The sequence below is a fragment of the Candidatus Pantoea deserta genome, assembly GCF_003813865.1.
GTDB classification, from domain to species: Bacteria; Pseudomonadota; Gammaproteobacteria; order Enterobacterales; family Enterobacteriaceae; genus Pantoea; species Pantoea deserta.
In genome coordinates this window covers 1-57,671 of the sequence record NZ_RMVG01000025.1, presented here as the reverse complement: position 1 = coordinate 57,671, position 57,671 = coordinate 1, and the positions used below count along the sequence as shown (strand labels likewise).

49 protein-coding genes and 2 pseudogenes (1 of these 51 running past the window's edge) are annotated in these 57,671 nt (G+C 52.8%); 29 read left to right on the top strand and 22 right to left on the bottom strand.

Annotated features, from left to right (window positions below; translation table 11 throughout):
* Nucleotides 1–288: the beginning of a chromate resistance protein ChrB domain-containing protein gene (locus BBB56_RS21470; RefSeq protein ID WP_305036980.1), read on the bottom strand. The gene continues 837 nt to the left of window position 1, outside the view; 288 of the gene's 1,125 nt are visible here — the first part of the coding sequence; the start codon lies at nt 286–288; its stop codon lies off the left edge, out of view.
* 615 nt (nt 289–903) lie between these two features.
* On the opposite strand from BBB56_RS21470, the gene BBB56_RS23550 reads away from it, so the two are divergent.
* The gene (locus BBB56_RS23550; protein WP_158673955.1) at nt 904–1,053 is read left to right on the top strand and encodes a hypothetical protein; all 150 of its coding nucleotides are present in this window, start codon (nt 904–906) and stop codon (nt 1,051–1,053) included.
* A gap of 1,958 nt (nt 1,054–3,011) precedes the next feature.
* Here BBB56_RS23550 and BBB56_RS21460 read toward each other — a convergent pair.
* Both BBB56_RS21460 and BBB56_RS21455 read right to left on the bottom strand, forming a co-directional pair.
* Nucleotides 3,012–3,413, bottom strand: a complete 402-nt coding sequence (locus BBB56_RS21460) for a VOC family protein (protein WP_123802952.1) — start codon at nt 3,411–3,413, stop codon at nt 3,012–3,014.
* Nucleotides 3,414–3,840: 427 nt separating this feature from the next.
* Entirely contained in the window at nt 3,841–5,004 is a 1,164-nt protein-coding gene (locus tag BBB56_RS21455) for an alpha/beta fold hydrolase (protein ID WP_123802951.1), read from the bottom strand.
* Nucleotides 5,005–5,115: 111 nt separating this feature from the next.
* Between BBB56_RS21455 and BBB56_RS21450 the strand changes: the two genes are divergently transcribed.
* On the top strand, nt 5,116–6,012 hold the full coding sequence (locus BBB56_RS21450) for a LysR family transcriptional regulator (protein ID WP_233593085.1): 897 nt from the start codon (nt 5,116–5,118) through the stop codon (nt 6,010–6,012).
* A gap of 321 nt (nt 6,013–6,333) precedes the next feature.
* Here BBB56_RS21450 and BBB56_RS21445 read toward each other — a convergent pair whose 3' ends face one another.
* The gene (locus tag BBB56_RS21445; RefSeq protein ID WP_123802950.1) at nt 6,334–7,341 is read right to left on the bottom strand and encodes an Ldh family oxidoreductase; all 1,008 of its coding nucleotides are present in this window, start codon (nt 7,339–7,341) and stop codon (nt 6,334–6,336) included.
* A gap of 127 nt (nt 7,342–7,468) precedes the next feature.
* On the opposite strand from BBB56_RS21445, the pseudogene pckA reads away from it, so the two are divergent.
* Nucleotides 7,469–9,094 (top strand): annotated as a pseudogene (gene pckA / locus BBB56_RS21440) (phosphoenolpyruvate carboxykinase (ATP)).
* A 36-nt stretch (nt 9,095–9,130) separates the two neighbouring features.
* On the opposite strand, the gene BBB56_RS21435 reads toward pckA, so the two are convergent.
* On the bottom strand, nt 9,131–10,000 hold the full coding sequence (locus tag BBB56_RS21435) for a LysR family transcriptional regulator (RefSeq protein ID WP_233593084.1): 870 nt from the start codon (nt 9,998–10,000) through the stop codon (nt 9,131–9,133).
* 87 nt (nt 10,001–10,087) lie between these two features.
* On the opposite strand from BBB56_RS21435, the gene BBB56_RS21430 reads away from it, so the two are divergent.
* The 4 genes from BBB56_RS21430 to BBB56_RS21415 all read left to right on the top strand — a co-directional run bounded on the left by BBB56_RS21430 (nt 10,088) and on the right by BBB56_RS21415 (nt 14,890).
* The gene (locus BBB56_RS21430; protein WP_123802949.1) at nt 10,088–10,954 is read left to right on the top strand and encodes a DMT family transporter; all 867 of its coding nucleotides are present in this window, start codon (nt 10,088–10,090) and stop codon (nt 10,952–10,954) included.
* A 139-nt stretch (nt 10,955–11,093) separates the two neighbouring features.
* A complete protein-coding gene (locus BBB56_RS21425; protein WP_123802948.1) occupies nt 11,094–12,335 on the top strand; it encodes an NAD(P)/FAD-dependent oxidoreductase in 1,242 nt (413 codons plus the stop codon).
* 13 nt (nt 12,336–12,348) lie between these two features.
* The gene (locus BBB56_RS21420; protein ID WP_123802947.1) at nt 12,349–13,350 is read left to right on the top strand and encodes a 4-hydroxyproline epimerase; all 1,002 of its coding nucleotides are present in this window, start codon (nt 12,349–12,351) and stop codon (nt 13,348–13,350) included.
* Between the two features lie 46 nt (nt 13,351–13,396).
* Entirely contained in the window at nt 13,397–14,890 is a 1,494-nt protein-coding gene (locus BBB56_RS21415; RefSeq protein ID WP_305036979.1) for a UbiD family decarboxylase, read from the top strand.
* Nucleotides 14,891–14,901: 11 nt separating this feature from the next.
* Here the strand turns inward: BBB56_RS21415 and BBB56_RS21410 are convergent, their stop codons facing one another.
* Complete coding sequence (locus tag BBB56_RS21410) at nt 14,902–15,645, bottom strand: GntR family transcriptional regulator (protein ID WP_199756284.1); 744 nt, start codon at nt 15,643–15,645, stop codon at nt 14,902–14,904.
* Nucleotides 15,646–15,845: 200 nt separating this feature from the next.
* Here BBB56_RS21410 and BBB56_RS21405 point away from each other — a divergent pair, with 200 nt between their 5' ends.
* The 6 genes from BBB56_RS21405 (at nt 15,846) to BBB56_RS21380 (ending at nt 23,278) form a co-directional block, all read left to right on the top strand.
* A complete protein-coding gene (locus BBB56_RS21405; RefSeq protein ID WP_123802945.1) occupies nt 15,846–16,745 on the top strand; it encodes a dihydrodipicolinate synthase family protein in 900 nt (299 codons plus the stop codon).
* 107 nt (nt 16,746–16,852) lie between these two features.
* Nucleotides 16,853–18,415 carry an aldehyde dehydrogenase (NADP(+)) gene (locus tag BBB56_RS21400; RefSeq protein WP_123802944.1) on the top strand — a complete coding sequence of 521 codons (1,563 nt, stop codon included), beginning with the start codon at nt 16,853–16,855 and terminating at the stop codon, nt 18,413–18,415.
* A 134-nt stretch (nt 18,416–18,549) separates the two neighbouring features.
* Complete coding sequence (locus tag BBB56_RS21395) at nt 18,550–19,959, top strand: amino acid permease (RefSeq protein ID WP_123802943.1); 1,410 nt, start codon at nt 18,550–18,552, stop codon at nt 19,957–19,959.
* A gap of 119 nt (nt 19,960–20,078) precedes the next feature.
* Nucleotides 20,079–21,482 (top strand): MFS transporter, encoded by a 1,404-nt coding sequence (locus BBB56_RS21390; protein ID WP_123802942.1) that lies wholly within the window; start codon nt 20,079–20,081, stop codon nt 21,480–21,482.
* Between the two features lie 5 nt (nt 21,483–21,487).
* Nucleotides 21,488–22,021, top strand: coding sequence for a GAF domain-containing protein (locus BBB56_RS21385; protein ID WP_123802941.1), 534 nt, complete (start codon nt 21,488–21,490; stop codon nt 22,019–22,021).
* Nucleotides 22,022–22,042: 21 nt separating this feature from the next.
* Nucleotides 22,043–23,278, top strand: coding sequence for a metal-dependent hydrolase family protein (locus BBB56_RS21380; RefSeq protein WP_123802940.1), 1,236 nt, complete (start codon nt 22,043–22,045; stop codon nt 23,276–23,278).
* A 161-nt stretch (nt 23,279–23,439) separates the two neighbouring features.
* Here the strand turns inward: BBB56_RS21380 and BBB56_RS21375 are convergent, their stop codons facing one another.
* Together BBB56_RS21375 and BBB56_RS21370 are read right to left on the bottom strand one after the other, a co-directional pair.
* Nucleotides 23,440–26,655: an AIDA repeat-containing protein gene (locus BBB56_RS21375; RefSeq protein ID WP_123802955.1), complete on the bottom strand. Its 3,216-nt coding sequence runs from the start codon at nt 26,653–26,655 to the stop codon at nt 23,440–23,442.
* 59 nt (nt 26,656–26,714) lie between these two features.
* Complete coding sequence (locus BBB56_RS21370; RefSeq protein ID WP_370661873.1) at nt 26,715–27,902, bottom strand: autotransporter strand-loop-strand O-heptosyltransferase; 1,188 nt, start codon at nt 27,900–27,902, stop codon at nt 26,715–26,717.
* Nucleotides 27,903–28,651: 749 nt separating this feature from the next.
* On the opposite strand from BBB56_RS21370, the gene BBB56_RS21365 reads away from it, so the two are divergent.
* Nucleotides 28,652–29,101: an NUDIX hydrolase gene (locus BBB56_RS21365; RefSeq protein ID WP_123802938.1), complete on the top strand. Its 450-nt coding sequence runs from the start codon at nt 28,652–28,654 to the stop codon at nt 29,099–29,101.
* A 154-nt stretch (nt 29,102–29,255) separates the two neighbouring features.
* Here BBB56_RS21365 and BBB56_RS21360 read toward each other — a convergent pair whose 3' ends face one another.
* Together BBB56_RS21360 and BBB56_RS21355 are read right to left on the bottom strand one after the other, a co-directional pair.
* Nucleotides 29,256–29,909, bottom strand: coding sequence for a LysE family translocator (locus BBB56_RS21360; protein WP_123802937.1), 654 nt, complete (start codon nt 29,907–29,909; stop codon nt 29,256–29,258).
* A gap of 128 nt (nt 29,910–30,037) precedes the next feature.
* A complete protein-coding gene (locus tag BBB56_RS21355; RefSeq protein ID WP_123802936.1) occupies nt 30,038–31,999 on the bottom strand; it encodes a sigma-54-dependent Fis family transcriptional regulator in 1,962 nt (653 codons plus the stop codon).
* Nucleotides 32,000–32,186: 187 nt separating this feature from the next.
* On the opposite strand from BBB56_RS21355, the gene BBB56_RS21350 reads away from it, so the two are divergent.
* The 4 genes from BBB56_RS21350 (at nt 32,187) to BBB56_RS21335 (ending at nt 36,442) form a co-directional block, all read left to right on the top strand.
* Nucleotides 32,187–33,635 carry a sugar porter family MFS transporter gene (locus BBB56_RS21350; RefSeq protein ID WP_123802935.1) on the top strand — a complete coding sequence of 483 codons (1,449 nt, stop codon included), beginning with the start codon at nt 32,187–32,189 and terminating at the stop codon, nt 33,633–33,635.
* A gap of 12 nt (nt 33,636–33,647) precedes the next feature.
* On the top strand, nt 33,648–34,661 hold the full coding sequence (locus tag BBB56_RS21345) for a Gfo/Idh/MocA family oxidoreductase (protein WP_123802934.1): 1,014 nt from the start codon (nt 33,648–33,650) through the stop codon (nt 34,659–34,661).
* A complete protein-coding gene (locus BBB56_RS21340; RefSeq protein WP_123802933.1) occupies nt 34,661–35,440 on the top strand; it encodes a TIM barrel protein in 780 nt (259 codons plus the stop codon). Before BBB56_RS21345 ends, BBB56_RS21340 begins: the two co-directional genes overlap by 1 nt.
* Before the next feature lie 84 nt (nt 35,441–35,524).
* Entirely contained in the window at nt 35,525–36,442 is a 918-nt protein-coding gene (locus tag BBB56_RS21335; protein ID WP_123802932.1) for a substrate-binding domain-containing protein, read from the top strand.
* Between the two features lie 192 nt (nt 36,443–36,634).
* Here the strand turns inward: BBB56_RS21335 and BBB56_RS21330 are convergent, their stop codons facing one another.
* Complete coding sequence (locus BBB56_RS21330) at nt 36,635–37,030, bottom strand: VOC family protein (RefSeq protein ID WP_123802931.1); 396 nt, start codon at nt 37,028–37,030, stop codon at nt 36,635–36,637.
* A 203-nt stretch (nt 37,031–37,233) separates the two neighbouring features.
* Here BBB56_RS21330 and BBB56_RS21325 point away from each other — a divergent pair, with 203 nt between their 5' ends.
* Nucleotides 37,234–38,196: a sensor domain-containing diguanylate cyclase gene (locus BBB56_RS21325; RefSeq protein WP_123802930.1), complete on the top strand. Its 963-nt coding sequence runs from the start codon at nt 37,234–37,236 to the stop codon at nt 38,194–38,196.
* 699 nt (nt 38,197–38,895) lie between these two features.
* Nucleotides 38,896–39,777 (top strand): hypothetical protein, encoded by an 882-nt coding sequence (locus BBB56_RS21315; protein ID WP_123802929.1) that lies wholly within the window; start codon nt 38,896–38,898, stop codon nt 39,775–39,777.
* 345 nt (nt 39,778–40,122) lie between these two features.
* Here the strand turns inward: BBB56_RS21315 and BBB56_RS21310 are convergent, their stop codons facing one another.
* Nucleotides 40,123–41,514 carry an MFS transporter gene (locus tag BBB56_RS21310; RefSeq protein WP_123802928.1) on the bottom strand — a complete coding sequence of 464 codons (1,392 nt, stop codon included), beginning with the start codon at nt 41,512–41,514 and terminating at the stop codon, nt 40,123–40,125.
* Between the two features lie 123 nt (nt 41,515–41,637).
* Here BBB56_RS21310 and BBB56_RS21305 point away from each other — a divergent pair, with 123 nt between their 5' ends.
* The 3 genes from BBB56_RS21305 (at nt 41,638) to BBB56_RS21295 (ending at nt 44,325) form a co-directional block, all read left to right on the top strand.
* Nucleotides 41,638–42,540, top strand: a complete 903-nt coding sequence (locus tag BBB56_RS21305) for a LysR family transcriptional regulator (protein ID WP_123802927.1) — start codon at nt 41,638–41,640, stop codon at nt 42,538–42,540.
* A gap of 683 nt (nt 42,541–43,223) precedes the next feature.
* Nucleotides 43,224–43,790 (top strand): TetR/AcrR family transcriptional regulator, encoded by a 567-nt coding sequence (locus tag BBB56_RS21300; protein ID WP_123802926.1) that lies wholly within the window; start codon nt 43,224–43,226, stop codon nt 43,788–43,790.
* 58 nt (nt 43,791–43,848) lie between these two features.
* A complete protein-coding gene (locus tag BBB56_RS21295) occupies nt 43,849–44,325 on the top strand; it encodes a nuclear transport factor 2 family protein (protein WP_123802925.1) in 477 nt (158 codons plus the stop codon).
* Between the two features lie 297 nt (nt 44,326–44,622).
* On the opposite strand, the gene BBB56_RS21290 is transcribed toward BBB56_RS21295, so the two are convergent.
* From BBB56_RS21290 to BBB56_RS21270, 5 genes are all read right to left on the bottom strand, one after another.
* Nucleotides 44,623–45,315, bottom strand: a complete 693-nt coding sequence (locus tag BBB56_RS21290) for a hypothetical protein (protein ID WP_123802924.1) — start codon at nt 45,313–45,315, stop codon at nt 44,623–44,625.
* 77 nt (nt 45,316–45,392) lie between these two features.
* The gene (locus BBB56_RS21285; protein WP_123802923.1) at nt 45,393–45,659 is read right to left on the bottom strand and encodes a substrate-binding domain-containing protein; all 267 of its coding nucleotides are present in this window, start codon (nt 45,657–45,659) and stop codon (nt 45,393–45,395) included.
* Between the two features lie 113 nt (nt 45,660–45,772).
* On the bottom strand, nt 45,773–46,780 hold the full coding sequence (locus tag BBB56_RS21280; protein WP_123802922.1) for a hypothetical protein: 1,008 nt from the start codon (nt 46,778–46,780) through the stop codon (nt 45,773–45,775).
* Between the two features lie 462 nt (nt 46,781–47,242).
* Complete coding sequence (locus tag BBB56_RS21275; RefSeq protein WP_123802921.1) at nt 47,243–48,208, bottom strand: LysR family transcriptional regulator; 966 nt, start codon at nt 48,206–48,208, stop codon at nt 47,243–47,245.
* Between the two features lie 41 nt (nt 48,209–48,249).
* On the bottom strand, nt 48,250–48,687 hold the full coding sequence (locus BBB56_RS21270; RefSeq protein WP_199756283.1) for a hypothetical protein: 438 nt from the start codon (nt 48,685–48,687) through the stop codon (nt 48,250–48,252).
* 2 nt (nt 48,688–48,689) lie between these two features.
* Between BBB56_RS21270 and BBB56_RS21265 the strand changes: the two genes are divergently transcribed.
* The 3 genes from BBB56_RS21265 to nfsB all read left to right on the top strand — a co-directional run bounded on the left by BBB56_RS21265 (nt 48,690) and on the right by nfsB (nt 51,821).
* Nucleotides 48,690–49,319, top strand: coding sequence for an MBL fold metallo-hydrolase (locus BBB56_RS21265; protein ID WP_199756285.1), 630 nt, complete (start codon nt 48,690–48,692; stop codon nt 49,317–49,319).
* Between the two features lie 270 nt (nt 49,320–49,589).
* A complete protein-coding gene (locus BBB56_RS21260; protein ID WP_123802919.1) occupies nt 49,590–50,789 on the top strand; it encodes an L-dopachrome tautomerase-related protein in 1,200 nt (399 codons plus the stop codon).
* 378 nt (nt 50,790–51,167) lie between these two features.
* Complete coding sequence (gene nfsB, locus BBB56_RS21255) at nt 51,168–51,821, top strand: oxygen-insensitive NAD(P)H nitroreductase (protein WP_123802918.1); 654 nt, start codon at nt 51,168–51,170, stop codon at nt 51,819–51,821.
* A 54-nt stretch (nt 51,822–51,875) separates the two neighbouring features.
* Here nfsB and BBB56_RS21250 read toward each other — a convergent pair whose 3' ends face one another.
* The 3 genes and pseudogenes from BBB56_RS21250 to BBB56_RS21240 all read right to left on the bottom strand — a co-directional run.
* Nucleotides 51,876–52,298 (bottom strand): cupin domain-containing protein, encoded by a 423-nt coding sequence (locus BBB56_RS21250; protein ID WP_123802917.1) that lies wholly within the window; start codon nt 52,296–52,298, stop codon nt 51,876–51,878.
* A gap of 84 nt (nt 52,299–52,382) precedes the next feature.
* Nucleotides 52,383–52,919, bottom strand: a complete 537-nt coding sequence (locus tag BBB56_RS21245; protein WP_123802916.1) for a carboxymuconolactone decarboxylase family protein — start codon at nt 52,917–52,919, stop codon at nt 52,383–52,385.
* 217 nt (nt 52,920–53,136) lie between these two features.
* A pseudogene (locus BBB56_RS21240) lies at nt 53,137–53,322 on the bottom strand (TetR/AcrR family transcriptional regulator C-terminal domain-containing protein); the annotation flags it as partial.
* Between the two features lie 100 nt (nt 53,323–53,422).
* On the opposite strand from BBB56_RS21240, the gene BBB56_RS21235 reads away from it, so the two are divergent.
* Nucleotides 53,423–53,866, top strand: coding sequence for a GFA family protein (locus BBB56_RS21235; protein WP_123802914.1), 444 nt, complete (start codon nt 53,423–53,425; stop codon nt 53,864–53,866).
* 18 nt (nt 53,867–53,884) lie between these two features.
* Nucleotides 53,885–54,397 (top strand): GNAT family N-acetyltransferase, encoded by a 513-nt coding sequence (locus tag BBB56_RS21230; protein WP_123802913.1) that lies wholly within the window; start codon nt 53,885–53,887, stop codon nt 54,395–54,397.
* A 66-nt stretch (nt 54,398–54,463) separates the two neighbouring features.
* Here the strand turns inward: BBB56_RS21230 and BBB56_RS21225 are convergent, their stop codons facing one another.
* A complete protein-coding gene (locus tag BBB56_RS21225) occupies nt 54,464–54,973 on the bottom strand; it encodes a GNAT family N-acetyltransferase (RefSeq protein ID WP_370661872.1) in 510 nt (169 codons plus the stop codon).
* 166 nt (nt 54,974–55,139) lie between these two features.
* Here BBB56_RS21225 and BBB56_RS21220 point away from each other — a divergent pair, with 166 nt between their 5' ends.
* A complete protein-coding gene (locus BBB56_RS21220) occupies nt 55,140–55,616 on the top strand; it encodes a GNAT family N-acetyltransferase (protein ID WP_123802912.1) in 477 nt (158 codons plus the stop codon).
* Between the two features lie 333 nt (nt 55,617–55,949).
* Here the strand turns inward: BBB56_RS21220 and mqo are convergent, their stop codons facing one another.
* Complete coding sequence (mqo, locus tag BBB56_RS21215; RefSeq protein WP_123802911.1) at nt 55,950–57,605, bottom strand: malate dehydrogenase (quinone); 1,656 nt, start codon at nt 57,603–57,605, stop codon at nt 55,950–55,952.
* Between the last annotated feature and the right edge of the window lie 66 nt (nt 57,606–57,671).

Here is a 57,671-nt window from a genome sequence, read left to right as displayed (position 1 = left end):
GTCAGGCAGCAGATAAACGCCATCGCGCAGGGTGCCGGCGCCACTATTTTTCAGGGTTCGCCAGACGCGCATGCGTAGCGTGGACTGAGCAGTAGTGAGCGTAAGGATTAAAATGTGTATTTTCATTATGTAGAGGTTACTACATTGTGTAATAAACGCTACAAATAATTTCTGATGGTGACAGTTGTCGCTTGATAAGGTTTTTGCGTGCGAGCCGGAAAAAGGGGGAGGGGAAAGCAGGACGGCGTGCCTGACTAACCTTTGGCCAGCCAGGCGCCGTAAAACCATTTCTCTCTGGCATTAAGGTTTTCAGGCGAGCCGGAAGCGAGTGCTCTGTTTCCTTGCAGCGGTAGGGAGAAGCTTGCGCCGGTTCTGAACTTTCTTGCGCGCGCGTCCGCATCCATGTTGAGGTAAAGAGTGAAATCACTTGCTTATATGAGTTAATGAGCTTCGATATTGCTGACGTCCGCTCCTGGCACAAAGCGGACATTAGTATCGACAACCTGATGGCCCCTTCGGCTCCCGGGCGCTGCCGGGTCGCAAGCCCTGATGCGTTTGCCGGCAAAGCCGGTGAGCTGCGCCGGACCGCAGTGAGCGCGTCTGGACTCGCCGGCTGGGTTCTAGGTGCTGCAAGCTAAGCGTGCTGGCGCTTAAGCGACTGCTGTCGCGCGTCGAATCAATAGAGTTCCCGTAGCGGGATTCATACATCTGATAGCCCCAGAAAAAGGGATGTCGAAAAGGGAAGTTGACAGTTTACAGGCATCATCTTAACCAAACCTTAACTAATAAGATATTTAGACACAATTTTAAAATTAAAATAATCCTTTTTAAGAATACTCCGCGTTGTTCGTACCGCTTCGCTGGTCGTACCTTGAAACGCTGAAATACCAAAACAGGAGGAGAATGAAAGACCATACAGAATTACCAGGACTGGCAACTACTGACACCTGGGAAGACGTAATGGTGTCCCTGATCGCTACCGGGCATATGGGAAGGAGAAAGATGAATGGGTTTTTATTGCAGGTATTGTCACGGGCGTTTAACGCGGAATGAATTTTTCTTATTCAATAACAGTTGCATGTTGTGCGAGGAATACAAACATGTAGCCAGGGATGAACGTCAGTTGCTGGTCAAATCTCCGCTATATGCCTTGCGTGCGCTGAGCTTCTATTCCAGACGTGTGCGGAACCGAGTTACAGGCTATCTCCGTAACATCAATATTGTCTGACCTGATCAGAGTATATGGTTACCATGGGCGATTAATTATCATTTGAAGCACAAATTATGCTTAAAAAGCAGAGCAGCCTTACGCTCGAGGTCTGCTGTGGGCAAAAAGCGGACGTAGGAGTATAACCATTTAAGCGGCTGTGCTGTAATCTGGCTAGTTAGCATCACCATTTAAAAGATAATTCCCTTATTCTAACCTGATGAGCATTATGAAAAGGGCGGTGGCATGATAACAGCAGAGGAATGCACAGCGTAGGGAGATGGGCACGAAGGAATAGACAGGAAGGCCGGACTCAGCAAAATGCGTCTTTTACCGAGTGTCCGGCAATAGCTGTAAAAATTTCTTTTAAATACAGACACAAAAAACCTTTCTGTTTCCAGTATGCAACGTATAAAAGTCTCATCATTACCTTAGAAGTAATTTTTTGAGAGAAAAATCAAAAAAGAAGACAAGCAGGTAATCTCGCCGCTACCGTTCAAAGAAATTCTTTCGGGAGATGGTGTACCGGCCGCACTTTTTCGTGATTGACTGGCTCTGAATAATGAATGCAGCACTTAATACAGGGTTTGACTTTTTTAAAGTTCAATCTTGCAACAGACAAGGCCTGATTCAGAGTATGGAATGCCCCAATGAACATGAGGTCTTCTTTTGCTGGTAAGCGCCTGCATGATTTTCGATGTAAATAGTGATAACTATCCTGGTCGGTACTCACTGTCAAGTAATAATAATTTCCTTTGCTCATTTTATTTTCCTGATAATGGGGTTTACATGTATGTGTTTCTCTTATTTATAAAGAGTAATTGATGAACTGGCAGAGCCAAAGTTACCGATGTGAAACCGAACAGACAAATTACTTAAAGATCTATAAAACCTTAAATAAACAACATGAAAGTTATACTTGCAATATTGAACTATGTAAATCGTTGTAACATATACTTTTGATAATTTGTAATAAATGAAGACAAACATCCCTCGAGCACAAATAAGAAAACCCCTAAATAAATCGAAAACAGTGCCAGCAATAATATGCAATAATGATTTTTCATGCTATTCAATAACGGCACTGAGAATGCGTTAAATTTATTTTAAAAATGTTTATGGCAGGCGGGGGAAGTAAATTACCAGGTGAAATATTTCTATAAAATTAACCATATAAGTTAAATGAAGGTGATGTTACAGACCATCGCTAAGTAACATAATTTTTGAAGGGTCAGAGCCATCATTATTATATATTTACCAGCAGGAAATAATCGCGGGCATGGCAGGCAAGGTAGGTTTTATCTATAAGGGTAGGTTTTATCTATAGAAAACGGACATTACCAGAAGGTGAGCGGCCTTGCAGGATAGTAAACTCTGGAGATGGCGCACCGGTCCACGCCTTTGTATTTTGTTTCTGGGTGGCACTGTCTCAGATTCTCTTTTTTACCTTCAACTCCTGTTCATGCTTTTTTATGCCACAACTGCTTCTCCGGGCTTCAGTAACGGAAGGCGGTTAACATCAGACATCTAATGCTTCCTTTTGATTTCCCGCCTTAGCCGGCTCGGCAGTCCGATTCGGCTCGCCGACAACATCGGCTGGCTCAGAAGAATGCACGCGGGTTTCGGACCTGCAGGGCAGGGAGAGAGTAATCTCTGACGCCGCTTTGGGCACAAAGGAGTCATACGTGATGGCAAGGAGTGCTATGAGCGAAAAGCTGACGTTTCGCTCATTACAATGGCATATTTCCATTATTTTGGACATAACATCCTGACCACGCAACGGAAGTGCGTGGACATACAGTCGTCAGGGTTGCGCGTTCTGGTAAAGATCCCAGCGGTTGCCGTAGATGTCCTCAAACACCACCACCATCCCGTACTCCTCCTCCCGCGGTTCCTGGCAGAAGTAAACGCCCTTCGCCTTCATGGCGTTATAGTCGCGCCAGAAGTCGTCGGTCTGAAGGAACAGGAATACCCGTCCGCCGCACTGGTTGCCGATAAATCCCTCCTGCCGCTCGTTTGAAGCGCGAGCCAGGAGAAGATTACAGTCGCTTTCCGGGTTCGGCGTCACCACAACCCAGCGCTTGCCCGGCTGCGGCGTGTCCTCAACCAGGGTAAAGCCCAGCCTGTCGGTGTAGTACTCAATTGCGCGGTCGTAGTCATCAACCACGATGGCCACATATCCCATACATCGCTTTTGCGTTCTCATTTCTGCTCCGTCAGGTTTTCATTCAGGCACAGCTGCCCATTCACTTTCTTTTAACATGAAAGTGCGTAGTGATGTTTGCTTCTGACACAAAGCGAACTATGTGCAAAACAGTGTCAGCTCTGAGCGAGAAGCGGGCATTCCGGGTCAGAATACTAAGAAGCTGAACACAGGTCTGCTGAAGAGGCTCTGGTATCCTCCAACATTCCTCGTCTGCTCATATACCTTATAGGCGTCCCGACAGGTCGGAATTTCAGCCCGACTTAGCAAAACGGCAGAGCTGGCAGGCTCTGCCGTACCGTCAGGGGCGGTGTTCTGAGTCTGTGGCTGGAGCCAATGGCAAGGCTGCATCTACAACCGGCCCTGACTTGTGATGATTTACTGCATATGAATATCTGTATCCGTAAGTTCGATCCATCTTTAATAGTATTCAGACAACCCCTGATGGGTTTGAAATGCGTATCCGCCAGCCCTTGTCCGCACCCTGCTCCATTACCTGCGTGGCGATACCGTGCTCAACGTGTTGAGTGCCGTCATCTGAAGTCGTCGTCAGCGACCAGTTAATGAGAGCGAGAACGAGATCACCCGCAGAGATGAGAGTACGTATCTGGTTCCTGATAACCGGCCGTGATGCTGTGAGCGTGAATAAAGCCATCCGTAGTGCTTCAGGATTACTTTCAATGACAGCACCATCAGCCATTTTCATGGTGGCGCGGTTACTGAAAACGGACATTAAGTTATCAATGTTTCCCGCGTTAAATGCTTCATCAAAGGCGGCGATGGTTTCACCAGGGGAGCGATAAACCGCGGCACTCTTTTCAATCGATGCAGCAAAGGCAGATATGCTACTGGCAATCTCACCGGGTGATTCAAGTGGTGAAAGGTGTCCCGTACCGGGAATAATATACATCGCTGCGTGAGGAATACGGGGTAGCAACTCTCTTTGCAAAGTTTCCGGGGTATCGACCCGGTCCAGCTCTCCTGAGATGACTCTTACCGGAACATTAATGGAGGCGACTTCCCGGGTGATGTCTTCGCTGATTGCTACACCGGGCCAGCCTGCTTTGGCCCCTTCTGACGCTCTTAAACTGTCCTCGATGACCTGCTCTCGAAGCGCGGGGCTAAGCGGCCGCGCCGTCAGGACATTGTCGATGACAAACCCGACTGATTCGCGGTTGTTATATGCGCTGGATAATCTGTCGCGTTCCTCTGAAGAAAGCAGCATAGGGGAAGGTGGGGAGGGCGCAATGAGAACCAGACCCTCAAGCCCTTCGGGCCGGCGCGATGCCATTAATTGGGCAACTTTCCCCCCCATTGAATGGCCAACCAGAATGTAGCGTTTAAGCTCAAGTGCTGAAACAACGCCTTCAGCATCCCTTGCAAGGTCTTCAATCCTGTATCCGGATTCGGGGGCGTCTGACAAGCCCCAGCCACGATGATCGATGGCAACCGTGCGGTAGTGGTCTGGTAACTGACCCGTCACGCTCTCCCATGTACGGGATGAGCCGCCATAATAGTGCAAAAATACCAGCGCAAGTTCACCGCTGCCCTGTAGCTGTACATTGATACCCGTATTGTTCACATTAATTTTCATCGTTTCACACCTCCTGAGGAATGAAAACAATGTTAATTACAGTCTCAATTAATGATAATCCGTGAAATAATATCTATAGCCGATACTCAAATTATCGAATGGTAGGATTTAATGGACAGATTTATCAGCATGCAGATTTTTATCGCGGCAGTGGAAGAGGGGAGTTTTGCGGCGGCTGCAAGACGTTTTAAGCTTTCAGCGGCAATGGCAGGAAAACATGTCAGTGCTATTGAATCCGATTTAAATGCCCGGCTTATTCAGCGTTCAACACGCCGTCTGAGCCTGACGGATGTGGGGCAGCGATATTATGAACGTTGCAAAGTTATTCTTGAGGCTGTGGAAGATGCGAACAGAGAAGCGAGTGATGTTCAGGCAACACCGCGCGGGTTACTTCGCATTGCTGCGCCGGTTGCTTTCGGTGCAATGCATCTTGGTGCGATCGTGTCACGCTATCTGGAACTATTTCCGGAGGTCAGTCTGGATGTTGTGCTTGAAGACAAATACGCAGACCTGCTTGAAAATCGAATTGATGTTGCCATCAGGGTTGGGCGTCTTGACGATCCGTCGCTGGTTACCCGGCGGCTGGCGCCCTGCAAGATGGTTTTGTGTGCATCACCAGAGTATCTGAAAAAACACGGCACGCCAGAGACGCCGGAAGATATTTCCCGCGCGCCGCGTCTGGCGTTCAGCCAGGCGGTTTCAGCGGGAGACTGGACAATTTACGACCCTGAGGGCAGCTTGCACCGTATCGAAAGTGCATGCCGAATCACGTCCAATAATATTCAGTTGCTTCTGGAATCCGCCCTGGCCGGAACAGGCATAGTATATGGTCCCAGTTTTGTTTTTTGTGAGTATATAAAACAGGACAGACTGATTGAGCTGCTGCCAGCGTACAAGACAACGGAACTTACCATTCAGGCAGTGTATCCCAGTGCGATCCGCATTCCTTTCAAAGTTCGCAGTTTTGTAGATTTTATTGCTGAAGCTTTAAGAAATACACAGCTGTAAAGAGAGAAGAAATGACATATACATTAAGTAATGTTCGCTATTGGCACAAAGCGGACTTCCGTAAGGAACAAAGTCCGCTATGAGTGAAAAGCGGACACACTGTCAACATCATGTATTGGATAAATGCATCAAAACACGCAGGTTTCATCTAAATTCAAACCGAGGTCTGCACCTGGATCTACGTTTTAATCACAATCAGACAAACCCGTCTTAAATTTCGCAACGGATAAAGTCCACACGTTAATCTGAAAAGTGCAGCCAGTATGCATGAATCTATTACATTACTCGATATTTAAAAAATTCTGTCCCGGGCAGGATAAATTATAGCGATACAATGTCCTCGTAAAGCTTCCTGTCGAGAGTAATGCCTTCTGTCACAGAAACCTTTCGGTTAGTAAAACGACGCTGTGAAGGAAGCCTTGCCCCCTGATCAGTAATGGCTGTAAAGATACTTTCCGCCTTTTGCTGCGCGTCTTTCGGCGTCTCGCCCATAAATTTTAGCTGGTCCATGGCAATAACAAGTTCTCCGCCCATTGGTGAAGAGCCCGTGCCAGCATCAAACGCAAGCGACTCCGGGCTGGTAAAGTCATTGATAAGCGCCCCTGCGAGTAATTCAACCATGGTAGCCAGCGCTGAGCCTTTATAACCGCCAAACGTCAGCATAGCTCCTTCCATCACGGCTGCCGGGTCTGTGCTCGGCTGTCCTTCTTTATCGATGCCCAGCCCCGGCGACAGGGTTTTACTGTCTCTGCGGTGAAGTTCAAGATCACCACGCGCTATGGCGCTTGTGGCAAAATCAAACACATACGGGTCACCATCCACTCGTGGCCACCCAAAGGCTATCGGGTTGGTTCCAAATAGCGGACGGGTACCTCCGGCAGGCGCTACCCAGGCATGGCTGGGCGTCATGGCCAGCGCCACGAGTCCTCGATCAGTGAATTTTTCAACGTCATACCACATTGCTGAAAAGTGTACACAGCGGTTGATGACCATTGCCGCGATGCCCTGCTGCTTCACCATTTCGGTAAAGCTGTCCGCCGCCTTCTCCAGCGCAAGGAGAGAATAGCCCTGATCGGCATCCACTTTCAGAAGAGCTGGCGCAACACGCGTGATAAGCGGTTCGGCAACCGGGTTCACTTTTCCGGCGCGCAGCGTCTTCACGCATACGAGAAGCCGGTAGAGGCCATGCGATTTGCACCCGTCACGCTCGCAGGCAACGAGCGTGTCTGTGACCGCAGAAGCCAGCTCTTTGCTGAAACCGGCTTTAGTCAGAGTGTTATGTGAAAGGTTGCGCGCCTGCGCCAGGCTAAGGTGAATGTTTTCTTGCATCGTAACTGACTCCTTGGTCGATGGATCGTCGGGATTTGATCTGCACCACATTAATGAACTCAGGGACACTCTAGGCTAAATTTACATTGGATCCAATATCCATAACCTATAGTTTCAAGAGAAAGGCATGACAGGTCTGGCAGAGCAGCGGGTCAGGGCGCACCTGCAGCAGGCAGGTATTAACGACATCCGTGAGCTTATTTACGATCCCGGTTTTGATTTGTTGTTCCGTGAAGAAACGGCGTCAGATCTTCAGGGACATGAGACAGGTACGGTAACCAGCACCGGCGCAGTGTCCGTTGATACTGGTGTTTTTACTGGCCGCTCGCCCAGGGATAAATACATTGTCCGGGACAATCTGACGCGTGAAACCGTGTGATGGAGCGACACGCCGGGCGCACGCAATGACAATCACCCTCTTTCAGAGCAACACTGGGTATCGCTGAAAGACACGGTGACGTAGCGACTTTCTGCACAGCGACTCTTTGTAATAGACGCCAGGTGTGGGGCCAATGAGGACAGCCGGATCGGTGTCAGATTCGTGACCGAGGTCGCCTGGCAGGCCCACTTCGTTAAAAATATGTTTATTGCTCTGATGGCAGAAGAGAAGGAGATTTTTGAACCGGAATTCACCGTCCTGAACGGGGCAAAATGCACAAACCCGCACTGGCGCGAGCAGGGGCTGAACTCAGAAAACTTTATAACCTTTAATCTCACTGAAAAAATACAGCTCATCGGCGGGACCTGGTACGGCGGTGAAATGAAAAAGGGTATGTTTTCAGTGATGAATTATCTGCTGCCGCTGAAAGGTATTGCTTCCATGCACTGTTCGGCCAACGTTGGGGAAAAAGGTGACGTGGCCATATTTTTCGGATTGTCCGGTACGGGGAAGACCACGCTTTCAACCGATCCGTCCCGACGTCTGATTGGTGATGATGAGCACGGCTGGGATGAGAAGGGTGTGTTTAACTTTGAAGGGGGATGCTATGCCAAAACTATCGGACTTTCTGAAGAGTCTGAACCCGACATCTGGCGCGCCATCCGCCGCAATGCGCTGCTGGAAAACGTTGTCATTCGCACGGACGGCACGCCGGATTATAATGACGGCAGCAAAACGGAAAATACACGCGTGTCCTACCCGCTGCACCACATCCCAAACATCGTTACGCCAGTGTCCCGCGCGGGTCACGCCCGTAAAATCATCTTCCTGACCGCAGACGCATTCGGTGTGCTGCCGCCGGTTTCCCGGCTGACGCGTGACCAGGCGATGTACCACTTCCTGTCAGGGTTTACCGCCAGGCTTGCCGGAACGGAGCGCGGCATAACCCAACCCACGCCAACATTTTCCGCCTGCTTTGGTGCCGCGTTTCTGACCCTGCACCCGACAACCTATGCCCGGGTACTGGCCGAACGCATGGAGACGGCCGGGGCTGAGGCCTGGCTGGTCAATACCGGATGGAACGGGGCGGGAAAACGCATTTCGCTGAAGGATACGCGGTCCATCATCAATGCCATACTTGACGATACGCTGAACTCACAGGACGTCATTACCCTGCCGGTATTTAACCTTTCGTTGCCGGTCAGCGTGCCGGGCGTGGATGAGGCACTTCTCGACCCACGTAACAGCTGGAGAAGCGAGCTGGAATGGCAGGCAGAGGCAGAATCTCTGGCCGGACTTTTTCGCAAAAATTTTGTCAGATATACCGATACACCGGCAGGTGCCGCTCTCGAAGCCGCAGGCCCCCAGGGTTAATGCGCTGGCCTCAGCCCGCTCCGGCGGGTTAAGGCTTCAGTCAGTCGTTCCCATCACAGAAATCACCTCCTGAACCAGCAATGATGCCAGGGACTTATTGGCAGACTGCTGGCTTGCGAAAACAACAACGTCCAGGGCGGGCATAGCTGGCAGCCGTGAAGACCTGAGCACCGTAAGATGTTCCGGCACGCTGCAGCGGGTCAGTACCGCAACCGCCATACCACTCTCTACTGCTGCAATCTGGCCGGCAATGTAGGGACTGCTGTAAACCACCCGGTAACCGCTTTCCAGCGCATCGAGCGCCTGCAAAACCTTTTTACGCGCCTCGCTGCCGTATTCATACATAGCAACCGGAAGGGGAGACCTGTCCAGGAGATTACAGGTTTCACTGCCGGTCCAGACCAGCGGCTCGCTAAAAAGAAAATGTCCCCGGTCCGGTCTGTCTCGCGTCACGACAGCTACGTCCAGTTCGCCGGATTCGATCTTCGGAATCAGTGAAAGTGAGGGCTCGCAGATAAGCGAGATCTCAATGAACGGATATTTTTCAGAAAACGAGCGCAGCAGACCGGGCAGGTATTGCTTAACAAAATCATCCGGTAATCCCAGGCTGAGCGTCCCCCTGACGTCGGAACCGATAAGAGACTGCATTGCTTCAGAGTATACGCCAAGAATTTTCTGGGCATGATGCAACAGTTCTTTACCCGCGGGCGTGAGCGACAGCCGACGTATATCGCGGTTAAAGACTTTTCTTCCCAGCGTCTCCTCAATATTTTTGATGTGCATGCTGATGGCCGACTGCGACCTGTAAAGCAGCTCCGTGGCCTGCGTCATTGACCCCGTGTGGGCAACCGTAACGAATGTCTTGAGCCAGCTGATTTCCAGATTGCGGTCTTTCATATCGAGCATCACCTATCAGTATTTCGAATAGGCAGGCAGTGTAACATTCATTTTATAGGATTGCCGTGCACTGTTAGGCTGTCATGGAGGTGACTTATGCAAAACGTTAAGCAATATCTTTCAGTTCAGACCTGTACCCTGCTGTTTGCCCTGTCTGCACTCATCAGCGAACGTGTATCTGCTGACATCATGACCATTGTTTTTGGAAGAGGGCTTTTTGCCATGCTGTTGCTGACCGGCGTGATGGCCTTCAGGCACGGGCTGCCCTGGAAAAACATGCGGGCGGGCGACCTTAGTCGGCTGGTGATGAATGGCGCGCTTCTGGGCCTTCACTGGTTCTGCTTTTTCATGGGCGTCCGCGAAGGCGGAGTAGCTATCGGCACACTGGGTTTTGCCTGCTTTCCGGCTTTCGTCATGCTTCTTGAAGCCCTTTTTTACCGGGAGAAGCTCAGCTTTACAGATATGACCGTGATAACGCTTATTGTCGCGGGCCTGCTGATACTCTCTCCCGGGCTGGTCAGTGCCGGCGGCGTGTCTTCGGGTATGATCTGGGGCCTGGCGGGTGGCCTGTCCTACGCGGTTATCGTTATGGTTAACCGTCACGTCAGGACGGCGGCATCCTCTCTGCAGGCGTCCTGGGCGCAGTGCCTCGGTTGCATGCTGATTGCCCTTCCAGCCGGTGCGCCGGGCCTTTTAAAAACTCCGGGCTCTGAACTCTGGTTAATCATCATTCTGGGCGTGGTATGCACAGGGCTGGCTTATACGCTGCTCACTTACGGACTGCGGCAACTGCAAGCCAAGACCGCAGCCGTCGTGATCGCCATGGAACCGGTATATGTGATTGCGCTTGCATGGCTTCTGCTTTCACAGACACCGGATGTGCGAACGTTACTTGGCGCAGGTCTCATTACCTGTGCTGCGTTCATATCATCCCGGGCTCAGTCGCATACTGCTGAAGCCTGAGACCGATCCGGCTCACAAAATTAATTATCCATAAGCAAAAAGTATTGTCGCGACCAGAAAGACCGATACAGAATCGGACATTGGATCCAGTATACAAAAATAAGATTTTTAATCCGGACCGGAAGTAAGGTGCTTGCAGATGAAGAAAATCACAGTTGTTGGGGCAGGGATTATTGGTCTTTCTGTCGCGTATTACCTTCACAAAGAAGGAGCGGAAGTTACCGTTGTAGATCGTCAGCCCGAAGGAGATAAAACCTCATTCGGTAATGCAGGCGGCATTGCCGTCACAGAGGTTATTCCGGCCGCAGTTCCTGGCATATTCATGAAGGTTCCCGGATGGATGCTGGATCCGCTTGGTCCGCTGGCAGTGCGGCCTGCACATGCTTTAAAACTGCTGCCATGGCTGCTGCGTTTTTACAGATCGGGCAAGAAAGACGAATTCATGCGCATTTACCGGTCGCTATCGGTGCTGAACTCTCGCGTCTATAACGACCTGCTACCTATGCTGGAAGATACCGGGCTCATGAAGGAGCTGCACAGGGACGGTGCATTAACGGTTTATGAGACTGAGGCAGGCTATAACGCTGAAAAACATGAGTGGGAACTGCGTGAGCAGGCTGGCATTCGCGTACAGCATATGACCGGCGATGAGGCGCGCGCGCTTGAACCTGCGCTGAGCAGTAAGGTCACGCATGCGGTGTTTACGCCCCAGTGGTCACACATCAACGATCCCAAAGTCATCGTGGATGAACTGCGCGGCTGGCTGATTAAGCAGGGCGTGAACGTCATTAAGGGCGATGTAGGCGAAATTCAGACGGCCGGCGCGGGACAGCAGCAGGTTAAAATGAAGGACGGTCGCACCCATTTTGCCGATGATATTGTCATTGCCGCTGGCGTATGGTCCCGTAAGCTGGCCGAGATGCTCGGCGAAAAGAGCCTGGTTGAAAGTGAGCGTGGCTATAACACCACGATACAGGACTCCGGCGTTCAGCTTTCCCGTGAAGTCATTTTTGCAGAGCGGAAATTTGTGGCTACCCCGCTGAGCTGTGGCCTGCGTATTGGCGGTGCAGCAGAGTTTGGTGGCATAAATGACAAGCCGAACTATAAACGCGCCTCCTCACTGGCAAAACTGGCAGAAATTTATCTCCCCACGCTGAAAAAAACGGAAGGGATCCACTGGGCTGGCCATCGCCCCAGCACGCCTGACAGCCTGCCGGTCATCAGTCGTTCATCCCTGCACTCACATGTTTATTACGCCTTTGGCCATGGTCATCTGGGGCTGACCCAGTCGGCAACCACGGGCAGGCTGATTGCTGACTTAATTTACTCCCGACCGGATTCTCTGGACTACACCCCCTACTCCATCAAGCGTTTTAACTGAGCGAGATAAGACCATGGCAAGAAATACCTTTTTCTGTGTGGACGCCCACACCTGTGGAAACCCGGTACGCGTTGTGGCGGGCGGGGCTCCTTTTATGCCGAATGTATCGATGTCTGAGAAGCGTGAGATTTTTACACGCGAGCATGACTGGGTGCGCAAGGCGCTGATGTTTGAGCCTCGCGGTCACGACGTGATGTCAGGCACCATTCTCTATCCTTCTTCGCGTCCGGACTGCGATGTGGGCGTTCTTTTCATAGAGGTCAGCGGATGTCTGCCTATGTGCGGACACGGAACCATCGGCACGGTGACAGCCGCTATAGAGGAAGGACTGGTCGTTCCTGCTCAGGAAGGAAAGCTGGCCATCGAGGCACCGGCGGGCAAAATAGAAGTGGAATACACCCGACTCGGACAGTACGTGGAAGAGGTCCGGCTGTTTAATGTGGCAAGCTATCTTCATGCTGAAAACATTGAAATTGACGTTCCGGGACTCGGGCCGCTTACCGTAGATTTATCGTACGGCGGTAACTATTACGTCATTATTGAGCCACAGAAAAACTGGCCCGGGCTTGAGTCCATGTCAGCCAGCGAAATTGTCAGGCTGAGCCCGATTATCCGCCGGCTGGTTCAGGATACCGTAAGGCCCGAGCATCCTGAAGATCCGCGCATTAAGGGTGTGAGCCACGTGATGTGGACGGACAAACCCAAAAATGCCACGGCCAGCTCACGTAACGCCGTATTTTATGGTGACAAGGCAATAGATCGTTCTCCCTGCGGAACCGGCTCATCAGCTCGCATGGCGCAGCTGGCTGCGAAAGGTCAGCTGGCAGTGGGCGATACGTTTATCCATGAAAGTATTATTGGTACGCTCTTTAACTGCCGCATTGAGGGTGAGACCAAAGTGGGGTATCACAAAGCTATCCTGCCAAGCGTTGCTGGCTGGGCCAGGGTGACCGGACATAACACCATCATTGTAGACGATCGCGATCCTCTCGCTCACGGATTCCAGCTCGTATGATTTTCAGGGCCATCCTGCCGGATGGCCCTTCTGTACTGAGGTTATTTTGCCGAACTTATCCCCCGCCATGAACTTCCGCGCATTTATCCGACTGCTGGAAAAACAGGGCGACCTTGTCAGGATTAACGTGCCCGTAGACCCGGATCTTGAGGCTGGTGCCATTACCCGCCGCGTTTATGAAACCCGCCAGTCTGCCCCGCTTTTTGAATCCCTGCTTAATTCAAACGGCTTTCGTATTCTGGGCGCACCTGCAGGCATGCGCAGCGTACCCGGGCGGGAATATTCCCGCGTTGCAGCACATTTTGGTCTGCCTGAAACCGCAACGCCTCGCGAAATTCTGGAAAAAATCACCAGGGCATCATGTGCCACTCCCCTGGATCCGGTTTGCCTGCCGACCGGCCCCTGTAAGGAAAATATCCGTAAAGGCGCGGACGTAGACCTTACGCTGTTTCCCGTCCCCCGGCTTCATGCCGAAGACGGCGGAAAATATTTTGGCACATACGGTATGCACGTTGTGCAGTCACCGGACGGCCAGTGGGACAGCTGGTCAGTTGGCAGGCTGATGCTGCGGAATAAGAATACCCTGGTGGGTCCTGCCATGCCGCAGCAGCACGTTGGCATGATCCGTGATATGTGGGCCAGACAAGGCCTCAATACGCCATGGGCAATGGCGCTTGGTGTACCTCCTGCCGCGCTTGCTGTTGCCGGCATGCCGCTTCCGGCGGGGGTTAGCGAGCCGGGCTATGTGGGTGCGCTGACTGGCACGCCCGTTGAGGTCGTAAGATGTGAAACATCGGGGCTGTACGTGCCGGCCAGTGCAGAAATTATTGTGGAAGGCGAGATAAGCTTTGATGAAAAGGCACCAGAAGGCCCGATGGGGGAATACCATGGATACAGTTTTCCGGAAGGTAAATCGCAGCCTGTGTTTCACGTCCATGCGGTTACGTGGCGTAATCAGGCCATTCTGCCGGTATGTGTAGCCGGCCTGCCGCCTGAAGAGAACCATACCATCTGGGGAACCATGATGTCAGCTCAGGCGCTTTCGCTGATGAAGGAAAACGCGATGCCTGTCGATATGGCATGGTGCTCTTATGAAGCTGCATCGTGCTGGATCGTATTCTCAATTGATACGCAGAAACTGGCGAAAATGAAAACAACGGCGGAAGCGTTCAGTCATCAGATTGCGCACATATTTTTCCGCTCGCATGTAGGCTGGCTGATCCCGAAAGTTATTTTGGTCGGTAACGATATTGATATTACACGTATCGATCAGGTCGTATGGGCGATGGCAACCCGCAGCCATCCTGAACGGGATTACTTTACCTATCCCTCTTTGCCCGGGATCCCGCTTGTCCCTTACCTTAACCCGGAAGAAAAGCAGCAGGGAGAGAGTGTAAAAAGCATTGTAAGCTGCCTGTTCCCGGAAGAGTTTCAGGGCTCACACCGCGCCAGACCCGCATCCTTTAGCCACTCTTACCCGGCCAGCGTACAGTCATGCGTGACAGAAAACTGGTCTGCATATGGATTCAGCGACCGGTAATGACATGAGGGTCAGTCATGGCCCTTTTTCAATACGCTGAGCAGATTTTTACCCGCCGTCTGGATATGTTCACGCATTTTTTCGACCCCGCGTTCAACTTCCCCTTTTATAGCCAGCTGCAGCAGCTCTTTATGATCGCGCTCCGCCTCTTCCAGAGCTTCAGTCAGCAGCAGCTGCAGGCGTATGTACCGATCGGTCTGCACATTGATGCCCTGAATAATCTGCAGGGTCTGAACACGTTCAGCGGGCACATATAAAGAGCGGTGAAACTCCCAGTTAAGCTTGCCCCAGAGCTTGATGTCTTTGCGATGATAGGCGTCTTCCAGCTGGCCGAGCACATCTTGGGCCGTACTGATATGAGCCGAATTCATACGGGGGATGGCGTGGGCAAAAATTTCGCACTCCAGGAGAGCGCGAAGTTCAAAGAGCTCGCTTATCTGATCAACAGGAATGGAGTTAACAAATGCGCCCTTATGCATTCTGGTCACAACCAGTCCGGACGCTTCCAGCTGACGTATGGCTTCACGAACCGGCATCCGGCTGACCTCATACTCTGCGGCGATGGTTTCCTGAACGAGCGCTTCCCCTTCTTTGAACTCTCCATTAAGAATACGTTCGCGCAGGGATTCAGCGAGCGCTTCTGGCAGGCTGAGTCTGTTCAGCTTATAGCTGGGTTTAAGAAGTTGTTTAGTTGTCATTGCTGTTTTTGGATCCAAGAGAACGAGTGAATAAATTACCGCAACCTGCGGACGCACGCTACCTCATCCTACCTTGTCAAATTACCCTGTCAAAGGCGTACTTTCATAAGAATTTTCTATTCGTAAGAGGCTGATCACAGGTCTGACATTGTAAATTCTTATATGCAGTTTTGTTAAGGATTTATGATGGACACGCATATTGTGCATATGTATATTGGATCCAGTTGGTCACAATATGAACTTTGGAGAGGTAGGAAATGGCTATTTGGAAAGGTGTTTTCCCGGCAGTTACTACGAAGATGACGCAGGACAGTCAGCTTGATATTCCGGCGCTGAAGAGCAGCATTGAGCGTCTTATCGAAAACGGCGTATCTGGCGTGATTGTGCTGCCAATGCTGGGTGAGAACGCTTCCCTGAATATGCAGGAGCGTGAAGCCGTGATCCGTGCGGCTGTGGAAACGGCAAACGGCCGCGTGCCGGTACTTTCTGGTCTGGCTGAAACCACACTTGAGAACGCGCAGAAAAATGCCAAAGCGTATCAGTCTTTTGGTGCGTCGGGCCTGATGGTCTTCCCGAGTCTGGGTTACAAAACCGATCCGCGTGAAACGGCGGAATGGTACAAGGGCATCGCCAGCGCCACCTCCCTGCCTGTCATGATTTACAACAACCCCATTGCATACGGTGTCGATGTCACCGTCGATGTTCTGAAAGAACTGATCGATACGCCTGAGATCGTCTGTATTAAAGAAGAAACCGGCGATATTCGCCGCGTCACTGACATGTATATCGAATTTGGCGATCGCTTCAGCATTTTCTGTGGCGTGGATGACCTGATCGTTGAGAGTTCTGCGCTGGGCGTTACCGGATGGGTTTCCGGTATGACAAACGTATGGCCAGCAGAGTGCGTGAAAATCTTCAACCTGTGCGCGCAGGAAAAATTTGCCGAAGCACGCGAGATCTATCGCATCGTGACGCCTTCTTTCCATCTCGACACGCACGTCAAGCTGGTTCAGTACATCAAGCTGGCAGAACATCTGGTTTACGGAGCACCAGAGTGGACGCGCGCGCCGCGTCTGCCGCTCGTAGGCGCTGAGCGCGAATACGTAGAAAAAACGGTTAAAAAAGCCATTGATGATTTAGCGAACTACCAGGGCTGACCTGCTGGTCATGAGCCTGAGAGGCAGCAGATAAGGCTGCCTCACCCGGAGAGCACATCTGACCGGTGTGCTCCCGCCAGTTTAAGGTCAGAGTACAAGAGGTAAATATGACTCAGATTTCAGGAAACCTGTTTATCGGACAGACAGAGAAGCAGGGTACCAACGGCAAAGTTTATGCACTTGACGCCGTCACCGGTGATCAGATTGAGCCTGCTTTCGGCGGGGCTACCAAAGACGATCTGGACCATGCCTGCGCCCTTGCAGCCAGCGCGTTCCCTGTTTACCGTAACGTCACGCCAGAGAAGCGTGCAGCTTTCCTTGAGCGCATTGCACAGAATATCGCTGACCTGGGTGATACCCTTGTTGAACGCTGTATGCTGGAAACCGGCCTGCCAAAGGCCCGTGTTCAGGGCGAACGCGGCCGCACCATGGGGCAGCTGAAGCTTTTCGCTGGCGTTCTGCGCAGTGGTGAGTACCTGGGCGCCCGCATCGATCCGGCTCAACCGGAGCGTGAACCCCTTCCACGTGTCGATCTGCGTCTTCAGCATATCGGGCTGGGCCCGGTCGCTGTGTTCGGAGCCTCTAATTTTCCACTGGCGTTCTCTGTGGCTGGCGGCGATACCGCATCCGCGCTTGCTGCAGGCTGTCCCGTCATTGTCAAAGCACACTCCGCGCATCCGGGAACCTCAGAGCTGGTCGCGCGTGCCGTTCAGCAGGCCGTAAAAGACTGTGACCTGCCGGAAGGCGTGTTCTCACTTCTGTTTGACAGTGACCGCAGTATCGGTCAGGGACTGGTGGCCGATCCGCGCGTCAAGGCCGTGGGCTTTACTGGCTCCCGTACTGGCGGTATGGCACTGGTAAAAATTGCCAATGCCCGTAAAGAGCCTGTCCCGGTTTATGCCGAAATGAGCTCAATTAATCCTGTAATCCTGTTCCCGAATGCCCTCAAAACCCGCGCGGAAGAGATAGCAGCAGGTTTTGTACCGGCGCTTAACATGGGAGCCGGTCAGTTCTGTACCAATCCGGGACTGATTTTTGCCGTGAAAAGCCCGGATCTTATCCGCTTCGCTGAAACGACTGCCGCTATCATCAGAGACACGCAGCCGGCTAATATGCTGACGCCCGGTATTCACAAAGCCTACGTGGAGCGTCTTCGCGAACTTAAAGACCATCCGAAAGTAACGACGGTGGCACAGGGACCGGAGTCCGGCAGGTTTACGTCCCGCGTGTCACTGTTCGCTGTTTCTGCGGAAGACTTTATGGCCCATCCTGAGCTGCATGAAGAGGCCTTTGGTGCGGCGTCACTTCTTGTAAAATGCGATTCACTGCAGCAGCTGCAGGAAGCCGTTTCGCACCTGGAAGGGCAGCTGACTGCCGCCGTTCATTTTACGCAGGAAGACTACCCGGACGTCAGCGCGCTGCTGCCTCTGCTGGAAACCAGGGCAGGACGCCTTATTGCAAACGGCTTTGGCACTGGCGTGGAAGTCACGCATGCCATGGTCCATGGCGGGCCGTTTCCGGCCACCTCTGACAGCCGCACCACGTCAGTAGGCAGCCTTGCCATTCATCGCTTCCTGCGTCCGGTATCCTATCAGGGCCTTCCTGAAGCGCTTCTTCCGCCGGCACTCCAGCAAAGTAACCCTCTAAATATTCCGGTCAGTTTTGGCTGATTAAAAGAGTGAGGGGGATCCCCCCTCACTTATTAAATCCCCCGTCAGGTTGACTTTATTTTTTATAAGGTCGGGGCGCTGTCATCTGCAAAAAATATAAAAACAAATCAACCGTCTTTAAGACAAGAGGCAATATGGCTGAAATACATTCATCTCAAGGCAGTGGAAAAACTCTCCATGCCGGGTTGTCCACACGCCAGGTCACCATGATCTCCATCGCGGGCATTATTGGGGCAGGGTTATTTATCGGGTCGTCAAAAGCCATTGCGACGGCCGGACCCGCGATCCTTATATCCTACGCATTCACGGGGCTGCTGGTTCTGGTGGTCATGCGTATGCTCGGCGAAATGGCTGTCAGCCAGCCTGATACCGGGTCTTTCTCGACGTATGCCGATCGCGCGATCGGACGCTGGGCAGGCTTTTCCATCGGCTGGCTTTACTGGTGGTACTGGGTTCTCGTTATTCCGGTAGAGGCTATTGCCGGCGCGGATATACTGAGCACGTGGTTCCCGACCGTTCCTGCCTGGCTGTTCTCGTCTGGCATTGTATTCCTGCTGACGTTTACCAACCTGTTCAGCGTGAAAAATTTCGGTGAATTCGAATTCTGGTTTTCTATCGTCAAGGTCGTCGCAATTATCGGCTTTATTGTGCTCGGTGCCCTGGCGGTAACCGGTAAGTTGCCCACGGCTGACATCAGCGGCGTCGAGAAGCTCTGGGCCTTCAACGGGTTTATGCCTAACGGCTTTGGTGCAGTGATCGGTGGCGTGCTTGTGACCGTCTTTTCCTTCTTTGGCGCTGAAATCGTCAGCATCGCGGCGGCGGAGTCACGTAATCCTGAAGAACAAATCGCCCGCGCTACCCGCCTTGTGGTTTATCGCATCGCTCTTTTCTACATCCTGTCGATTTTTCTGGTCGTCGCCATCGTCCCCTGGAACGATCCGCGACTGATGGAAGTAGGTTCTTTTCAGCGTGCACTTGAGATCATGCATATTCCCGGCGCGAAGTTTGTGGTGGATGTTGTGGTTCTCATCGCTGTATGCAGCTGTATGAACTCAGGCCTGTATACCTCATCCCGCATGCTGTTTGCGCTCGGACGTCGGGGTGATGCGCCAGCTGCAACCTGTACCACATCAGAGGCCGGCGTTCCCCGCGTCGCGGTCATCAGCTCGACTGTTGCTGGCTTCCTGGGCTGCCTTGCAAACTACTTTTTCCCCGGCCAGGTATTCAGCATTCTGCTTTCAACCACTGGTGCATTCGGACTGGTGCTTTATCTGGTCATCGCCTTCACCCAGCTACGCATGCGCCGTCAGATGAACCTGCGCGGTGAGGTGCCAAAGCTGAAGATGTGGCTTTATCCCTACCTGACCTGGTTCACCATCATCGTTATCGCCGGGATCCTCGGGTACATGTTTGTCTCCGCTACCTATCGTTATGAAGCTCTGATGACCGCAGGCGTGACGCTGTTTGTGCTGATTGCCAGCCTGATTGTGACCAATAAACGGAAAGCAGGCGTCACGGAAAGACGCGTAAATAAAGCGCATTAACAGACTGTAATTTTTGCTGAAAGGTAGTCCTGCAATGGATAGCAAGTGAGCCAGTCACTTGATGTTTCCCGGAGTGATTTGGCAGTTAACTTTTGATGTTTAATGATCAGGGTTGAATTATGTCAGACATTACTGCACGACTGGAGCGGCTTCCTTTCAGCCGTTTTCATTTCAAACTGCTTGTGATGGGCGGGCTGGGATTTACGTTTGAGGCAATGGATGCCGCCATCGTGGCGTTTATTCTTCCTGTCATTCGCGTGCAATGGGAGCTCACCAGCTTTCAGACCGGCCTGCTGGCCAGCAGTACGTATATTGGTTTTTTGATCGGGGCGCTGTTTGCCGGGATGCTGGGTGACCGGTTCGGACGCCGCGTCGTCATGATGTGGGCACTGACTATTTTCTGCAGCATGTCACTGGCCAACGCCTTCGTCACTGACTGGCACACGTTTTTTCTCTTCCGGTCGCTTGCCGGTATAGGGATGGGGGCAGAGGGTGCCATCATTGCACCGTTTCTTGCTGAGTTCGTCAGTAATCGCTACCGGGGAAGCTTCACGGGCGCGCTGGCAGGGTTCTTCTCCTTCGGGTTTGTTCTCGCCGCCCTGATTGGATATTTTCTCGTGCCGCTCAGCGATAACGCCTGGCGTTTTGCCCTCGCGCTGACGGCTGTACCCGTAATAACTCTGCTGTGGTGGCGAAAGTCACTGTTTGAATCCCCCCGCTGGCTGATAAGCCGCGGCCGGCATGAAGAAGCAGAAAAGGTCGTGAGCTATATCGAAGCGCAGGTGGTACGCAGCGGCGTTGAACTTCCGCCGGTAGAGCAGACCCACGTAAAAGCGATCCCTGTAAACAATAATGGCATGCTCAAAACCCTGAAGCTGCTCTGGACCGGACCGCTGGCGCGCACCACGGCCATGATCTGGTGTCTCTGGCTTTCCATCACGTTTTGTTCGTATGCCTTTTTCACCTGGATCCCCGGGCTGCTGGTTCAGCAGGGAATGACCATCTCGAAAAGCTTCTCCTTTTCTATTCTGATTTACCTTGCACAGATCCCGGGTTACTACTCAGCCGCCTGGTTTAACGAAAAAATTGGCCGTAAAGCCACCATTGTCAGCTATCTCTTCCTGGCGTGCGCCGCCGCGCTTCTTCTGGCATTTGCCACGGGTAATAACGTCATCGTTATGGCCAGCATTCTGCTGTCATTTGCCATGAACGGCGTTAATGCCGGCCAGTACGCCTATACCCCTGAGGTCTTTCCGACCGAGGTACGTGCGACCGGCATGGGAGCCGCTTCGGCATTCGGCCGCATTGGTGCGATCGCCTCTCCCATGCTGGTCGGCTGGCTGTACCCGATCTTTGGTTTTGGCGGGGTGTTCGCGATGACCACGGGCATGCTTCTGATGGGCGCGCTGGCCGTCCTGTTGTTTGGTGTACGGACCCAGGGAAGAACGCTCGAAGACATCAATGAACAGACGCCCGAACCGCCTGTGTCATCCGATATGACGCTTAAAACAGATCGCAGGTAACTGCCATGGAAACGATGAAACTAATCAGAGAGTTTGCACAGAAGCTTAAAAATCTGGAGGTGTCCCAGCGGGAAGTCTGGCAGGAAACGGAACGGGTGCTTACCACGCTCTACAAGGCCCGGCTGTTCACTGTGCTGTTTCATGACGATCGCAACGGCCTGCTGGTAAGGCTTTACAGCAGTAACGAAGCGTTAAATCCGGTTGGAGGCAAAAAGCGGGTAAGCCGCAGCCGCTGGTCTGAAACGGTTCTGAGAAAAGGTGAAGTGTTTATTGCGCCTGATAAAGAAGCGCTGATAAGCGTTTTTCCTGACGCGCCAGAGCTTATCTCGTACGGATGTGAAAGCGTGCTGAACCTGCCCGTTAAGTTTCAGGGCAAGGTCATCGGATCTATCAATCTTATGCACGAAGAGCACAGCTATGACCGGGCCGATCTCTCGCCTGCGCTGGTCATAATTCAGATGCTCGTACCTTACATACTCGATGGCGGTTTTGAATCATGCCGGGATGAAATGCCTGGCATAGTGACGGCCATTGTCTGAATGAAATCAAAAGGACAGAAAATGCTGCTTTTAAAAAATGCCCGAATTTATGACGTAAACCATGAAAATGATGACGCGCTGTATTCCATCCTTATCGAAGGTCAGCTCATCAAACGCATCAGCCGGGAGCCCATTCAGACCGGCGATGCCGAAACCGTTGATGTAAATGGCCGCTACGTTATGCCTGGCATGATCGACTGTCATATACATGCTATCTCATCCGTTGCAGGCCTCGCCAAAAACGGACAGTTGCCGGACACGTTTGCGGTGCTGAACTCGGTTCCTATTCTGAAAGGCATGCTGATGCGCGGCTTTACGACGGCGCGTGACGCCGGTGGCGCGCCTTATGCCCTGTCACAGGCCATTGAGCAGCGCCTTATCAGCGGACCGCGCCTGTTTATCTGCGGCAAGGCTCTGTCCCAGACCGGCGGTCACGGAGACTTCCGCGACCGCTACGACAACCGCGAACCGGAGGTCTGCCAGTGCAGCCAGCATATCGGTGCTATTGGACGTATTGTGGACGGGGTTGATGCGGTCAGAAAGGCGGTACGCGAGGAGATGCGTAGCGGGGCGCACCAGATAAAGATTATGGCATCCGGTGGTGTGGGGTCTCCCACCGATCCCATCGGCAACCTGCAGTTCTCAGTAGATGAAATCAGGGCCATTGTGGAAGAGGCTGAGTCGCACCAGACCTACGTTATGGCGCACGCCTACACGGCGAAAGCGATTGAGCGCATCGTGCGTCTGGGCGTACGCACCATTGAGCACGGCAACCTGATTGATGACCAGGCCGCCGCAGTTATGGCCGAACACGGTGCGTATGCGGTGCCCACCCTGGTCATTTATGATGCCATGAGCAAGGTGGGCCGTGAAACGGGGGTGCCCGAACCGGCGCTGGTTAAAAATGAAGTCGTCAGGCTTCAGGGACTCAAAGCGCTGGAAATTCTCAAAAAGCACGGCGTTAAAATGGGATTTGGTACCGATTTGCTGGGTGAGATGCACCCGTATCAGAGCGATGAGCTGCGCATCAGAGCAGAAGTACTGGGAAATGCTGAAACGCTGCGGCAGGCGACGGTCATCGGTGCCGAGATACTGAATATGGAAGGTAAGCTCGGCATTGTGGCAGAAGGGGCGATTGCCGACCTGCTCATTCTTGAAGAAAACCCCTTGGAAAACATTGGTATTCTGAGCGGACAAGGAGAAGGCATTATTGGGATTATTAAAGACGGCTTCTGGGAAAAGAAAGAGTTAATTTGAGCTGAATGTAACCTGAAAAACCAGGGGAAACCCTGGTTTTTTCGGAGACTTGTCAAATCTGCCATGTAAACAGGACTGCGTTGATCAAGTATGTCACAACGTCCGCTTCTGGCACACAGGAGACATACCGGGCATTTTCAGCCCGGTATTTTTATTGTGTTTTAACGGAAGGAATAACCCAGATTCACTAGACCGTAGAAACCGCCCGACTCGCTGCCATGCAGTCCCTCAGACCACCCAGCCTGAACGCCGAGTATCACATTGTCGCGTATCTGGCCGTTAATGCCGCCGTTTAATCCAACGCTGGTACCAGAGAAATTTGTACGGAATGATGCCGTTGAGTCTGAAACACCCTGTACGGACGCTGACACACTGCTGTGACCGCCAAACGATTGTGTTAACGCTGGCGTGACCCACCACTGAACTTTAGCTTTATAATTTGCTGGCGTGCCTACTTTCAGGCCGGCCTGAACCGACTGTCGGTGACTGTCAGACCAGTCAAGAGATGCGGCTTCGTCATGTGCATCATCAAGACTTATCCCCTGAACGGTATACATCAGCTGTGGCTCAAGGGACAGAGCGGGGCTAAGGGTGAACGCCTGTCCAGCCTGAGCCGATGCCAGCCAGCCCGTACCAGATGTTGAAGAGCGCGTGCCGTCATTAGAAGCCGTTGAAATGCTGTGGTGGCTTACCTGCAGCAGTCCATCCAGGCGCAGCCCGTCCTGTGTCAGACCTGAAAGATAGGCTCCTCCCGTATATACGGTGTCTCTGTCCGTACCTGCCTCTTTACTCCCACCATCGCGCCAGACGTCATTGCGCATCAGACCTGTTGCACCATAAACACCCGCTCGCCAGTCTGCGCGCGATCCCGCAAACTGCCAGAGGTCGCCGCCAATCTGCAGGAAGCTGTATGCGCCGCTGCTTTCAGGCACACCTCCACCGGTCAGGTTGCCGTGGTCACCGTGACGCAGCTGTCCGGCAACGACACGACCCCACATGCGGCTGTCTTTGGCATAATGGAAGCGCGTGTCTGCGGTGCCTGCAACAAGCCGGTCATAGTCCAGAGAAAGTGATGGCAGGGCGGCATAGCTCCACATCCCGTCGCGATAGTTAACCGTATTGCGAACCGGTGTAGCCGTTCCAGTGTCCTCTTCGGCTGGTTCCTGAGTATCTGTTGTCGTCAATTGAGAGGTCAGATACCAACTCTGGTCGGCGTTACGATAGAGGCTGTATGAATAGGCTCCCGCCACAAGCGGTTGGCTAAGGTTGAAAGCGTTAGTGTCCGTAGTCGCGCCGTTAATGGCACTAACGAGAGTGATGCCATTGCCTGTCGTTTGAGCACCCAGCCCACCCCGGTTCAGTACTCGTAAGCCTGTAGTACCCGTTGCTTGCCCGCCGTCGATAATTAGTTTATCGGCAGGTGAGCTACTGTCGCCGGCAACCGTATTCAGTGTGATGGTCCCGCCGTTGCCGACGAGGTTGGTTACGGTCAGCGTATGAGGGGTGAAGGTTCCCGTAGGCGCGGCAAAGACGATGCTGCCGGCATTTGTTAACGTGTCCACCAGCGAGTCGCCCGTCATGTTCCAGGTACTGCTGCTGTCAATGGTCACGTCTGTCGGGTCGATGATGCCGGTCAGGCTGGCACTGTTAACCAGAGAGAGCGAGGTGCCGGAAAGCGCTATCACGTCCGTAGTGGCATCAAGTCCATCCATGATAAGCGAACCGGCGTTCAGGTTGACCTGCGACTGAGAAAGGGTGCCTCCGAGCGTCAGCGTGCCGCTGCCGTTTTTGGTAAGTTCACCTGTGCCGGAAAGATTCGTGTTTAACGCCATGTTGCTGGTGGTGTCGTAGGTGGTCGTACCGTTGTTCACGAAATGATTATCCGCAAGCGTCAATACGGCACCATCGGTAATGTTCAGCAATCCCCCCGCCTGGACGGTCGCGTCTGTTGCAGTTCCGCCGCTGTTCACTGACAGTGATCCACCACTATTGATCATTGCCTGGGAGGCAACACCGCCGTCATAGACGGCGAGCAAGCCGCCTGAATTAACTGTGGTCGAGATAGCGGTCCCGAAAACATCCTGCTCACCACCCGCATTCACGGTGGTGCCGGTAGCGGTGCCACCCGCATTAACCCGTTGAATGCCATACTGGTTTACCACAGTTCCTGTTGCGCTACCCAATACGTACTCAACACCGCCCTGATTGATGACCGTGTTTTCTGAAGAATCGGTAGCGTTCACGATCAGCGAGCCGTTGTTTTCCAGCAGCAGGTTTTTTGCATGGCCTGCGCTGATTGAAAATGCACCCAGCGCGTTGGTGCCGTCCAGCGTGGCGCCTGTATTGGTAACAAGACTGCCTCCGGAACTGACAACTAACCCGGTTGCAGTTGCCCCTGCGTAAGTATTGAGTGTTGCACCCGAATCAATGATTGCATTTGAAGCTGAACCACCCCCAAAGATAAGCATGTACCCTGAATTATGTACCATGCTGAGGCTGGCTGAACCACCACTGTACACATACTGTGATCCTCCCGAATTAACCTGGGTGGATGTTGCCGTACCGTAAATGCCCTGCGAAGCATTTGCTTCAATCTGCGTATCGGTGGAGGAGCCGCCGCTGTTCACGTACTGAACGCCGCCTGCCTTCACGGTGGTATCACTTGCGGTCCCGTTTACCTGCTGTGTACCGCCTGCCACTGTGGCAGAAACCGCACTGGCACCGGCATAAACGATCTGGTTGCCCCAGTTATCAATTAACGCGGAGTCACTCGAACCGCTCAGGACGTATTCAATACCGCTTGAGTTCACATGAGTAAAATGTGAGGTTCCGCCTAATACCATCAGGGCACCACCACTGTTGACAGTAGTCGACGTCACTTCTCCATAAACTTCCTGCTGTGAGCGGCTGTTAACCGTGGAGCCTGACACATTTGCGCCGACATAAACAATTTCGGAACCGCCGTTCAGGACTGTAGAGGTTGCGCTACCGCCGCTGTTGATGTATTGCCGTCCGGAAGAGTTAACGGTGGTTGATACAGCATTGCCTCCGCTGGAAACGACAATGTTGGAGAGGCCAACGCCATTGCCAACGTTGCTGCTGGTTACCAGGCCGCCATTGTTCACATTCAGATTACCGCCGCTGATAACAGAAACGTTGTTGGCGACATCACCGTTGTTCAGTGAAAGTATGGAGCCGGATACGGTGGTGCCATCGTATGTTGTGGCGGCTGCCGAACCTGCCATCCCCAGCAGTAAAAGCGTGCCAGCGATCCGCTTCACGGCCACCGGAGGACGCCCGCCGCATCCGGCGCGTTCGCAAGCCACTACCCACGCCTGACGTGCCGCGCTCCAGACAATTCTGTATGCCTTATTCATGCCCTGCCTCTTATAAAAGTTGTTTCCCTGCGAAAAAATTCGATTTACGCGCGGGTATTTCAGTGAATGTTTTTATTTCCGCGGATCTGCGCATCGAGACGGTCAATCACGCTATTTACCTGTTTCCCGGTGATAAGTCGGGTGCATTCGAACTGTCGTTCAGTTCCCTTGTGCCGGGGGCACCAGAAATAGTCCTGGTGATCGAATTTTTCGTGCATGCTGTCCCAGCAGCCGCTGCAGCCATGGCTGCTGAATACCCGCCAGGGGGTATAAAATTCAGCGCCGGGGAGGCTAAAGCCGCTGATAAGCACGACGGGGATTTGTGCGGCCCAGGCAAGCCAGGAAAGGCCGCTCGCAAGGCCGATAAAGAAGCTGGCGTGTTTAAGCAGATCCACCCGCTCCTGCAATGGAAGGTCGCCGGTGAAGTCCTCAGCGCCATAGGGGATGTGGTTCCAGACGTGGCCACGTCCGGTGGTGGAATCCCGATCGATGCAGAGGACGCGATAGCCCAGCGTTTTGAGATGGGTCACTACCTCGGCCCAGCCGCGTCCGTTGTTCCAGAACTTGGCCTGGCAGGTGGACTGCACGCCAATGCAGACGTATGGCTCGTCTATGGTTCGCGAGGCACTGAGATCCAGGCGCGGCGCTTCTTCGCGATGATCAACTCCAAGAATGTATCCGGCGATCCGGTGGAATCCGGTCTGGCGGAAGTCGACCGGCTGATGCGTATCGTTTCCGCCAAAAAAAAGCCCGATGCGGTAGGTGGCATAGGGGGCTTGCAGCGCGTCGGTAGGGGCTGTAAAGCGAATGTCAGGGTACTGACTTTCAAAGAGGGTGATAATGTCCGGCGCCATGCTGCATTCCAGCCTGCATCCGTGCGCGATGCGAAAGCGTTCGGCGTAGTGGAACCAGCCAAGCAAATCACCCAGAGTGCCTACCGGAAACGAAATCAGAACGTGCCGATCTTTAAGCGTCAGCACCTCATTAAGTAAAGGGAAGGACTCGCCGGCACGCCAAACCTGAATGCGAAAGCGGATAAAATATTTTTTTGCCGATGTCACCCAGCCTGCGCCGGTTTCACAGTGAAACAGTAGATTGCCCGACTCCTCATCGATGAGCGCCACGCGCCAGCGTCCTTCCGGCAGCAGGACACGCGCACCATCATTGAAGTCATAACGAATGCCGGCGGGGCCTTCCAGGCTTGGGAGAGCAGGTGCGCTGACGAAAGGATAGGGTACAGTCTGAATACTGTTCGTCGGGATAGCATTACTCACGATTACGTCTGGCGGGTTTCCAGTCATAACTGACTCCGAAAGCGCTGAGCGTAAAGTTCAGAAACCGGGAACAAAGAAAATGCCCGGCTTAAAGTGTGCTGAATCATCGATGCCCCATGCCTTAAAAATAAGAATTCTCTTATTTGTTTTCACATGCGAGTGGTTATTGGAAACGTCGAAGATTTATTTAGAGTGAAAGAAAAACTAATCATCAGGTCGAGGACTTTCGGCTGCACACAGGTGAAGACAGCTGGGATGTGCAGGGGGCAGGAACCCGTTTAAAGGGGGAATGTCTGGTGTGAAATTTTGATAAATGGCTGAAATTGAGGAGGTTGATAAAGACTCTGTTCAGCTTCGGAAAAAAGAAGTGATAAGGCTTAGTAAAGGGTAGAGTACCTAAGCGTTACTTAATTCAGTTTGTTCTCTCAAGAGTCACTCTTAGTCGCACTCCCCATTTTGAATTATATATCGCACTACAAACCGATAACATAAACACATCCGCCAACATACGCTTTCAAGATAAACATGGCTTTAAGTTAGCTACTTCCGCTTATGGCACGAAGCGGACAGACGTGCAGGCCTATGTCCGCTATGAGCGAGGAACGGACGCTCAACAAACTAAACGTCATCATTGATATTGAGGGCCTGAACGATTCAGGCGGCTATGTATGTTTAAATAGCGGGACGGAAATCAGCATTAAGCTGTATCAGAAGGAAACTTTATGCGTACTCGCCCATCATCCCGGTTAATCATTCTTTCGCCTGAAAACAATGTTTTGTTATTTAATTTTTCACATAAAAATGATGCCTTAATCGGCATGTCATACTGGGCAACGCCTGGCGGTGGGCTTGAATTGAATGAATCCTTTGAACAGGCCGCACTACGGGAGTTACAGGAAGAAACCGGGCTAAAAAGAGATTCTGCTGGAGCGGCGGTGGCATCCCGAACCTTCCCCATGCAGTTGCCTGATGGGGAGACCGTTCTTGCTGAAGAGCGTTTTTTTATAATCCATGCGGAAAAGACAGATATTGACTGCTCAGGATGGAGTGAGAAGGAAAAGGGCGTTATTCAAAATCATTACTGGTGGACATTAGAAGAGCTTAGTAATACTAACCAAACTATCTTTCCCCACGATTTGATCATTGACATACTCTGCGGAAACCTTATCTAACCTTTGAATGCATTGAATTATGGCACTCCTGAGATCGGGTGGATAAAGCTGATAACACCTTCTTGTTCGCTGCTGGCACGGAGCGGAAATGCACGCTCGGCAAGGTCCGCTCTGAGCGAACAGCGGACCTTGTGCATATCTTTTTGCGGAAAACCTACTTGCCGGGTTTCGGTATAATTCCAGACCCGCTGAAAAGCATGCGAATACCGAGTCCAACCATCACTAATCCTGTGAATCGTTCCTGCCATTTGATAAAGGCCGGGTGTTTGCTCAACCAGTTTCCAAATGTTCCTGATGCCATTGCAACTGAGCCTAAGGAGACAATGCCAGCCAGCTTTTGAATACTGCCCAGAACCAGCAACTGCATCCAGACGGGACCCGCAACTGGATCGACAAACTGAGGAAGAAAAGCAAACATGAACAGCAGGGATTTTGGGTTAGTCAGGCTGTTCAGCGCGCCTTCCTTGACTGCATTCCAGTCAGAGATTTTTGCAGTTTTTCGCACCCGTGTATCTGTGCCTGAAGTAGCAATCATCTTTATACCCAGCCAAATTAGATACGCCGCTCCAGCCCACCTCAGAAGATCTAACGCAACCGGCCAGGCATGAACGACGCTCACCAGTCCCAGAACCAGAAAAGAAACTTGCACAAGACCCGCCACAAAGACGTTTCCCAGTACGGTAAGAAGAGCAATGCGCCTTCCCTGACCGACTCCTCTGGCGATGGTCAGCATCATGTCAGGACCGGGAGAAATCTCCAGAAGAGTCAGGGCGATAAGGAAAGTGATAAATGTTTCGACAGAAGGCATGATCATTGCGTCCGAAAAAAATAACCCTGCTACGTTAACTCACTCTGATTAGCGCTTAAAGCGGAACGCAATGCAATGTCCGCTCCTTGCACACAACAAAGGCTATATCAGTCAGATTTTCACTGCTTTCACAGGGCGCTTTTTCTGAAAGCACGGTAATCGATTTTCCAGGCATTGAGTTTGTTATATAGCGCCGTTCGTGAAATACCAAGTCGTTGCGCCGACTGACGCAGATTTCCCTGTTGTTCATCTATCACCCGCAAAATATGCGTGCGTTCCAGATTTTGCAGTGAAGGAGGCATATCCTCATCTCCATTTTCTGATAACGGCGCCTGCAGCGATTCGGGCAAGTCGGCACGGGTAATCTCTAATCCTTCGCACAAATTAATCATGCGCTCGACTACATTTTCCAGCTCGCGCACATTGCCTGGCCACTCCCAGGATTGCAAACCCGCCATAGCGTCCGGAGTGACTACGGGCGGAATACGCTTCAAACGCGCGCAAAGCGCCTGAATGAAGGTGTTGACGAGTTCTGGAATGTCCTCACGACGGTTACGCAGCGGGGGGATTTCCAGTGAAATCACATTCAGACGATAATAGAGGTCGCGCCGAAATGCTCCCTTCTCCACTGCGTCGAGCAAATTGCAATGGGTTGCCGCAATAATGCGCACATTGACTTTCACTGGTTGCGCCGCGCCGATGCGCAGCACTTCGCCCTCTTGCAGCACTCGCAGCAGGCTGGTTTGTGCTTCGAGCGGCATCTCACCGATTTCGTCGAGGAAAAGAGTGCCACCGTCAGCCAGTTCAAACTTGCCTGCTGAACCTCCCCGACGTGAACCGGTGAAGGCACCGTCTGCATAGCCAAACAGTTCACTCTGGACCAGATCGCGCGGTAAGGCGCCACAGTTAAGAGCAATAAACGCTTCCTGCTGACGCGGGCTGGCGTTATGGATTGCCTGAGCAAAAAGCTCTTTGCCAGTTCCGCTTTCGCCGCTAAGCAGCACTGTGCTGTCGGTTCGGCTGCTGGCGCGGGCTTTCTGAATCGCCTGGTGTAGACGCGGCGCATGGCCGCGAATCATCTCAAAGGTATAACTGGCGCTTACCCCCATTACCCTGCGCGTAATGGCGCGGATACGCTGGTTTTCACGCAAAGAAAGGACGCGGCCGCCATCTGGCGCGGGCATCAGAGAGATCAGGCAGGAGAGGGGAGCCAGGCCGTCTGGCATAAACTGCATCTCACGGTCATTACAGAACGGCATAGTCAGTAGCGATCCACCTTGCGGCTTCAGCAGTTCGTCAATCGGCGTATCCTGCGGATCAAGCCCGCTGAAGATCTGCCGCGCATAACGATTCAGGGTTTTGATGTGACCCTGTTTATCATAAACGATCACCCCTTCATTCAACGTTTCCAGGATTGACTGCTGCTCAGCCAGCAAGCGTCGCAGCGTCAATTGCTGCCCGACTGCCTCCGCCGCCGCCTGCACCGTTCCCAGGGTATGTGCATTGAAGTTCTCCGGCGTCGCGGTCAGGGTCAGCACGCCGATCAACTTGCCGCTGGCATCGCGTACCGGTGCCGCCGCACACTGCCGGCGACGTTTGCGTAAATCGATCTTCCAGTTCTCGCCGCTCAGCACATATACCAGCCGCTGCTCAATCAGGCATCGCGCCGTGCAGTTAGTCCCCAGCACTTCTTCACGCAGGATACTGCCGACCGGTGTCAAATCGACGCCACAAAAATGCAGCGTTACCCCCTGCGCGTCGGTGAGATTAATGTGGCCGTCCGGATTATAGGCCAGCAGATTTTCCATAATGCTGCGCGCTACCAGAATCAGTTCGGCGTTGTGTTCAAGGATAGCGGTCAGTTCACTCGCTGGCGGAGCCGTATAGATAAAGCTGTGTGGATCGATAGCCCGCTGTTGAGAACGCTGCCATGACTTCAGAATGCTGTGCCGCAGTGTTGGCGGCTGTTCACCCTGCACAAAACACTGCCAGCTCTGCCATAACAGCGTATCCCAGCTGTCAGCTTCAGCCCTTTCCGGCAGGCTGAAAATGGCATCGCTCTCATCTCTCAACAACAATGGCTGGTTCACCGGTCACCCTCAGCTGAATTAAATGTCCATTTTATGAACATGCAAAGTTGACATGTAAATTTTGTTGCCGATTTGTGATGTGACACTGTGCAGACGCTCACAACTTTCCCTCTTTTTTGGTTGGCATCGCCTTTGCAAAAGGTAAAGCAGCTATGCAAACCGGACGAACCAAGGGAAATAAGTCGTTATGCGCAAACATAATTTACGCCTGATCTTCTTTATCTGTTCAATTGCCTCGCTCAGCGGTGTGATTCTGGGTTATGACGCTTCGGTGATTTCAGGCGTAATCGAGCCGCTCACTGAACACATGGCCTTAACACCGTGGGAGAGCGGCTGGGCGGTGTCTAATGTCATTCTCGGCTGCATCGCTGGCGCATGGTGTGTTGGCTTTATTTCAGATCGCATAGGCCGCAAATCCACGCTGATTATTACCGCCTTACTGTTTGTGCTGTCAGCTGTGGGCGCGGCGCTGGCAAGTTCCCTGACTGATTTTGTTATCTGGCGGCTGGTGGGGGGGCTGGCGGTAGGTATGGCCTCAGCGGTTACACCGTTATATATCGCCGAAGTCTCCCCGAAAGACTGGCGCGGGCGTATGCTCGGCCTGCAGCAGATGCTGATGGTCGGCGGACAGGTGACGGTCTATATCGTTAACTACCTTATCGCGCGCGGTATGTCGCATCAGTGGATAGTCAGCGAAGGCTGGCGCTGGATGCTGGCCTCTGGCGTGGTGCCCTGCGCGCTGTTTCTGCTGCTGGTTCCGTTTATGCCGGAGTCACCGCGCTGGCTGGCGCTGAAGGGCAAAACAGAGCGCGCCCGCGAGGTGCTGACCCATCTGTCGAATGCGCAGCACGCTGAAAGACTGCTACAGGAGATCATGACGGCAAATCAGTATGACACTGCCTCTCCCAGCCAGCGTGGCGTTCTGCGGGATGCGCGCGCCCGTTATATCCTGCTGGTTGGCTGCGCCATCGCCATTTTGCAGCAGGTCTCCGGTATCAACATTCTTCTCTATTACGCGCCCTCGCTGCTGCAAAACATCACCGCCAGTACCCAGGCATCGCTGTTCCAGAGCATTTTCCTTGGCCTGGCGCTGCTGGCCGGCGTGGCCGTTTGCCTGAGCACTATCGACCGCACAGGGCGGACGCCGCTGTTGCGCTGGGGGGCGCTGGGGTGTGCGCTCTGCCTGGCGTTTACCGCCTGGGCGTTTATCACCGAGGCGGGCGGGATTCTGCCGGTGGTGGGTCTGGTGGCCTTTGTCCTGATCTTTGGCCTGTCGTGGAGCCTTGGCGCCTGGCTGCTGATCTCGGAAATCTTTCCCAACCGTATCCGCGCCGTGGCGATGGGCTTTGCGTTTGCCTCAATGTACCTCGCGAATTTTATCGTTACCCAGAGCTTCCCAATGATGAACCGCAGCCGGGTGCTGATGGATCACTTTCACGGCGCCTTCCCGCTGATGTTGTGCGCGGTAGGGTGTCTGGTGGCGTTCTGGTTTGTCCGCCGATTTTTACCGGAAACCCGGGGCATTTCTCTTGAGCATATCGAGCCGCTGATGCTTTCCAAATCTCGTCGTTTCGCCGCGGAGGCGCAGCGATCTGATCAACAACCGTCCTCGCCAACGTGGGCGAAAGCGAAATAACAAGGAGTTTTTATGAACCAGCAAACAGTGCGTGTAGGATTAATCGGCGCAGGCCGCATGGGCAGCTTTCATGCCGAAAACCTGGCGTATCGCGTGCCCGGCGCTACCCTGGCGGCAGTCGCCGATCCCTTTCCGGGCGCAGCAGAAAAACTGGCTACCCGGCTGGGCGTCAGCAAGGCGTACAGCGATTTGCATGCGCTTCTCCAGGATGCAGAGATTGATGCCATTGCCATCGCTGCCCCGGCTCGTACCCATGCCGAATGGGTAATTGCCGCTGCCAATGCCGGTAAACATGTATTTTGCGAGAAACCCATGGCCGTTACGCTGGAGGAGGCGGATAGCGCCATTGCCGCCGCAAGAAAGGCGGGCGTGGTGTTACAGGTGGGCTTCAATCGTCGCTTTGACTCCGGGTTTGCGGCGGCGATTGCAGCCGTGAAAAACGGCGAGAACGGCGCCACCCAGCTCAGCCGCTCGGTCACGCGCGACCCTGGTCTGCACGATCCGGCGCCCATTCCGCAATGGACCATTTTCCTCGAAACGCTCATTCACGATTTTGACACGCTGCTGCACTTCAATCACGGCGCGAAGCCGGTTGAGGTTTATGCGCTGGCCGATGCCCTGGTACGACCCGATTTCAGGGATAAAGGGCTGCTGGATACCGCTGTCGTGACGATTCGCTTTGATAACGGTGCTATCGCGACTGCCGAAGCGAACTTTCAGGCGGTGTATGGCTATGACGTACGCGGCGAGGTTTTTGGCAGCAAAGGCATGCTACAGGCGGGCCACATCAATGCCAATCACTGCGTGCGCTATACCTCCAGCGGTATAGCAGTCGAGACTTCGCGGCTCGATTCAGATTTACTGCGCGACGCCTATGTGGCGGAAATGACCGAATTTGCCCACTGTATTCGCAGCGGTGAGACACCGCGCGCGACCGGTAAAGACGCGCGTAATGCGCTGGAAATCGCGCTGGCCTGCATCGAGTCCGTTAAGTGCAGCCAGCCCGTTAAGCTGGGAGGTCGCTGATGGCCAGTTATCAACTCTCCGTATGCGCTGAAATGGTGTTTCTTGAACTGCCGTTTATCGAGCGTGTAAAACGCATTCACGATCTGGGTTTTGGCGTTGAAATCTGGGGCTGGGCCAACAAGGATATCGATGCGCTGGCGGCGACCGGCGCGCGCTTTACCTCAATGACCGGTTATCTGAGCGGCAATCTCACCGACGATGCGGAGATCCAGCCGCTGCTGCAAAGCGCTGAAGCGTCGCTGTCAGTGGCTGCACGGCTCAACTGTCCGGTACTCAATCTGCACGGCACGGGCCTTGATGAGCGAGGTCTGCCGGTCAAACCCGTGACGACAGTGACCGGCGCAATGTGGCTGAAAGCCGCCGATACGCTGCGCCAGGTAGCGCAGCTCGGTGAAGGTGCCGGGCGGGTTTTCACCCTTGAGAACCTTAACCTGCCGGTCGATCATCCCGGTACACCTTTTGCCCTGGCGGCCGATACGCTGGCGCTGGTGGAAGCGGTCAACAGCCCGGGGCTGAAGATGAATCTGGATCTTTACCACGCACAAATTGGTGAAGGCAATCTGATTGAACTGCTGCGGCGCTGTGGTAAGGCGATTGGGGAAATTCAGGTTGCCGATGTGCCGGGACGCCAGCAGCCGGGAACGGGAGAGATTAACTATCGCGCCATTGCCCGTGCGCTACAGGAAATGGATTACCGTGGCACTGTCGCCATGGAGGGCTGGGCCAGTGGTGACAGCACGGCGGCGCTTCAGCAGTTCCGCGAGCATTTTACGTTGTAAAGGTTGTACGTCGGGTATTTGCCTGTTGCCCGACGTTAAAAAACCTCTAAAACCATAACGGCCTCGACCCTACAGGATTACATCATGAACATCAGAAACCTCTTTTTATGTCTGTGCTCCCTGCTGCTCAGCGTTAGCGTCAGCGCCAAAACTTTCACCGTTGGCGTGGCGCTGGCTAACTTCGATCTCAATTTTGTCTCTATCCTGCGTACCCAGATGCAGAAGGAACTTAAAGCGAATCAGCTCAACGGGCAGTTTGTTGATGCGAAAGGGGATGTTGCCCTTCAGGCGCAGCAGGTGGATGACTTTATCAATCAGGGCGTTGACGCCATTATCCTCAATCCTGTCGATACTCAGGGCGTGTTGCCGATGATCAATGCGGCAAAAAACGCCGCTATTCCCCTGATTTTTGTTAACCGCAAACCCGAAGTGAAGCTGCCCGCTGGCATGGCGTACGTCGGTTCAGACTCTGCGCTGGGTGGCGAGATGCAGATGGAAGCACTGGCAAAAAAGATGCACTACAAAGGCAACGTGGCCATTTTGATGGGCGCATTGTCGAATGAGGAAGCGCGCGAACGCACGCGCGCAGTCGAAGCGGTGATCGCCAAATATAAAGATATGAAGGTCGTTGAGAAGCAATCTGCTAAGTGGCAGCGCAATGAAGCCGTGGACGTGGTCTCAGGCTGGCTGCTTAATCAGCGCCCCGTTGACGCGATCGCCGCGAATAACGATGAGATGGCAATCGGTGCGATTATGGCGTTGAATCAGGCGAAGAATGAAAAAATTTTCGTTGCCGGCATCGACGGAACGCCAGACGGTCAGCAGTTTATTAAAAATGGCAAAATGGCGCTGACCATTTTCCAGGACGCCAGAGGGCAGGCCACCGGTGCGGTGAAGGTAACCAAATCACTGCTGGATAAGCAGAAAGTTCAGGCGTTCAGCTGGATTCCTTACCAGCTTATTACGCCTGAGAATTACGCGGCGTTTTCTGCTAGTAAGTAAGAATGGTCTGTGCAGAGAACATGAACTGTTAATTTTACGCATCGGAGCGGGGTAACCCAAACTACGCCCGCTCTGGAACCAGGCCGTCGGATGGGTACCTACTGTCCGCTTTGAGCGAGAAGCGGGCGCTTAACTGATTGCGACTGAGTTTCTTCACTCTGCTGAACATAACATTCCGGACACGCACTGAACTCATAGCTTGCCCCAGTGCATGTTTTGGATAACAACCCTGTATCCATCCCTGTCCTCAAAAGTAATGCCATTACGGTCCCAGTAGGGATTGAATGATTTAACTCTGGCGAAGCCAGCATTATCCATATTTTCACAGGTGGTGCGCCAGCTATCTTTCTCAGGAATGTACAGAACCAGGAGATCTTCATTTGTGGGTGAAGGTAGCACCGGATGATCATGGCACTGGGTAAACTCAAGGTGCCAGGACAAGCCATCCATCCCTAACATGCATCCGCTGAATCCATCGTGGTCTGTAAAAGCACCGATTTTTTCTAACCCAAGCCCGTTACAGTACATTTCACAGCTTTTGCTGAGCGCGCTGACAGGTCTGGCTATTCTCATATGCTGCAATGCCATAATCATCACCCTTTTTTATCATTATTTACTATAACATCTCTTTCTGAGACCTTTGGTTCAATGCTAAAGAGAGAAATGATAGTTTGGAGCGCTCAACGAGAGTGTTTAATCCTGAATGGACGATCAGGAGAAGAAGGCAATATTGATAATAAACAATCACATCCCTGATTATATTGGTGTCATCAGATAATGTTGAGGTAGAGATGAAACTCCCAGGCTTACCAGAGAATGAAGAAGACCGTCTGAAGTCGATTTATATGATAGACCTGCTTGATACCAGGGATGATGAGCGCTTTGAAAGGCTGACGCGCATCAGCCAGAAATTATTTCAGGTGCCGATAGCCGTGATTAACCTGATCGACCGTGAGCGGCAGTGGGCGCTTGCCTGTCAGGGGCTGAGCGGACGCGAACTGAAGCGCGATATATCTTTTTGCGCACATGCAATTTTGCAGGATGAGCCGCTGATTCTGAATGATGCGCGTCAGGATGAACGTTTCAGCGATAATCCGCTGGTAACGCAGGAACCCTTTATCCGGTTTTATGCGGGCTATCCGGTCCGTCTGCCGGATGGGGCAGTGGCCGGGACATTATGCCTAGCTGGCAATGAGCCTCGCAATTTCAGTGATGACGATATCGCGGTGATGAAGGATATTGCGTCCATCGTTGAAGACGAATTTGAAGTCATCAATATGGCGATGACTGACAGCCTCACGGAGCTTCGTAACCGGCGCGGTTTTTATAACATCGGTGAAAAGCGGTTCCGGGAGCTTCAGCAGAACAGGACGCCTTTCAGCATCCTCTATTTTGACCTTGATAAGTTCAAACCTATCAACGACATCTGGGGGCATGCTGAAGGTGACGAGGTGCTGAAAGTGTTTGCTGACCGGCTGCGTCAGTTGCAGGGTCCGGAAGACGTGGCCGGCCGGATTGGCGGTGACGAGTTTGCTATTCTGATTGCCGATGGCAATCAAGCAGGGGTTTTTCAGGATAAACTGCGCGACAGCATGAATGCCTATAACGAACATTCAGGTAAGCCTTACAACATCAACTACTCATACGGAATTTTAAGCAGTAGCGCCGGGACATATGGCTCGCTTATGGAAATGATCAAAGAGAGCGACACCGTGATGTATTCGGAAAAGCGCAGGAAGAATTCGGTCAGTTAAAGGTGCCATCCCAGGCGGGTATGCTGCTGAGCAGGGAAAACCGAACGCATCCTGAGATACCAAAGAGACATATGTGTAATCTGATGTCCGCTTAGAGCGAAAAGCGGACGTCGCGGAAACATCAGAAAACTGAGCGACTATGTTATGGGTGTTGTGCTTTTTACTCCCATCCCATTTCCTGGTAGGTCTTGCTATCCTGTTCAGAAAAATTAGTTTGATATTCTCCCCAGTTACGAAACGCGTAATATTTGTTCATTGCTTCGAGATGGGAATCTGCGTCACATGTCCACACTAATCTGTAGTCCGGATCCAGCATTTACGAGCAGACTCTCCCTGTGGACCGGCAAGACAAAACAAATCTAAATCCTCTTCGTTTGTCCATAGCTCATGCTTCATAATTTTGCTTTCTGACCTGTACCCTGTTGATTAACATACCGCTATGTTAGTTATGTCCGCGTCTGGCCCAAGGCTGCTGTTGCAGCCCTTATAAGTTAAACCTCAATCGACCCTGATATCTTCAGGGCATCATCGACCTCAATACCCAGGTAACGTACAATGCTTTCAAGTTTTTGTGATCCAAAAGTAACTGAATCACGCGAAGATTGTTCGTTTTTTTATAGATCAGAAGTAGCAAATGAAACAAAACTTCGCCAACTAATCAAGTCTGGATAATTGATTTGTTCATGAGGACAACAAATAGTGTCATTCAATAATAAAAAAGTATTTACTACTCTCTTATCCCTCTGCACATTTCAGACTTATGCAGCACAATGCACTGCGGAAATCCTGGCTAAAAACAAGCTGAACAACTTCATCCTTGTGAGCCAGCAGATAAGAACTGGAATTCCCAAATCTGTATCAATCACTACTGATAGTCCTGATGGGTATCTCCGCACATCGGTTCAAAGCAACTTCAGTCAATGTGGTGAGCTAACTAGCGGCCGTATGGAAGAGGTTAAAACCTCCTTAGGCCAAAAAACAGTTTTCACGGCAACCTCTGAAGTCCAGTTGAATAAAACGGAATTTGGCTGGCGCATCCAGCTGGACTCAAACGGGGTCATGGCCGATAAAAACAGTCAGAAAACCACGCAGGTATATCGGCAGACTCTTGAGAGAATCTATCAGCTTAACGATAAAGGAATTATCAGCCGTGCGGTTAGTCGTTCGGTTATCGCGGCCACAAAACCGGAAGATAAAGACAAAATCGCAGTCAGCACAATCGACTACGCCTTCAATTCATCAGGACTACTGGCAAGCGCGGCGAGCAAAGGAAGTATGGCGATAGATAATAATACAGTTGTATATAGTTATGATGTCAATCATCGGCTGCTCAAGACTCAATCACCCTCAACCATAGAAGAGTATGGCTATGATAACGAGGGCCGTGAGTTGACACTGAATAAGACCCAGACGTATTTCACCATCGAAAAAAACCTGGCCACCTGCGAGGAGTGGAACTCACATGGAGAATGTACTCGTGCCAATATGGATATCACGATCACCCCAACCGATCGTACAGGTAAACAGTATGTGCACAAACATAACGCCGTAATGACGGCGAAATATGAATACTGGAACTGACCATTTCACCTGCTACATAAGTAGCCAAAATAGTATTGGGGCCAAATCTGGATCCTTTATTTCATCCAGATTCTGAACTGAACCACCCCAGCATAGCCTGGTCGAATGGCCTGATCCCCGTTGATTAATACATCATGATGTCCGCTATATCCGCCCCCGGCACAAAGCGGACCGAAATCAGGTTAATGTCCTTTACGGGAACTGACTTCCTCATTAACTTCGTGCAGGAAGAAAAAGCCATTGTTACAGGCGGCTCTACGGTCAGCATAACTAACTCTATAAAATGCCTTAGCTGCGTGCCATCCATTCGCCATCGCAGCGACAAGACAGAATGAGCGCGCGAGTTCAGGCTGCCGCCAGGCCTGTTTTACCTAACCGGCTCACGCTTAACACCACTGATGCCGCAGAAGCGACGACAGCAATCCACAGAGCATAATGCACAGCCTGTAATTCATTTATTGCCAGCAGTGCTCCCATGACAGCCGCACCGAGGCACTGACCGAACGTCCGGACGATAGACAATACGCCTGATGCGTAGCTGGCATAGTCGCGGGATACGTTAGAGAGCATCTCCCGGTTGTTAGGGCTCTGGAAACAACCAAATCCGATGCCGCACCACAGGCTACGTAAACAGATATCCCATACCGTAGGGCTGGCGGGTAGCGTGGCCAGCAAAATCAAACCTACAACAAAAAGAGCTAACCCAACGGTAGAAATCAGAGGCGCTGAAAATATGTCGGCCCAGCGGCCCGCATGAGGAGCTATCAACACAATGCCGATCGGCCATGGCGTAAAGAGTAACGCCGAAACTACAGGGCTGTAGCCATACATGCTCTGAAACAGAAATGGCAGCGCAATAAAGGTAATTCCCTGGCTCACAAAACAAGCCAGCGAAGTTAAAGCGGCCAGGGTAAAGCGTCCATTTTTGAATATCACGGGTGGTAATAAAGGATGCTTTACCCGGCGGATCTGCCAGATAAATGTTACGGCGCTGAACATCGCGAGCAGACTCCAGCTGATAGCCTCGACGCTGATGTGATGGTCTGAGGAGAAGCTGTTTGCCGCCATCACCATTGAGCCTAAAAGTAATGCAGAAAGCACAGCTCCTGGCGTATCGAACGGCGTTCTGTCGGACGCCGGTTTTCGTGGCAGCGATCTGAATACCAGCAACAGGGAAACGGTGCCAGGGAGCACGTTTATGGCGAACAACCACTTCCAGCTCATTATGTCGAGTACTGTGCCGCCAAGTACAGGCGCTATGGCCGAGCCTGAAGCAATGAGCAGGGCATGTAGCCCAAGAATACGGCCAAGCAATCGCCCTGGGAAAACAGAACGCAGTATCGCCGGAGCAATGCTCAGGGTGGCTGCGCCGCCGACCCCCTGCATGATGCGCATTCCGATGAGCATCTCCGGGGTACTGGCCAGCGCACAACCCAGTGAACTGAGCGTAAAGACGGTGAGGCCTGAAAGAAACACGGGTCGGTAACCGACGCGTACTGCCAGCGCAGCGAAGATGGCCAATGTCATGGCGGCGGAGAGCAGGTAACCGTTGGCGAACCAGACCGAGACATTCGCCGGAACCTGCATCGCTTTTGCCATGGGTGGCAGGGCGATGTTGATCATCGTGCCGTCAAACACGCCCATCAGCGTCGTGGTCATCACGGCGGCCATGACGCGTGCACGCTCTTGTCCTGGCAGACCTTCATCGCCCGGCTGATTTGAAAATAACGTTGTCATCTTTATGCCTGTGAAAGGAGGAATAAGAAAAATATAATCAGCAGCGGGGCAAGGCGGAAGGCGCAGCATTTGCACTCTATAATTGCGTTTGACGCCATATCTGAATTCTTAACAGGAACCTAAATGTCCGACCCTGATTTTAACTTGCTCGTCGCGCTCGACTTTTTGCTGGCAGAAGCCAGCGTTGCGGGGGCGGCTCGACGCTTAAATCTGAGTACCTCAGCGATGAGCCGCACACTCAGCAGGCTACGTGAGGTGACAGGGGATCCCATTCTGGTGCGAGCAGGACGTAACATGGTGCTTACCCCCTGGGCTGAAGCAACCCGGGATCGTGCCAGAAACGCGGTCAATGAGGCGAGGGCGGTACTTCAGCCCTCTTCCGGGACGCTCAGGGTGGAAAACCTCGAACGGCTGTTCACCATCAGGGCTAATGATGGTTTTGTCGTGGCATTTGGCCCACTGCTCATTGCCGCCGTGGCCGAAGCGGCCCCAGGTATCTGCATACGCTTTGCACCCAAACCTGAAAAAACGTCTCGTTATCTTCGAGAGGGTTTGGTTGACCTGGAGATTGGCGTCCAGAGCAATATGGGGCCAGAAATTCGGGTGCAGAGACTCTTTCAGGATCGCTTTACTGGCGCGGTGCGCAAGGAGCATCCGCTGGCGTCACTGCCGGAAATAAGCGTTGAAGATTATATTGCCTGGGGACATGTGGTGGCGTCACCCGACGGGGCGCTACATGGTTTTGTCGATGATGCCCTGGCGGCGTCAGGCGCCACGCGCAAAGTGGTGAGTGTGGTCCCAGGCTTTCCGACTGCGTTATCCGTTGCACTGGCCTCCGACCTTATCGCCATGGTTCCCGCGCTGTACTTGCGCAACCAACGAATGACTGAAAATTTGCATGTCTTTGAGTTGCCCTTCAAAACCCGGAACATTGTGGTGTCGCAGATGTGGCACCCCAGAATGGAAAAGGATCCCGCGCACCGCTGGCTTCGAGAGAAAATTTTAGAGGTGTGTCGGATAGGGTAGCCTGTTCCGTCCCCTGGCAACGAAGTAAATTGCACTGTTATCACGAGAGTTTTAAGGCGCACGGGACTGTCTCCGGCACGCGTGAGACTATGCGGCTGGAGTTTGCCAGAAGTAGAATCGAAAATATGAATCATCCCCTTTTTGCCACCGCAAGGGAAAGTGGCTCCCCCTCGCGACAAGGGACAGTCAATAATGACACTTTTCCAAAAGCTTCTCAGCCAGTCCTGAAAAAGGTTTATGTGCTTCCGTCAGGCCATCAGTATGATTATCAGGTAAGAAAAGTTTTCTGTGCAGAGAAACTTATCACCGTCTCAAACCATCCTGGCATCCATTAATGTCCGCTTCGGGCACGCCGCGGACTAACCCTGGCGCAGAGTCCACTTTGCGCGAACAGCAGACATTTAATGGCTAAATGAGTTAATGCATAAAACTCTCACTCATCACCTTTCAGCGCTTCTGACAGCCGGTCACTCAGGTTAGACATAGCTCTCCTTCCTGCCTCAGGCGCTTTCGCGTGAGCCTTATTCTGTCTCTGACTCATGACCTACAGTGAAGGCTTCTCAATGCTTTTCGGTTCAAAAAACCTTCTTTATCAACCGGTCAGGTCAATTCCTTTTTATACCCATAAATTCATTTCGCAAAAACAGTTGACCAGGTAGAACGATCGTTCTACCTTTAAGCGCATGAACAAGAAGCCAACAGATACACGAGAAAAGATCCTGAAAACTGCTGAGCAGCTTATTTATCAGAACGGGATACATGCCATGGGCATGGACCTGCTGGTGAAGAGCTCAGGCGTGGCAAGGAAAAGTATTTATCACCATTTTGCGAATAAGGAGAACGTAGCCGCAGCCGCACTGACTGAGCGTGACGAACGGTGGATGCACTGGTTCAGAAGCGAATCCGATAAAGGCGAAACGCCTCAGGAGCGCATTCTGAACATGTTCACTGTACTCAGAAGCTGGTTTGAGTCAGAAGGCTTTCGTGGCTGTGCGTTTATCAATACAGCCGGAGAAGTAGGGGACCCTGACGATCCCGTTCGCCAGATAGCGAAAATTCATAAGCAGAAATTGCTGGATTACGTCCTTGAACTTAGCGAACAGCTGAACATTGAGCACCCGGCGGTTTTGGCCAGACAGCTGCTGATTCTGATCGAGGGCGCGATCACCACGGCATACGTGATGGGCGACTGGAGCGCCTCCGACAACGCACGCGAAGTGGCGGAGATTTTGCTGCAACAGGCCTCCTGAGGCCTGAGTATCAACAAACTGCTTTTACTCATAAACCAGAATTTACAGGAGTTTTATTATGACCGATTCGCAAGTACGTCCGCCACTGCCTCCTTTCACGCTGGAAACGGCAATTGAGAAAGTGCGCCTGGCTGAAGATGGCTGGAACACCCGTGATGCTGCAAAAGTCGCGCTGGCTTACTCGCTGGATACTCAATGGCGTAACCGCACCGAGTTCGCAACTAACCGTGAAGAGGCACAACGCTTCCTTGACCGTAAGTGGAAAAAAGAACATGAGTACCGCCTCATTAAAGAGCTGTGGGCATTTGGCGGTAATCGCATCGCCGTCCGCTACGCTTACGAATGGCACGATGACTCCGGTAACTGGTTCCGCTCTTACGGTAACGAAAACTGGGAGTTTGGCGCTGATGGTTTGATGGAGCGTCGCTTTGCATGTATCAACGACATGCCCATCAAAGAGAGTGAGCGTAAATACTTTTGGCCGCTGGGTCGTCGTCCGGACGATCATCCCGGCCTGTCCGACCTGGGTCTGTAAATCAGTTATCCCGCGTGAGACCCGTAGCGACTCTCCTGGCCGGGGCTTATCTCAACCAGCCGAGAAAAAAAAGGGAGCTGGATGAGGCTGGGAGTCTTTACTGTTTTGCAGGTGCGCGATCTTCCTGAAACGGATATATGGCAGACAGAACGTTTTTTGAGTTGCGCGCTATTTAATAGCCCTGGAATTAACTCGGCCCTATTACCAGTATCAACCAGGTATTACTCGCTGTCGCAAAATAGCCGATTGAGCCAGCACGGATGCAGGCAGAGGGAGACATAAAACATCACTGGCAGGTTAGCGCACCGACTCAGTTAAGGGATAACATGTTGTCCAGTTGTAGTTGACCTTCGCTAAGGTTAATTCTCCAGCCGCATCTGCAAAATCACTGGCCTGACGCTCAAGAAAAAACTGACGTAGGGCTGCGGGTAAAAAAGCGGCTCTGTAGCGTAGAAGCGTACTGTGCCAGAACGGTGCCGGTAATGCGCTATTGGTATGGCGCATCAGCAACTCATTTTTCCACTGAGACGCCAAAACCTTCTCGCTGAATGACTGGCGCATGGCTATTGCAGAAGTCTCAGGGATGCCTGCAAGCAATAACTGACTGGGCAACGCCACTAACCGAAGATTCCTGATAACGATTTTTCTTCCATGAAACTCAGCCCAGATATTCGTCAGTTGAGCCACTTTTGCTGGCAACGGCTGGTTCAGGTTATACAGGGGCAAAGTCAGGGGTAAGAAGGTAAAATGAAAACCCTGTGCCGGTAGTGTATCGGCAAGCGGATCATCCTTTGTGAGCCTTTGCAATTCACTAATAAGACAGGAAACATTAAAGGACACAGGCGGCTGTATACCTGTCGCCAGAGCAAGTTTTGCCGGATCGTAGTAGCTTTCTTCTCTGACTTCACCGATTCCTGCATTTTTCGCCCACATCGCGACGGTGTTCTCATTTGCAGAACGATACCTCTCTTGCAGACTGATTGGTTTCATGACGGACCTTCTGGCATGTATGGACACAGGCTATTTCTGATTTCGGTTATGCATCGGACGCCTCATCATGCAGCGCGTCAGCCCCTCTGTACCGAACCGCGCCATACTACGCTGGCTTCATAGCGTAAACGGCTGTGTTGCTGTTCCGCTCGTGGACGCAACATTATCTGGCGCTCTTCCTGGGCAATAAGCCACTGCACCGCGTCACGCGCACACTGCTCGACCGGCTGGATGAAGGTGGTGAGATAACAGAATGACCAGCCGCTTAGCAGGATATTGTTATAGCCCATCACGCAGAGATGCTCAGGCAGACGTAACGCGAAGCTATGGCGCGCCTCGTCCATATCCGAACGTTTTAATCATTCTGGCGAAAGCTGGCAAACGTTGACGACCGCTGGCGGAAAAATGCAGAACGCCTGACGCAGCGGACACTACTTTTCACATAATGCGCCTCGCGTTACGCCCGCTTCTCTAAGTCGGTCAGCGCATACCTTCCTCGCTCCGCAACCGAGGACGATGGGTCGGATGCCAGTATTTTTGCCAGTTGTAATGCTTCATCGCCGATGCGATCCAGTTCTTTAATAAGCATTTCGCCAGCTATCCGCCGGACCATAGGCGAAGGATCGCGAGTTGCCTTTCGCAGAGTCTCAAGAAAGGGGCGGGCGGTAGATATCGCTCGCTCTTTTAAAACCGGGATGCGACGTTTGATGCCATAGGCTTTATCAACCCACTGCCATGTCAGCCCTTCAGCCCATACCACTTTCCCTTCAAACAAGCAGCGATAGGCTTTTGCCCGTAAAGAGGGCTGAACCGATGAAACAGCAATCTCAGCCAGAAAATTATCTAACGCAGCTGTGCGAGCTGTCTGTATAAAGAGCGTCGCAGCCGGTCCTGATGTCGATAACATAAGCCTTTTTTTAAGCGGCTCTGTGACGCTATGCATAGAAATAATCTTCATCAGAACATCCTTTTCTGACTCGCCCATTCTTCCCCATGTATTCCAGTAAGGAAGAGTGATAAATAAAACGTCAACGAGAGTTTCCGGGTCTGAAGATGCGGCAATAAGGGGCAGTGCATCACGTGCTGCTTCTCTTACCTGAGGCACCCAGTCATTCAGTCTTCGGACCGCTAACGCCAGTAAAAAAGCATTTGGCGCGCCCTCTGGTATTACCCTTAGTGCTCTTTCACGTCTGAAGCCATCGGCATGACAAAGATCAAGCCACCTTAGCGATCCCACCTGATGCGATTCAAATCTTGCATTCGCTTGCGTTGACGTCGAAAAAAAGCACCCGATCGCGCCTCGGATAAGACGTTCCCAGTCATCGAGATTTTTTAAAGGCAGTGTTGAGGTCGCATCGATAAAGGGGGATATATCAGGTCTTATTCTTTGATAAAGAATATCAAAACTGAGTGATTTTTTTACAGATGTAATGACCTCCTGTTGAAGTCTTTCCTGCAAGAGCATAAGCCTGTATCCCTTCATAAAATTTATATCGGCATCTGTTCATCTATAAATTGGCGCTGAACGAAAGTCAACGTTATAAGCCTGCTTACTTATTTGCTGCACTGACGGAAAGCAATGGCGAATATTTACGCTGAGTGATTAAAAATGTTCGGGCGCTAAATACGCAACATCATCACAATTGAATGAGGAACTGATGCACATAGTCACGTCGGGCTAGTTTGCTCTGGTTTGCGAGGCTGATTTTTGACAGCAGGGCAAAACAGCGCTCATGCCTGCTTCCGTGTTGAGCCTGTCTGAATCGGTGACGGGAACAGGGGCAGGCCGGTTAACCGTGCCGGCCGTCTGCTGGTATCTGACCCGCTGTTTCCTGTAATCGATACGCGCTGCAAGCTGTTGCGCATCGATCTTAATCACATTCCTTGCTGACAGCCTCTCCTGCGGGCGACCTGGCGCGATGGGACCTTATGCGCTCTGGTTCGCAGGCAAGACCGTCCCGTCGCTCTGTAAAAAAGCCGGATGGGTGCGCATTAACGCCGTAATGGCTTTAAGCTGGTCGCGCAGCAAGGCGTGCAGCTCGCGGATCGCCGGAGAAAATTGCTTACGATGCGGGCAGATGAGATTAAGCGGCACGGCTTCTCCGGGCTGTTGCGGAAGCAACACCTCCAGCCTTCCCGCCAGAACATCGGGGCTGACGTCTATCCAGGATTTATACGCGATCCCCATTCCCGCCACCGCCCAGCGTCGCACCAGATCGGCATCATCGCACAAGAGTCTGCTGCTGACCGTCAGCTGGCGACGAAGGCCGTTTTCGGGAAATGACCACTTATCGTAAACGTGCCCGTTTAGGGTATAGAGCAGGCAATGATGCTGGAGCAGATCATCGAGTTGCTGCGGCCTGCCGTGTTTGTTCAGATAGGCTGGGGAGGCGGTAAGCACGCGGCGATTATCTTCAGCCAGCGGCAATGCAACGTAGCTGCTGTTTTCCAGCATCCCATAGCGGATAGCCACATCCACCGGATCGCGAAAGACATCGCTGACGTGATCGGACAGATACAGACGAATCGAAATCTTAGGGTGTTTTTCGCAGAAAGCGGTGATCACCGGCAGGATAATATTGCGCCCGATGTCGGACGGAATAGCGATTTTCAGTTCACCCTGCATTTCATCCTCACTTCCGCGCAGGCGCTCCGTGCCCGCCTGGAGAATGCTCAGCATCTCCTGCGCATAGGGCAGCCAGGCTTCTCCCTCGGCGGTGAGACGCAGGCTTCGCGTTGAGCGTGCAAACAGCCGTTTATTGAGATCGCGTTCGAGGCGATTAATGGCGGCGCTCACCTGACCGGGAAGAATATCGGCTTCGCGCGCCGCGCTGGAAAAGCTGCCCAGCGCAGCAGAACGAACGAACAGCGTGACATCTTCAAGACGTATCATTCAGCCTCCAAAACCTGTTGGGATGCGGTCGGGCGTCTGCGCTACCGGTCAACAGATGACCTGAGAAAACGCAGTAAACCGGTCACGCGCGCCTGCCACCCTCGCCGATAAAGCCTGTCATTCGCTTCCAGACAGGCTTCAACAAGCGTTGACCAGATGATGTCTGCCATCACGGCGGCATGGCTCTGTTCGGGTAAATTCAGTTGTATCTGTTCGATGACGGCATGACGAAAATCGCGCACGATCTCCAGCGCAGCAGCGGGCAGAACGGCGACCTCACGCGTTGAGTTGATAATAAAGCAACCGTCAAACGCAGGATTGTTAAAGGGCGCAGCCAGCAACAACGCTTCGATATTCTGCCACCCATAGGGCTGTTTTTGTAACAGAAACTGTGCGGGCGCGCTACGGACATAATGCTCAAGCGCGCTGACGAAAAGCTGCTCTTTGCTACGGGCAGACGCGCGAGATGACGCTGCCATAGCTGCTTGCCCGGCACGGACTGAAGCCAGCAGACATTCGTTACGTTATCCAGACGCATGCGCATGTCGATCACGCGGGCGGAGATTATCTGTTTCCAGCGACCACCACGGTCTGTCTGTCGAGACGCGAGCTGTCATTCGCCGCATCCGGTATTATGGGACCCGCGATGTATGCGCTGGAAGATACCCGGCATCTGCTTGATCGCCTGTACACAAAAGGCGCGCTGCGGCTGTTTGACGTGGACGGAAGCTATGAGGAAGAGGTCATCCCAGGGGTGAGGGTGCGCCTGAGCGGCGGCCACACGCCGGGTTCGATTTCGGTCCTGGTGGATACGCCGGATGGCATCGCCAGTATCAGCGGCGATGTGGTGTATAACCTTCAGGGCAGTCTTATCGACCCTTTCCTCGACGGCCTGAACCTGGGCGAGCCGACCCTCACCGGCAACCGGGCAATGTCGACGCTGGAGGAAAAAATCGCCATCAAAAAAGCCCTTTCCGGGGTGCGCTTTATGCTGCCCATCCATGACGTACCTGCGCTGCTCCAGGGCGGCAGGGTGACTGGACTTCTGCATAACGCCATCTCCAGTCCTGAAGCTCGCGTCACCGACGCTTCGGCCTATACCCTGCTGTAAGACACGCGCGGAGCCTGGCAGGCTCCGTCTTTACCTTCCCTCTGAAAGATGCGACGCCGCCCTGATTTTCACTGCCGGAGTGAAAGTGTTGATGCGCTTCCCCCGTTTTTCTGCATGCTCTCAATCCGTAATCTCCTGTTATCGCATTCACAGCGCGACGGCGCGCCTTGTCACCAGGCGCGCGGCGTCATTTACCGTCGCGGCGCTTGCCAGAGGTTTCTGCTTACCGCTGGCGGAGCCGGCCGGTTTACATCCTGTAAGGAACATAAAATGAAAAAGTTACGCACCTTTACCAGCACGGTCGCACTGGCTGTTGCGCTGGCTACAGGCGGTATCAGCAGCAGCGCGCTGGCCGTGTCTGCCCGCCACAGCGTTGCGCTGAGCCAGCTGGCTCAGGATCGCAGCATCGGTCATCCGGAAGTCGTTGCCACCTTTGCCGGCGCCATGCCTACTGGCGTAACGGTGACGGAGGGCGGGCGCATTTTTGTGAACTTCCCGCGCTGGGGTGACGATGTTCCGTTTACGGCAGGAGAAGTGAAAGGGGATCGCGTGGTGCCCTGGCCTGACGCTGAGGTCAATATTGCGGATAATCATCATCCGGCGACCCACTTACTGAGCGTGCAGAGCGTGGTTGCAGACGGTAAGGGCCGCGTGTGGCTGCTGGATACGGCTGCGCCAGGATTTTCCCGGCCTGTGGCTGGCGGGGCTAAGCTTGTTGCGGTCAATCTGCAAACTAACCGTATTGAGAAAACCCTGGTTTTTCCAGCGAGCGTGATCAAACCCGCCACCTATGTCAATGATATGCGATTTGATTTCCGCGTCGGTAAGGCAGGGGTAGCCTATGTTACTGACTCATCACTGTCAGGGATCGGAGCCATTATCGTTATCGATCTTGACAGCGGAAAAGCCGTGCGCAGGCTGGAAGGCGATCGCTCGACGTCACCGGAGCCGGGCTTCTCGCCTGTTGTCGAGGGGGAGACGTTATTACAGCGTCACGCCGACGGCACCACCGCGCCTTTTAGCGTCGCCTCCGACGGCATCGCGATTTCCCCCGATGGGAAGACCCTCTATTACAGTCCTTTGTCTGGCCGACATCTCTATTCTGTTTCCACCGATCTGCTACGGGATCCGGACGTTTCCGAGGCTCAGCTTGCCGCCGCGGTGAAAGATCTGGGGGAAAAGGGCGCGTCCGACGGGCTGGAAACGGATGCGGCAGGCGTCGTCTACGCCGGAGACTATGAGCGCAATGCCATTCGCAAACGCTCTGTTGACGGGCAATGGTCTACTGTCGCGCACGGCCCGGAAATACTCTGGCCGGATACGCTGTCGGTTGGGCCGGACGGCTATCTCTACTTCACCGTTAATCAGCTTAACCGCCAGCCTGGTTTTCACGGCGGTAAAGATCTGCGTCAGAAACCTTATGCGCTGATGCGCGTAAAAATAGATTCCGCGCCAGCGCCTGCGGGCTAAGCCGCCTCCGAACCCGGCTCGCTGAAAAGCAGGTGCGGACCACCACCTCCCTGCTTTTTAGCGTGCTGTCAGCAGGCGCGCTTACTTAAAACCGAGGCTGCCTTAAGGCAGGACCGCCGCATCAGACAGGGAGGCGCTGCGCGCCTGAAACAAACCGCGTCAGGCAAGTATTCCCGATCCGCTAACAGGGAGTCGGTGAATCAGGCCGACGCGAGCTGTATAACAGCCGGTCCCATAAACAGAGAGCCCTGGTATCGGAAGCGGTGTCGAGTGCGCCGCCAGACAACTGAATAAGACAATAAAGGCCGCAAGCGCTTGCTATCTGTCGGGCAGGCGCAGCCGGTTAATCTTCGCTCAACATAATAAAGAGGTATCACTATGACTCTCAGTGAAGCTGTGGCAACACGCCATACGGTAAAAGCGTTTGATAACACGCATACGCTGTCGCAATCTCAGATCGAAACGCTGCTGCATATGCTGCAAAACACGCCTTCTTCAGTAAATTCTCAGCCCTGGCATTTTGTTATCGCCTCTACGGAAGCGGGAAAACAGGCCATTTCGGCAGCGACCTCTGACGCCTTCTCCTACAACGCGCCGAAAGTGCTTAATGCGTCGCACGTTATTGCGCTCTGTATGCGCGCAGATTTGAGCGAGGACCATTTGCAAAACATCCTTGCGCATGAGGAACAGGCAGGGCGTTTTCGCGATGCGTCGGCCAAAGCGGGTCAGGATAAAAGTCGTCGCAGCTATGTGGATCTGCATCGCTACGTGCTGCGCGATTTGTCGCAGTGGATGGAAAAGCAGGTTTATATCGCGCTTGGCGGGTTGTTGCTGAGCGCCGCGCTGATGGAAATCGATGCGACGCCTATGGAAGGTTTTGATACCGCAGCGCTGGATAAGGCGCTGGGGCTGCGTGAAAAGGGCCTGACCAGCGTGGTTCTCGTATCGCTGGGCTATCGCAGCGAAGAAGACTTCAACGCCACGCTGCCTAAATCCCGCCTGCCGCGTGAAGAGATATTCACCTTCATCTGAGCCAGCCAGAAAAGAAAAAGTCAGGCAATTGCCTGACTTTTTTTGATGTTCTCTTTAGCGATTGCGCTCCATAAACCCTGCCGCGTCGCCCTCCTCTGGATCGATAAACACCACGTCTTTCGGCGACCGGCGGGGCGTGTCCAGCGTCAGAAAAATCACTGGCTCCTCCAGTAATGTGGGCAACGCATGTACCACGTTGCGTTCAAAAAAAAGCATATCGCCCGGTCCAAATTCCGCTTCCTGACTTTTATCTTCCATCCAGAACGTGCCTCGGCCTGAAAGCACATAAAGGTACTCGTCGCACTCGCGGTGATAGTGGGGCGGCACGCCGCGATAGGCGCGGAAGACGCGGCTGCTGGCATCCGGTCGGTCGGTAAGATAGATGTCTGCAAGCAAGGTAGGGGCCGACGCAGGCAGCGCCCTGGCGACCTCGGCGGGTCTGAAGCGCGCTGATTTTTGTGAGGAGGTCTCTGCCATAACATTTACTCCTGAATAAGCTCTGGGCTAGCGCGTCCCGTCGCAGAGAGGAGCGATCTCTTTGCAACGGGAGGCCACACGGGATTAGCTGACGCGAGGAAAATCAACGACCGTATCGTTGACGCGATTAACCATATTGGTAAAAAGAATGGCGCTGACTGCGCCCAGGGTTTCAATAACCTGCTGCTCGCTGAATCCCGCCAGGCGGAATGACTCCAGGCGAGCGGCGGGCACCGTTCCGCGAGTGGAGACCAGATACTGAACGAACTGTACCAGCGCGTCGATACGCGCATCGGCGCTAAAATGCGCGTCGCGCAGCTCCCGCGTCTGCTCATCGGAATAGCCCGTTTTTTTTGCCATCAGCGTATGCGCCGCCAGGCAGTAATCGCAGCCGGACTCTTCGCTGACCGCCAGATTAATCGCCTCAAGCTCGCGGGCGCTCAGGCTGCCTTTATGCAGCGTGCTGTTTAACTGAAGCATCTGCCCAAGCACCTCAGGCGAATGGCTGCCGATGGTCAGATAGGCATTAGGGACTTTACCCATGCTCCCTTTGATCGCCTCAAACAGCTGGGCGGTTTTGCCGGTTGCTTCGCTCTCGGTGAGGGTGTGTAAACGACTCATATCGGACTCCTGATTATGTTTACGGGTACAGACGCCAGCATCGCTAATCGGATGCTGGCGCGCTGAATGCAGGAGTAAAGTACTGCGGGTAACCGGCGTGAAAAAGTTACTGCGGCAATTAAGACCTTATCTTGAAAAGATAAAATCAGGAAGGTAACGGCAGCGCGCATCGTAGCCGGAAACCCTGTTTTGCAAGCGGCGCTGATGACGCGCCAGGCTACGGCTCGACGGCGTAAATGCGCATAAACAGGGCGATAGCATGAACGACCCGATGGGTGATTTCTTCATCGGACAGGGTTTTCCTGGCGCCCAGCTTGATCTCAAGGCTGGTCATACCCAGCCACAAACCGGCCAGATCGTCCGCCGCTTCCCGCGGATCGTAAAGCTTCAGCACACCCCGGTCACAGCCGGGCCGAAGAGGCAGCTTCACCCCCTGTCATTGACAGTATGAAGGCGGATACGGTTATATCTGCTGCCGAAACCAAATCCTGAGAGTGGGCGAAATGAAAGGATCGTGCTTGTGTGGAGCAGTTGTATTTGAATTGTCAGTAAAGCCTGCGAAATTTTATCGCTGTCACTGTTCGCTGTGCAGAAAGCAAAGCGGAGTCGGACACAATCTGGCTACGCTTGTTAAAAGCAGCGATTTCGCTCTGCTAACAGGAGAAAGCCAGATCGCCTCATGGTCTAAGCCAACAGGTTATCGAACGGATTTTTGCTCTCTGTGCGGCTCTGCTGTGCCTAATCTGCTGCGCGGCAGCACCTTTGTCTGGGTGCCAGTGGGTTTACTGGATGAGCCATGTGAGATGACCTGTATCGGCGATTACTGTACCGATGACGCCATGCCCTGGGATGAAACGCGCTCAGCCATAAACCATAGCGGGTCTGTCGAATCACTGCGGTCGCTGCTGGAGGCGTTAGCGCTTACCCCGGCGGAAAGCCTGAAATAACCTGCGTTAAGATATGAAATGACCGGAATTGCAATAAGAACCGCGCAGCGCCATCACCTGAAGGCATTACGCGCGATTGAAATCGCCGCCTTTGAAACCCTGCGCAGCGCGGGAGCGGTCGAAGGTCCTGCGGTTGCCTCCAGCATCGACGACTTCAGACGGCTGTGTCGTGAAGGGGTACTGCTTGTTGCGCTGAGCGAGAACGAGACTCCCGTTGGATTTGCCGCAGGCCGCATCGTTGATAATGAATTACATATTGCAGAAGCGGACGTCCATCCAGACTGGCAGCGCAAGGGTATTGGCCGTCAGCTGATTGAGGCGCTGCTTGCCGAGGGCAGGAAACGTTGCTTGCGCGGCGCTTCGCTGACGACCGATCGCTTCGCACCTTTTAACGCGCGCTTTTATGCGTCGCTGGGGTTCAATATGATTGATGAGGCCGAACTGTCACCACGGCTGAGCGCGCTGCTGACCGCAGAGGCGAAGGGCGGCCTTGATCCTGACCGGCGGGTTGCCATGCAGCTTTGGTTTTAAACGTCTGGCGAGGCTGGCGGAGAACGCAGGGCACCCGTAGCTTTAGCGGTTAAAAAGGGGATGCGGCTACAAGGCTTTTGAGAAGCAGACCGTTTCTTCGCGATCTTTGTAGGGACCATAATTCGCAATGCGCGCATAGCCATTTTTCTCATAGAAATGTATCGCCCGCTGGTTAACGCGTCGGGTGGCAAGCCAGATTGCGCCATATCCCATTCTCTGCGCGGCTGTTTCCAGAAAAACCAGTAACGCATCGCCAATACCCGGCGCGCTGCGATCGGAAAACATCCTTTTCAGTTCGGCGATATTATCGGTCAGAGGTCGGATAGCGCCGCATCCGGTCGCCTTTCCCTGCTGATCCTTTGCCAGCGCCCACAGCGATCTCTCCTCATCCATCGAGGCGGGTGCGAAATGGCTTTTACCATTGTCACCCGTGATCGCAGCAAGTTCTGCTGACAGCTTTTCGATTAAATATTGCGAGTCTGGTGAGAGCGGGTCGGATTTTTCCACGGTAATCAAGGCGATATCCCCTGTCGTTATGCTTATCAGCATCATAGACGATAATGGCAAAAGCGGCATCGATTCACTGGCGGGCAGCGCAGCGCCTCTCTCTCGGCGTTAGCGGCTGTGTGGCGCATTCCGCGTTGTCTCAGGCGTTATCGTGTCAGGTAATCTTAGTGGGTTGCTTTAATGCTCTTATGATAAATGTAAGGGGTCAGCAGAGGAAAACGCACAAGGGGAAGCGATGAAAATCAGACGAGCTGTGCCTGCTGAGGCAGAAGAGTGCTGGAATATTCGAAACCAGGCTATACGTCACGGATGTAAAAACAGCTACGACGATGCGGTTATTGCCGCCTGGACACCGCCAGGCATGCCCGAAAGTTTCAGAAACGTGATTGCCGCAAATCCCTTTTTTGTTATTGATGGACCTGATAACAGACCGGTAGCGACAGGCTTTCTTGATCTTGCTTCTGGTAGTGTTGAGGCGGTATTCACGCTACCTCAATATACAGGTCAAGGGTTAGGGGGGCAGATTATTGAAGCCATTAAAAAGGAAGCGCGTGAGCGTGGATTTAAGCAGTTAACGTTATCTTCAACCCCGAACGCATGCACTTTTTATCAAAAGCATGGTTTTAGGCTTGTGCGGGAAAGCATGTATCCATCAGCACTTGCGCGAGCTGAACTGCGCTGTATGGAAATGTCGATAACACTTCGGGAGTAGGGATTCTCTGCCGAAACGCAAGGGTCGCTATAGGCCATTAGCGCGGCGGGTCGAACGCTGGAGTATCTCAGGCCTGCGTCCGCTTAATCTCATCAGCAGCATTACGACCTTATGCAGGTTTTTATCAAAGGGAAAAGGCATCTGCTCTTTTAATAGTGGGGAATGATAACGTAAATGGCTTGCCTGCATTTTGCAGTATCAGCAAGCGGCATACCTTTATTCCTGACTCTTTTCACTGGCACTCAGATTGAGTCGCAGACAGGCGTTCTGAGGATGCAGAAATAACAAAGCCCCCGAAGATAACTTCAGGGGCTTTATGATAATCCCTGAGGATTAAAGCGCCATATCGTGCTGACCTTCAGCCGCTGCTTTGGATTTCTGAGGCTGAGCCTGAGGAGATTCCTGAGCGTCCTTCATCTGGATTACTGGCGGTTTGACCAGCTGTAACGTTGCCGCCGTTTCATCCCAAACCTGCTGGGTCAGCGAAACGTTGCCGTTCAGTTTCTGTCCATAGCTAGGAACGATACCACGGATCTTGCTCTGCCACTCTGCCGACTTGAATTGCTCTGGGAACAACTCTTTCATCACATTGATGGAAATAGGCGCGGCGGTAGAGGCCCCCGGAGAAGCGCCCAACAGCGCAGCCACGGTTTTCTGTTTATCGGTCACGATTTCCGTACCCAGTTTGAGCACGCCGCCTTTTTCAGCATCTTTCTTGATGATCTGTACGCGCTGACCTGCCTGAATGAGTTTCCAGTCTTCTTTACGTGCTGACGGATAATACTCTTTCAGCGCCTCAAAGCGATCTTCGTCACTTAACATTACCTGGCCAATGAGGTATTTCACCAGATCAAAGTTATCCAGCCCTACGTCTGTCATCGGACCCACGTTTTTGGTCGTTGTCGTGCTCAGCAGATCGAAGAACGAGCCGTTTTTAAGGAACTTGGTTGAGAAGGTGGCAAAAGGTCCAAACAGAACAACGCGCTTGCCATCCAGGAAACGAGCATCCAGATGTGGCACCGACATCGGCGGCGCGCCTACGGAAGCCTGTCCATACACTTTCTCGGCGTGCTGACGGGTGATTTCCGGATTTTCAGTAACAAGGAAAGAACCGCCGACAGGGAAACCTGCATAATTTTCAGCTTCCGGAATACCCGTTTCCTGCAACAGTTTCAACGCTCCGCCGCCTGCGCCGATAAAGACATATTTAGCATCTACAGCATGCTCTTTACCGCTTTTCACGTCAGTAATGGTGACGTGCCAGGAGTTATCGCTGTTACGTTTGAAACCCGTTACTTCAGAGGACGTTTCCAGCTTGAAGTTGTTGTCTTTTTTCAGGCTGCCAACCAGCTGGCGGGTAATTTCGCCGTAGTTCACATCGGTTCCGACCGGCGTCCAGGTTGCTGCAACTTTCTGATGCGGATCGCGCCCGGCGATGATCAGAGGTGCCCATTGTTTGATCTGATTCTGATCGGTAGAGAACTTCATCCCCTGGAACAGGGTGGTTTGTTGCAGAGCCTGATAACGTTTGGTCAGGTAATCAACGTTTTTATCACCCCATACAAAGCTCATATGCGGCGTCGAGTTAATAAAAGAGTGTGGGTCATTTAATACACCACGCTTCACCTGGGATGACCAGAACTGGCGGGAAATCATAAAGGCTTCATTGATTTCAAGCGCTTTAGAGACGTCTATCGAACCGTCCGGACGTTCTGGCGTATAGTTCAGCTCCATATTAGCTGAGTGGCCAGTACCGGCGTTGTTCCAGCCATTGGATGATTCGAGCGCAACACCATCCAGCTTTTCAACCATGAGCTGTTTCCAGTCAGGCTGAAGCTCTTGCAGTAACGTTCCCATAGAGGCGCTCATGATACCGCCGCCAATCAGAAGTACATCAGTTTTTTTGTTAGCGTCTTCAGCATGTGCGACTGAACTCACTAACAGTGCGATAAGAGATAACGCAGGGAAGATCTTATTTTGTTGCAGCATTATATCTGTCTCTTATACCCATCTGCCGCTGCCGACGAATAGCGAGGCGTGCGCTTGTTGCGTGGT

Excerpts from the sequence above, each read along its gene's own strand:
- BBB56_RS21335 (WP_123802932.1), top strand. The coding sequence starts at position 35,525 with ATGAACATCAGAAACCTCTTTTTATGTCTGTGCTCCCTGCTGCTCAGC.
- BBB56_RS21450 (WP_233593085.1), top strand. The coding sequence starts at position 5,116 with ATGGACAGATTTATCAGCATGCAGATTTTTATCGCGGCAGTGGAAGAG.
- BBB56_RS21455 (WP_123802951.1), bottom strand. The coding sequence starts at position 5,004 with ATGAAAATTAATGTGAACAATACGGGTATCAATGTACAGCTACAGGGC.
- BBB56_RS21250 (WP_123802917.1), bottom strand. The coding sequence starts at position 52,298 with ATGGCAGAGACCTCCTCACAAAAATCAGCGCGCTTCAGACCCGCCGAG.
- BBB56_RS21400 (WP_123802944.1), top strand. The coding sequence starts at position 16,853 with ATGACTCAGATTTCAGGAAACCTGTTTATCGGACAGACAGAGAAGCAG.
- BBB56_RS21295 (WP_123802925.1), top strand. The coding sequence starts at position 43,849 with ATGACCGATTCGCAAGTACGTCCGCCACTGCCTCCTTTCACGCTGGAA.
- BBB56_RS21300 (WP_123802926.1), top strand. The coding sequence starts at position 43,224 with ATGAACAAGAAGCCAACAGATACACGAGAAAAGATCCTGAAAACTGCT.
- BBB56_RS21350 (WP_123802935.1), top strand. The coding sequence starts at position 32,187 with ATGCGCAAACATAATTTACGCCTGATCTTCTTTATCTGTTCAATTGCC.
- BBB56_RS21445 (WP_123802950.1), bottom strand. The coding sequence starts at position 7,341 with ATGCAAGAAAACATTCACCTTAGCCTGGCGCAGGCGCGCAACCTTTCA.
- BBB56_RS21340 (WP_123802933.1), top strand. The coding sequence starts at position 34,661 with ATGGCCAGTTATCAACTCTCCGTATGCGCTGAAATGGTGTTTCTTGAA.
- BBB56_RS21425 (WP_123802948.1), top strand. The coding sequence starts at position 11,094 with ATGAAGAAAATCACAGTTGTTGGGGCAGGGATTATTGGTCTTTCTGTC.
- BBB56_RS21405 (WP_123802945.1), top strand. The coding sequence starts at position 15,846 with ATGGCTATTTGGAAAGGTGTTTTCCCGGCAGTTACTACGAAGATGACG.
- BBB56_RS21260 (WP_123802919.1), top strand. The coding sequence starts at position 49,590 with ATGAAAAAGTTACGCACCTTTACCAGCACGGTCGCACTGGCTGTTGCG.
- BBB56_RS21230 (WP_123802913.1), top strand. The coding sequence starts at position 53,885 with ATGACCGGAATTGCAATAAGAACCGCGCAGCGCCATCACCTGAAGGCA.
- mqo (WP_123802911.1), bottom strand. The coding sequence starts at position 57,605 with ATGCTGCAACAAAATAAGATCTTCCCTGCGTTATCTCTTATCGCACTG.
- BBB56_RS21385 (WP_123802941.1), top strand. The coding sequence starts at position 21,488 with ATGGAAACGATGAAACTAATCAGAGAGTTTGCACAGAAGCTTAAAAAT.
- BBB56_RS21310 (WP_123802928.1), bottom strand. The coding sequence starts at position 41,514 with ATGACAACGTTATTTTCAAATCAGCCGGGCGATGAAGGTCTGCCAGGA.
- BBB56_RS21360 (WP_123802937.1), bottom strand. The coding sequence starts at position 29,909 with ATGCCTTCTGTCGAAACATTTATCACTTTCCTTATCGCCCTGACTCTT.
- BBB56_RS21305 (WP_123802927.1), top strand. The coding sequence starts at position 41,638 with ATGTCCGACCCTGATTTTAACTTGCTCGTCGCGCTCGACTTTTTGCTG.
- BBB56_RS21275 (WP_123802921.1), bottom strand. The coding sequence starts at position 48,208 with ATGATACGTCTTGAAGATGTCACGCTGTTCGTTCGTTCTGCTGCGCTG.
- BBB56_RS21430 (WP_123802949.1), top strand. The coding sequence starts at position 10,088 with ATGCAAAACGTTAAGCAATATCTTTCAGTTCAGACCTGTACCCTGCTG.
- BBB56_RS21380 (WP_123802940.1), top strand. The coding sequence starts at position 22,043 with ATGCTGCTTTTAAAAAATGCCCGAATTTATGACGTAAACCATGAAAAT.
- BBB56_RS21390 (WP_123802942.1), top strand. The coding sequence starts at position 20,079 with ATGTCAGACATTACTGCACGACTGGAGCGGCTTCCTTTCAGCCGTTTT.
- BBB56_RS21365 (WP_123802938.1), top strand. The coding sequence starts at position 28,652 with ATGCGTACTCGCCCATCATCCCGGTTAATCATTCTTTCGCCTGAAAAC.
- BBB56_RS21325 (WP_123802930.1), top strand. The coding sequence starts at position 37,234 with ATGAAACTCCCAGGCTTACCAGAGAATGAAGAAGACCGTCTGAAGTCG.
- BBB56_RS23550 (WP_158673955.1), top strand. The coding sequence starts at position 904 with ATGAAAGACCATACAGAATTACCAGGACTGGCAACTACTGACACCTGG.
- BBB56_RS21330 (WP_123802931.1), bottom strand. The coding sequence starts at position 37,030 with ATGGCATTGCAGCATATGAGAATAGCCAGACCTGTCAGCGCGCTCAGC.
- BBB56_RS21420 (WP_123802947.1), top strand. The coding sequence starts at position 12,349 with ATGGCAAGAAATACCTTTTTCTGTGTGGACGCCCACACCTGTGGAAAC.
- BBB56_RS21280 (WP_123802922.1), bottom strand. The coding sequence starts at position 46,780 with ATGCTCTTGCAGGAAAGACTTCAACAGGAGGTCATTACATCTGTAAAA.
- BBB56_RS21435 (WP_233593084.1), bottom strand. The coding sequence starts at position 10,000 with ATGCTCGATATGAAAGACCGCAATCTGGAAATCAGCTGGCTCAAGACA.
- BBB56_RS21290 (WP_123802924.1), bottom strand. The coding sequence starts at position 45,315 with ATGAAACCAATCAGTCTGCAAGAGAGGTATCGTTCTGCAAATGAGAAC.
- BBB56_RS21375 (WP_123802955.1), bottom strand. The coding sequence starts at position 26,655 with ATGAATAAGGCATACAGAATTGTCTGGAGCGCGGCACGTCAGGCGTGG.
- BBB56_RS21395 (WP_123802943.1), top strand. The coding sequence starts at position 18,550 with ATGGCTGAAATACATTCATCTCAAGGCAGTGGAAAAACTCTCCATGCC.
- BBB56_RS21245 (WP_123802916.1), bottom strand. The coding sequence starts at position 52,919 with ATGAGTCGTTTACACACCCTCACCGAGAGCGAAGCAACCGGCAAAACC.
- BBB56_RS21225 (WP_370661872.1), bottom strand. The coding sequence starts at position 54,973 with ATGCCGCTTTTGCCATTATCGTCTATGATGCTGATAAGCATAACGACA.
- BBB56_RS21270 (WP_199756283.1), bottom strand. The coding sequence starts at position 48,687 with ATGGCAGCGTCATCTCGCGCGTCTGCCCGTAGCAAAGAGCAGCTTTTC.
- BBB56_RS21345 (WP_123802934.1), top strand. The coding sequence starts at position 33,648 with ATGAACCAGCAAACAGTGCGTGTAGGATTAATCGGCGCAGGCCGCATG.
- BBB56_RS21220 (WP_123802912.1), top strand. The coding sequence starts at position 55,140 with ATGAAAATCAGACGAGCTGTGCCTGCTGAGGCAGAAGAGTGCTGGAAT.
- BBB56_RS21235 (WP_123802914.1), top strand. The coding sequence starts at position 53,423 with ATGAAAGGATCGTGCTTGTGTGGAGCAGTTGTATTTGAATTGTCAGTA.
- nfsB (WP_123802918.1), top strand. The coding sequence starts at position 51,168 with ATGACTCTCAGTGAAGCTGTGGCAACACGCCATACGGTAAAAGCGTTT.
- BBB56_RS21285 (WP_123802923.1), bottom strand. The coding sequence starts at position 45,659 with ATGGACGAGGCGCGCCATAGCTTCGCGTTACGTCTGCCTGAGCATCTC.
- BBB56_RS21460 (WP_123802952.1), bottom strand. The coding sequence starts at position 3,413 with ATGAGAACGCAAAAGCGATGTATGGGATATGTGGCCATCGTGGTTGAT.